Genomic DNA, 56247 nt, shown 5'->3' with positions numbered 1-56247 from the left:
CGGGCGAGGGCGTAGGAGAGGCCATGCGCGAAGTAAATTCAGGGTGAAAAAACAGTTACAGCGGCCGCTCGTCGTCGGGCGCGTAGCGGTAGTCGTTGCTGGCAGCCGGGGCCGGGGCGGCTTCGCCCAGCTGGGCGGCGCGCCACTCCAGGCCCGGGCTTTCCTTGGCTTCCACGATGCTGAAGTAGTTGAAGGCCATCAGCACGTTCATCACCGGGTTCAGAAAGAACATGGCCGCGGCCGTAAACAGCGAGAAGGGAATGCCGATGATGCGGTTATCGGGGTTCGAGGCCATGAAGTAGCCCAGCACCATGGCCGGCACCAGCAGCAGGCCCAGGAACAGCAGGCCGTAGACCAGCGCCAGGGCAAACGTCGACCACCAGTAGCCCTTGATCAGGTTGAAGCAGCGCGACAGGTCGCCGTCCGCTTCCAGAAACACCACCGCCGGCAGCAAGGTCAGGGCCACGGCTACGTAAATGCCGGGCAGCAGCAGCAACAGCAGCGCGAAGGTGGTAATCAGCCCCCCGACGATGGTCTTGCCGAAGTAGGCCCCGGTGTGGCTGGTGGCTTCCCACACGTCGGCCACCGTCAGCTCGCGCCCGGGCGCTTGGTAGTGCTGAATGCGCAGGCGCAGAAACCCGAAGGTGATGCCCGTGCCCACGATGAGGGCTACGCGCTGGCAGATGCCCCCGACAAAGCCCACGGCCGTTTCGTTGCCGGTGGCGTAGCCGGCCGCTTCGATGATGATGCCCAGCAGCAGCCAGGGACCGGTGTAGCGCAGCAGCGCGGCGAAGAGCACGCGGCCGTGCTGGCGCAGCAGCTGCGCGGTGGCTTCCCACTTCTGGCCGAAGTCGCGGGTCTGGTAAAAGTCGGCCGGCTGGCTGAAGGTGGTGGCGGCATCCGCCAAAACGGTGGTAGAGGTGCTCATATAGGCAGAGAAATAAAGAAAAAAATCAGCATCAGGGCGCCTCGGCGTCGGCATCGGGCAGCACAAAGCCGCTGCGCCGGGCCCGGCGGTGCAACAGCCACGGATACACCACGAAGTAGCCCCCGATCAGCACCAGCGACAGGATAATAACCGGCGCGCTGATGGCCACTGGGTGGCGCGGGGCCAGGCGCGTGACGAAGCCTTCGAGGAAGGCGGCCAGCACGATGAGCGGCACCAGCCCGGCCATGAGCTTCATGGCATCCTGGGCGCCGCGGCGCAGGGCCTCGCCGCGCGGGTAGCTGCCCGGAAAGAGCAGGCTGCTGCCCAGCACCAGCCCGGCCCCGGCCGCCAGCACGATGCAGCTGATTTCGATGGTGCCGTGCAGCCAGATGGCCAGCGACGCCCGCAGGCCCACCCCCTGCGCAATGAAAAAGTACTGGAAGCTGCCCACCATCACCGCGTTGCGAAACAGCAGGTAGAGCGTGCCCAGCCCGGCCGTGGCGCCCAGCGCGAAGGTGGCCAGCGCCACGCGCACGTTGTTGTAGGCAATGAAGAGGAACATCTCGACCTCGGGCGCGGTGCCGTACACGTCGGTGGGGCGGCCGCGGCGGATGTTTTCCAGGGTCATGTTCACGTACCCGTCGCCGAGCACCAGGCGCACGAAGGCGTCGTCTTCGGCGGCCGACAGCGCGCCCAGGCCCGCAAACAGCAGAAACAGCACCAGCGCGGTGAGCAGCGGCTTCCAGTGCCGGGCCACCAGCAGGGGCAGCTCCGTGAGCCAGAAGTAGCCGAAGCCGCGGCGCCGGGCTGCCGGGCGGCGGTACAGCTGCTCGTGGAAGCGGCTGGCCAGCTGATTCAGGTGCTGCGTAACGGGCGCCGTGGGGTAGAAGGTCCGGGCGTAGGCCAGGTCGTCGGTGAGGGCCACGAAACGGGCGGCCAGTTCCTCGGGCGTGGCCGCCGGCTGGTGTTCGTAAGAATGCCACCGCTCCTGGTTGCGGCGGATGAATACAACTTCGCGCATAAAGAACCGCCCGACCATCGGAATCGGGCGTAGAACGTGCCCGGAAGATGATACTTTTGACGGTAGTATCCAACTATTTGCCGGCGCTGTATGGCCCTGTTGCGCATTCCCACCACCCAGAACGTCACCCTCGAATACGAAACCGCCTCCGTCGGGGAGCGAATTGCCGCCACCCTGCTCGACGGCGTGATGATGGTCGGCTGGGTCATTGCCTGGGTGCTCATCAACCTCTACGTGCTGCACCTGGACACCAACGGGGCGGGCGGCGGGAGCCCGGCTTTCGTCATTTCCATCTTCGCCTTGGTGCTGCTGCCGCTGTTTCTCTACCACCTGCTCAGCGAGGTATTCTTCCAAGGCCAGAGCATTGGCAAGCGGGCCCTGAAAATCCGCGTCATCAGCCTCAACGGCGCCCCGCCGCGCTTCACCCAGTACCTGCTGCGCTGGGTGCTGCGCCTGGTCGACATCGACCTGCTGTACGGGGTGGTGGCCATGGCCAGCATCCTGGGCAGCGGCCGCGGGCAGCGCCTCGGCGACATGGCCGCCGGCACCACCGTGGTGCGCCTGAACCGCCGCTCCGTGGTGGCCGACAACGCCTTGTTCGGCTCCGACTACGACCCGCTGTACCGCGTGACCTACCCCGAAGTGGCTCACCTGGCCGACCACGACGTGCGCCTGATTCAGGAGCTGGTGACGCAGAGCGAGCAGCGCGGTGCCACTCACATCCTGGCCGACGTGGCTCAGCGGGTGCGGCAGCTCACCGGCATTCAGAGCCAGCTGCCCGACCACGAGTTCCTGCTGGTGGTGCTGCGCGACTACGCCCACCTGGCCGGCCAGACGGCCGAGCGGTAACTCCGGCAACCAGCTGAACAGTACCAGTTGACGGGCCGCCGGGCGCACCAACTTCCCCTTGCCGCTTGCGTATGGCCAAGGGCCGGGCCGGTAGCATTCCACCCGGCTTCCCTTCCGATGAACGACGAATCCAGCTTCCGCCAAAACCCCGACGAATTCCACGGCCTTGGTGCCGAAGACAACGCCGAAAACCTGCGCCGCGGCCAGCAAGCTGCCCAGCAGCATCCCGAAGCCGGCCAGACGGGGCAGCCCTCCGCCGGCCATACCAATGCTCCGAACTACGGCGAGTTTGGCCACCCCGAAGGCGCTGCCCCTACCGCGCAACCCGAAGGCTTCCAGCCGCGCTACGGCCAGGAAATGCCGCCCCAAGTCGACGATACCCACCACGGCGACGACCGGTTTCGGCACAGCGGCACCCGCAACTGGGCTACCGACGAACCCGCCAATCCTCACCAGGCCAAGCCCGGCGAGTGGTCGGATACCGACGCCTAAGCGCGCCCGGCAGGCCGCGCCGCTTGCCCGTCCCGCAACAAGCAAAAAGGCCCGCTGCAGCTGCAGCGGGCCTTTTTGCTTGTTGCGGGACGGGCGGTTATTCCTTCACCACGCGCAGCACCGTGCTGCTGCCGTCGGGCAGCTGGGCGCGCACCAGGTAAAGGCCGGCTGGCAGCTGCGCCGATTCGCTCCAGTTGATGGAGTTGGCGCCGACCTGCAGGCGCTCGGCCGGACGGCTGAGCAGCAGGCGGCCCGCTACGTCGTAGATGCTGAAGCTTACCTGGGTCAGGGTGGCGGGCACCGTCAGGTTCAGGCGCAGGCCGGCGGCGCCGAAGGGGTTCGGCTGGGCCGTGAACTGCAGGGCCTGGGCCAGGGCGCTTTGCTGGGCCGTGGTGGTGGCGGGCAGCAGGTAGGTCATGATGCTGGCGCTGCCGGCCAGGGCGTTGCTGGCGTCGCGCAGCTCCACCCGCTGGGTGCCGCCGCAGCCGTTGGCCACCTGAATGTCGTCAACAAACCAGCCCTGGAAGACGCCCGGGCTACCGGTGTCGGTGCGGACGCGGAAGCGCACCCGCAGCGCCTGGCCGCTAAACGAGGTCAGGTTCAGCACCGAGCGAATGAAGGCGTTGCTGCTGCCCGTCACGCTGCGGCCCGAGAAGCAGGCCTGGCCCGCCCCCGGCGTGGAAGCGTCGAAGGTGGTGTTCGGGCCGTTTTCGATGAAGTACTGGGCCGCGTTGGTCCACGTCGTGCCGTTGTCGGTCGACAGCTCCACCGAGCCGCCGTCGTAGGCGGCCTCGAAGTTGTAGAAGTGGTTGAACGAGAGCGAAGACAGCCCCGTCGGCGTGAATGGCGCCGACGTCAGCACGTAATCCACCGGCGTGGTGGGGGCCGGCGCCGACCATGCGTGCGTGGGGCTGCTGGCCATGGCCGTGCTGCTGGTCCAGTTGGTGCCGCCGCTCAGGGCCGCGCTGGTGAAGCCGCCGAGCGTGTTGGCATCCCGGTCGTCGTTGACGGGCAGCACCGGGGCGCAGGTGGCCGCGGCCAGGGCCTGGGCCCGGAAGCGGAAGGTTTTCACCTGCCCGGCGGTGGTAAACTGAATGTTCGGGAACGTGACCGTATTGCCGCTGAGCGTGGCGGCGGGCGTGCTGCTCACGTACTGCATGCCGGTGGGCAGCTGGTCGGTGAGGGTGTAGGCCGTGGTGGGCACCGAGCAGTTGCAGTTCAGCTGCAGCGTCACGTCGAAGGTGTTGCCGGCCATCAGGGCCGCGGTTTTCTGCAGCGTTACGGGCGGGGGCATGTCGAAGGCCGCTATCTGGTCGATGGCGCTGTTCGAGGAGCCCTGCACGGCGCTGTAGCCCATGCCCCGGCGGGCGAAGGCGCGCCAGATCGAGCACTGGTACTGCCCGTTGTAGAGCAGCGAGTCGGCGGCCAGAATGGCGTCGCGGGCGTCGAGGAAGCCGGGCATGCAGGGCTGCATTTTCATGCCCTGCATCACCAGCTGCAGCGCGGCCACGTTGCCGCCGGTGCCGGCCCCGTTGTAGAAGTTGCCGGTGATGCTGCCCTGCTGCTGAATGATGTTCCAGGTCATGTCCCAGAGCGCAGCCGTCCAGATTTCGCCAATGGCGTGCACCTCCGGGTTGGCGGCCATGTGGTTGTAGGTAAGCGGGTTCACGCTCAGCAGGGTGGAGTAGGGGTAGCGGCGGATGCCCGTGCCCGTATTGGCCTGCCCCACGGCGTAGGTGCCCACCGAGCGGGCGGCGGGGCCGTCGTTGATGGTCGCCGTCGACCAGTCGGTGTTGAGCATCAGCGCCAGGTAGTCGCTCCAGCCTTCGCCGCCCTGCTCGGCGTTGCCGAGGCAGCTGGCGGCGGAGGGCCCGCCCGTCAGGCGGTTCGAAACGCCGTGGCCGTACTCGTGCACGATGATGCCGTTGTCGAAGTCGCCGTCGAGCTGCGGGCCGGGGCGGGGCAGCGTCACTTCCACGCCGTCGCTGACGCGGGCCATGATGGTGGCGCCCGCGGCCTGCGAAATCATCACGGCCGGAATGGTGATGGTGTTGTCGGAGCCGGTCATCACGATGGGCGTGCCGGCCACGTTGTTGATGACCACCACGCCAACGGCGCCGGCGAGCTGGGCATTTTTCACCCGAGGCGTGTAGCCGCAGGTGCCGTTGCGAATGATCAGGGCAATCTTGCCGGCCAGCGAGGGGCCGCTGTGGGCCGCGCAGCCCGTGTTGGTCGCCGGGTTGCTGCCCGCGTCCACGTACAGGGCCAGCTGCCCCGATACCGGCCCGAGGTTGGCCAGCTTGTTGGCCGTGCTGATGTTGCCTTCCCGCGAGGTGTACGAGCCGGCAATGGCGGCCGGCGCCGTTACCGTGATGGTGGGCGCCGCGGCGTTCCACAGGTACATCTGCATGCGGCCGCTGCTGCCGTCGGGCGGGGTACTGAAGTTGGCGTTGTTGACGCCGTTGCCGTCCTGGGCTTCGGCGCGTACGTAGTCGTTGCCGTTGCCGCCGCGCCCGATGTTGCTGGCCTGGAAGTTACCGGCCACCTCCGTAAAGCCGTACTGGTACAGCACGTCGTGGGTGATGTTGTTCCAGTAAAAGAGGTTGGTAACGGCCGCGTTGCGGTTGACCACCACCGAGGGTGCCTGCGTGAAGTCGGGCGTGAAGCCGAAGGTGAGCGTGGTGCCGGTGGTGGTCGAGTTGGCGTAGTTGCCGGGGGCGTTCAGGCGGGCCGCGTCGTCGTAGGCCGACACGTTGTTGCCGCGGGTGAAGGCGTAGTCGCTGGCGCCGTCGTAGTGCCAGCCGTGGGTGGTGGCCGCGTTGCCCGCGCCCGCGTTCAGCCACGGGTCGGTTACCGTCTGCATGCCGCCGGCGCTGTTGGGGTTCAGCTTCGGGTAGGGCACCACAAAGTAGGAGGCCGTAGCGGTGCTGGCCGGCAGGTACGCCGCCGCGTAGGCGCTGCGCCCGGCCGCGGCGGCCCCGGTTGCCGTGGCGCAGTGGTCCGCGTCGGCCGACGAGCGTTCCTGCACCGTCCAGTTGTCCTGGCTGATGATGGTGCCGTTGGCCGCGTCCACCTGCACGTTCCACCAGTCGGGGCTGTCGAGCAGGTCGATATTCACGTTCCAGGCCAGGTGCGGGCGGCCGGCCGGGTCGAGCACCCAGGCCAGGCTGGCCACGATGTCGCGCTTGGCCACGCCGGCCGCGGCAAAGATCTGCCGGGCTTCGGGGCCGCCCTCGTTGCGCAGCAGCGCGGGCTCGGCGCCGCCGGGCAGCACGTGCCGCACGGCCCGGCTCACGGCCCCGGCCGCCGCTACGGCCGGCGTGGCCGACAGCGCGGCCAGCGGCTTGGCCGGCACAAAGCTGCCGGCGTGGTGCGCCAGCCGGCCCCGCACGAAGGTCAGCGGCAGGATGCGGTTGTACACCGGAATGCCGCGGTGCAGCTGCTGCACGTACACGTGCTCCAGGCCGTTGGCTTCGGTGTAGGCATCGGTGAGGCGCAGGTCTTCGGCCGCGACGCCGTTGCCGGCCCACTGGCTGCGGGTCTGCTGAACGCGCTGGAAGGCGCTTTGGTCGGGGGCGGTGGTTTGGGCCTGCAGGCCCGCGAAGGGCAGCAACAGGCCTAACGCTGCCAGCGGCAGCAGAGTAGAGGTTTTCCTCACGGGCAGAACAGTTCGCAAAAAGTAGGGGAAGGGCAAGCGGGCGGCCGGGCGGCGCGCGCCGCGGCATCGATTTCTAAAAATACAACGCGGCGGTCATTTCTACCGCCGCGTTGTTGAAATTACTCTTGGGTAAGTACCCTGACCGGCCCTAGCGCGCCTGTAGGTGCACGTTTCCCGTCACGACCACCTCGCCCAGGCAGTGGCCGTAGCCGGGGGCCTGCGGCTGGGGCAGGGGCTTCACCGGCGCGGGCGAATCGCCGATGCGAAACGTGGCCAGCAAGTAATACTTTGCCGCCACCGGCTGGCCCAGGTGCACGGCCGGTATCCACGCATAAAAGTGCTGGCTCAGCGCCCGCCACACTTCCTGGTCGCAGTCGGGCGCCAGGCTCTGCTCGATGAGGAAGTTCCGGGTCTGCCCGTCGGGGCCAACCACGAACGAAATGACGACGCGCCCCTCGCGCCCGCCCAGCAAGGACTGGGGCGGGTAGCGCAGGCCGCGGGCCAGCTGCGCCATGTCGTGGGCAAAGCTGCCGAGCAGGCGCGGCGCCCGGGCCGGCCGCAGCAGCTGCCAGCCGCTGGTCGTTTGCAGCCAGTAGCGGGCCGTGTCGGGCCGCGCGAAGACGATGCGGCTGGAATCGTAGTCGAAGGTCAGCTCGGGCTGTCCGTGCTCGTCGAAATAGTCCCAGCGGCCCACGGGCCGCTTGTCGCGCAGCGTGCCGCGCTCGTACTTGTTGCGGCCAGGCTTGAGCGCATGCTGGGCGCTGACGCGGCCGCCGCAGAGCATCAATCCCAGCAGCGGAATAAACAAACGGATAAGCATCGGGCAGCGAAAATAACCAACGGCGCGGAAGCCCGGTCCTGCGACCCGCTCCCGCGCCGTTGGTAAGTCACCAGCCGCGAATTAGCCGGCCGTGTGCTGCAGCTTGTTTTTGCGGCCGATGCGCCCGCCGGTGCGGTCTTCGCCCTGGTGCAGCAGCTCGTCGTCGCGCTCGGTTTTCTTCACCCAGCTCACCGAGTAGAGGTCCTTGCGTCGGTCGCGCAGGTTGCGCACCGCCCCGGAGGTGTTCAGGTCCTTGAGCAAGTCCAGGTCGAGGTCGGCAATGAGCGTCATCTCGGTGTTGGGCGTGGCCTCGGCCACGATGGCGTCGTGGGGGAAGGCGAAGTCCGAGGGGCTGAACACGGCCGACTGCGAGTACTGAATGTCCATGTTCTCGACGCGCGGCAGGTTGCCCACCGAGCCGGTAATGGCCACGTAGCACTCGTTTTCGATGGCGCGGGCCTGGGCGCAGAGGCGCACGCGCTGGTAGGCGTTCTTGGTGTCGGTCCAGAACGGCACGAACAGAATCTTCATGCCCTCATCCGACAGCATGCGCGAGAGTTCCGGGAACTCCACGTCGTAGCAGATCAGGATGCCAATTTTGCCGAAGTCCGTGTCGAAGCAGGCCAGCTTGTTGCCGCCGCGCATGCCCCAGTAGCTGGCCTCGTCGGGCGTTACGTGCAGCTTGTACTGCTCGTCCACGGTGCCGTCGCGGCGGCAGAGGTAGGCCACGTTGTGCAGCTTGCCGTCGGTGTAGAGCGGCATGGAGCCGGCCACGATGTTGATGTTGTAGCTCACGGCCAGCTCCATGAACTTGGCCTTCAGCGGCTCGGTAAAGGCGGCCATGGCCCGGATGGCCACCGAGGGCGAATCCTCGTTGGTCAGGGCCATCAGCGGGGCGTTGAAGAACTCCGGGAACATCACGCAGTCGGCCTTGTAGCCCGACACGGTGTCGACGAAGAACTCGATCTGCTGAAACAGGTCCTCCAGGCTCTTGGTGCCGCGCATCTGCCACTGCACGATGCCGATGCGCACGTTGGACTTCTGGTTGCCGATCAGGCGCTCCGAGTCTTCGTCGTAGTACACGTTGATCCACTCCAGCAGGGTGGCGTAGGCCTTGGAGTCGCCGTCGTAGGGCAGGTAGCCCCGGATCAGCTTGCGCACGTAAAAGTCGTTGGCCAGCTGAAAGGTGAGGATGGGGTCGGTCAGCTCCTTGTTGCGCACCATCTCCACGTACTTCTGCGGCGTCATCTCGCTGGCGTACTGGGCGTAGCCGGGGATGCGGCCGCCGGCCACCATGGCGCGCAGGTTCAGGCTCTCGCACAGCTCCTTGCGCGCGTCGTAGAGGCGGCGGCCCAGGCGCAGGTTGCGGTACTCCGGGTCCACGAACACGTCCACGCCGTAGAGGGTGTCGCCGTCGGGGTTGTGGGTGTTGAACTTGCCGTTGCCGGTAATCTTGGCGTAGGTGTGCCGGTCGCCGAAGTCGGAGTACTGCACGGTAATGGCCAGGGCCGCGGCCACCACCCGGCCGTTGTCCTCGATGCAGATCTGGCCCTCGGGGAATTTCTTGAGCAGGGCGTTGTACTCGTCCTGCTCCCAGGCGCCCTCCATGTTGGAGTACACCTGGTCCATGATGACGCGCACGGCCTTGTAGTCGGAGCGGCGCAGGGCGCGCAGCACCAGCTTGTGGGCGGCGGCGGTGGCTGAGGTGGCCGGGGTGGGCTCCTCGCCGGCCACGGTGGCCACGATGGTGGCCCCGGTTTTCTTATCGGATTTATCGGCGGCCTTTTTGGCCTGGCCGTTGGATTTGGCGGAAGGAGTCGTTGCCATGATTGCGGAAGGTGAAACGCGCCCGGCAAAGGTACAGGCTGCGGCGCGTGCAGTTGCTAGCAACGTCAAGCGGCCCGGCGGTGTTCCGCCGGGCCGCTTTGTTTCGCCGATACCGCCGTTTTGCCGGGTGCCGCCGGTGGGCGGCAGCAGGCTAGTACCGTACCACCCGGCCCACGGCTGTGGCGCCGTCGGCCTGCCGCACGCGCAGCAGCAGGGTGCCCTGCCAGGCGGCATTCAGCGGCAGCGCCGAAGTGCCCCGGGGCTGCTGAAAGCGGCCCAGCAGCCGGCCCGCGAGGTCGGTTACCTCTACTTCGGCCGCCGCCGGCAGCTGCAGCTGCACGGCGGTGCCGGCCGCGGCGGCGGTGGGCCAGGCCGTGAGCGGGGCCGCGGTCTTGCCCGCGGCGGCAGCGGTCGGCAGCTGAATGCGGCGGTAGATGTCGCGGTACTCCACGCTGGTAATGACTTCCTGGCCATTCACCACGTTGGTGGTGATGGTCAGCACCGGCACGTGAATGGTCTTGGCCAGCCACTTGTACTCCCGGCGCACCGGCAGGGTCAGGCCCTGGCCGGGCATACCGCCCACGGCCAGGCTGTCGTGGTCCTCGATACGCGTCACCACCCGCACCGTCTGGAACGTGCCGAAGGGCGTGGTGAGCGTGCCCCAGGCGTCGGGGCGGTTCACGCGCTTGCGGCGCTGCGAGAGGTAGCCGGTGCTGGCAATGGCCGAGGGCGTCTCAAAAAACGAGTTGCTGGAGTCGGCCGGGGAGTTGTAGCTCAGCGGAAAACGATAAATAACGTCCTGCAGCGCCTGGCTCCGGTACGTGACGGGCAGGCCGAAGCCACTGACCGTGGCCCCGAAGCCCACCGAGCGAAAATCGGCGTTCGAGAGGTTGTAGAACTCCACCGGGTCGCTGATGGGCAGGCCGGCGCCGAGGGCCGGCAGGGTCTGCGGCGACACCAGCGTGGCGCGGTTCACCCCGCCTAGGGGGCCAAAAGCAAACTGCAGGGTCGTCGCCGTGGTGTTGATATTGGCGTAGCGCTCCACCCGCTGGGCCGTGGGCGTGAGGGCGGCGTAGTTCCAGGTCTGGCCGACGCCGCGGCGCGTGAGGGGGGGCGCCGAAGCGGGCAGCACCGGCGAGGCCTGGCTGATGCGCAGCGTGTCGCCGATGACGGGCAGGTCGGTGCGGTCGATGATGGGCTGGGCCACCTGGGCCTGGGCCAGGGGCGCGGCGCCGAGCAGTAGGAGGGCAAGCGGGTAGATGTGACGCATAGGCGACTAGGGGCAGTTAGGGCTCAGCAAGATACGCAGCGGCGCGGCGGTACAAAAAAGCTCCGCGCGGCCGAAGCCGCGCGGAGCCCTGCGCCCGGATCGGGCCGCCGGAGTACCAGCTCGTTACACGCTCATTTCGGGCACGCCGGCGGCCGGTACCACCAGCCGGCCCGCCGTGGCCTGCTGAATCTGCTCCACCGATACGCCCGGGGCCCGCTCGCGCAGCACGAAGCCGTCGGGCGTCACGTCGAGCACGGCCAGCTCGGTCACGATTTTCTTTACGCAGCGCAGCCCGGTGATGGGCAGGGTGCAGTCGGGGAGCAGCTTCGAGGAGCCGTCCTTGGCCACGTGCTGCATGGCCACGATGATATTTTTGGCCGAGGCCACCAAATCCATGGCGCCGCCCATGCCCTTCACCATCTTGCCCGGAATCTTCCAGTTGGCAATGTCGCCGCGCTCCGATACTTCCATGGCGCCGAGGATGGTCAAATCCACGTGCTCCCCGCGAATCATGCCGAACGACTCGGCCGAGGAGAAGATGCTGGAGCCGGGCAGCGTGGTCACCGTCTGCTTGCCGGCGTTGATCAGGTCGGGGTCCACTTCGGCCTCGGTGGGGAAGGGGCCCATGCCCAGCAGCCCGTTTTCGGACTGCAGCACCACGTTGATGCCCGGCGGGATGTAGTTGGCCACCAGCGTGGGAATGCCGATGCCGAGGTTGACGTAGTAGCCGTCTTTTACTTCTTGCGCGATGCGCCGGGCAATGCCGTGTTTGTCAAGCATGAGGGTGGGAGCGTAGCGGGTTATTTGGCCACGGGGGCCGGGGAAGTTAGGGCCGCGCGCACCTGCTGCTTGAACTTGGCGGGCAGGTCGCGGGCGGTGGTGTTGGGGTATTTCTGGGTGTAGAGCAGGGCCACCACCTTCAGCTCGGGGTCGACCCAGTAGGTGGTGCCGAAGATGCCGCCCCACTCGTAGCTGCCGGCCGACAGCCCGGATTTGTCGGCGTTGGCGGCCGTCATGATGCTGAAGCCCAGGCCGAACTTGTTGCCGCCCTGCTCCAGCGCGCCCATCTGGTTGGTGGTCATCAGGCGCACGGTGGCGGGCTGCAGCAGGCGCCGGCCGCCGTATTCGCCCTCGTTGAGCAGCATCTGCAAAAACACGGCGTAGTCGTCGATGGTGGACGAGAGGCCCGCCCCGCCCGAAAAGTAGGTGCCGGCCTGCTTGGGGTAGTCCGGCGTCATCGGGCCCATCACGCCGCCTGCGGGCGGTACCGGCACCAGCTTCTTGCTCTGCGGGTCTTCGGTGTAGAGCACGGCCAGCCGGTTTTGCCGGTCGGCGGGCAAGTAGAAGTAGGTGTCGCGCAGGCCCAGCGGCTCGAACAGGCGGCGGCGCAGAAACTGGTCCAGCGGCTGCCCGCTGAGCACTTCGATCAGCCGGCCCACCATGTCCACGCTCAGCCCGTAGGTAAACCGCTCCCCGGGCTGGTGCAGCAGCGGCAGCCGGGCCAGCTTATCCATCGAGGTGGTCAGCAGCCCACCGGGCGTGCCGATGCCGCTCGGAATACCGGCTTTGGCGTAGATGGCGCGGGCCTCCTTGCTGCCGATAACCGGGTAGCCCAGCCCCGAGGTGTGGGTGAGCAGCTGCCGAATGGTTATTTCCGACTTGGCCGGCCCGGCGGTGTAGCTGCTGTCCTGGGGGTTGAACGAGGCCAGCACCTGCGGGTGGGCAAAGGCCGGCAGGTACTTGCTGACCGCATCGTCGAGCTGAAACTTGCCCTCGTCGTAGAGCAACATCAGGCCCGCGCTGGCCACGGCCTTGGTCTGCGAGGCAATGCGGAAAATGGCGTCGGGCCGCAGCGGCGTCTTGGCCGCCACATCGTCGTAGCCGAAGGCCTTGCGGTAGATGATCCGGCCGTCCTGCGCGACCAGGGCAATGGCGCCGGGCACGCGCTCGGTGCTCACGTACTCCTGCAGCAGTTGGTCGAGGCCGGGCAGCGGGCGGGGCCGCGCCACCAGGGTGCGGGCGGCCGGGCGTGCCGCCGTGGCCGGGGCTGCCGTGTGGCAGCCCGCCGCGGGGCCCAGGCTCAGGGCGAGCAGCAGGAGGTAAGCAGCCTGTTTCATCGGGGGCAGGTAGGGCGGGAGCGGCGGGGCTTAGTTGGCCGCGGCGCGCACCGTGCGCTGCTCGATGCGCTTTTCGTAGTCTTTGCCCTGGAAAATGCGCTGCACGTAGATGCCCGGCGTGTGAATCTGGTTGGGGTCCAGCTCGCCGGCGGGCACCAGCTCCTCCACCTCGGCCACCGTGATTTTGCCGGCCGTGGCCATCATCGGGTTGAAGTTGCGGGCCGTGCCTTTGTAGATGAGGTTGCCGGCCGTGTCGCCCTTCCAGGCCTTTACCAGGGCGTAGTCGGCGTGCAGGGCGGTTTCGAGCAGGTACATCTTGCCGTTGAACTCGCGGCTTTCCTTGCCTTCGCCCACCTCGGTGCCGTAGCCGGCCGGAGTGAAAAAGGCCGGAATGCCCGCCCCGCCCGCGCGGCAGCGCTCGGCCAGGGTGCCCTGCGGAATCAGCTCTACTTCCAGCTCGCCCGAGAGCAGCTGCCGCTCGAATTCGGCGTTTTCGCCCACGTAGCTGGAAATCATCTTCTTCACCTGCCGCTGCTGCAAGAGCAGCCCGATGCCGAAGTCGTCGACGCCGGCGTTGTTGGAAATGCAGGTCAGGTTCGTCACGCCCAGGCGCAGTATTTCCTGGATGCTGTTTTCGGGAATGCCGCACAGGCCGAAGCCGCCGAGCATCAGCGTCATGCCGTCGGTGAGGCCCTGCAGCGCAGCCTGCGCGTCGGCCACTACTTTGTTGATCATAGAAGGATGGGGGGAATTGGGCCGGCAAGTTATCAATCTGCCCGGAAGCACGCGCCGGCAAAAATGCGCGCTGCCCCCCGCTTCCGCCGAAAGCGAAGGGCAGCGCGCCGCAACAACGGCCGCCGGGCCCGGGCGTAGGGAGCCGGGCCCGCCGGCGCCTACGCCGTGGCCAGGTGGTGAATAGCCTCCCGGGCCTCGCTGATGGGCGCCTCGCTGAGCACGATGAGCTGGGTGGCGCTGATGATTTCCACGTCGACGATGCCCATAAAGCCCAGAATGGTGCGCAGGTAAGGCGTGGCAAAGTCCCAGGGCGTGCCCACGGCCACCGAGCCGGAGGTGACGACCAGGTACGCTTTCCGGGTGGTGAGCAGCCCTTCGTAGCCGGCTGATGAATGCGTAAAGGTCAGGCCCATGCGCACCACCAGGTCCAGCCAGGCCTTCAGGCAGGCCGGAATGCTGAGGTTGTAGACCGGCGCCCCGATGATGAGCACGTCGGCCGCCCGCAGTTCGTCCACCAGCTCATCCGAAACGGCCAGGGCCTGCCGCAGCTCGGGCGTGCGGTACTCGTCCGGCGTGAAAAAGCCTTCGATCATCTGGTCGTCGACCAGCGGAATGCCCCGGGCCACGTCGCGGTAATTCACGTGCAGCTTGGGGTAGAGCACCAGCAGCTCGGCCACCAGCTCGGCCACCAGTTTGCGGCTGACCGACTGTTCGGTGCGGCCGCTGGAGTTGATTACCAGTGCATTCATACAAGTAGGGGTGAAAGGTGAGCAAGCTCTGGAGGTAGCACTGGCCACTAGAAATACCTGCGTAACCACGCCTCACCCGCCCACCCCGGCGAATCGGCTCCTGCCTTCCCAGGCCCCGCGCGCGGCTGCCGCGCCGGCGTCCCGCGCAATTGCCGGCCCCAACGAAGGCAGACTGCTAATCAACTAAAGCGCCTGAAACTGCCCGTTCGCCGGGCGCAGCGGGAGTCTATCCACTCACTTTCATTTCCACGATGCCTGCCAAAAGCGGCCATCTTCAGCCGACTATCAGCACGCCCGGGGCTAAGTTCACCGTCCGGCCACACGTCGCGCATTCGGTACCAGTCGCACAGCCGCTGCGCAGGCTGCGGCTGCTTTAATATATATAAATATAAATTAAATATTATTCAGCGGCAATTAAGCGCGGCAATACCCGGCGAAACCTCCCGCCGAACCGTCCGGCCTCAGGGCTGGGCAGTAGGCGGCTCGTAGTCGACGGGCAGCAGCTCCCCGATTTTCTCGAAGCCCCAGTAGCCTTCCGTGAACACGGCCAGCGGGTCGACGAGCTGGCCGGTAGGCGTGATTTCCACGGCCGGCTGCAGCAGGTGCAGCACCGAAATCTGCTGCTCGGGCCGCACGGCCGGCTCGCCGAGGCGGTGGGGCAGGGTGTAGGCCGGGTCGGGCTTTTCGCGCTGGTAGGTCACCTGCACCAGGTCGCGGAAGCGCAGCACCGGCGCCCCGCCCGGGCCGGGGCGGCGCAGGCTGTCGGCGGGCAGGGGGCGGGTGTAGAGGTAGGCGTACTGCGGCGGCTCGCGCAGCTGCTGCAGCAGCGAATCGGCCGGGTGCCATACCTCGTGGGCGTGGCGCAGGCGCTCCAGGCGCAGCAAGGAGTCGGCACGCACCCAGCGCATGTTGGGCACCCGGCGCAGGCGGTTGGCCACGAAGCCTTCCGCGGCGAGCTGGCCGGTGCGCACGCTGCGCAGAAAGTGCGTGAGCGAGCCGCGGTACGCGGCCAGGCGGTTGGCCGCCCAGTGCGCCCGCTTGGCCCCGCTCCTGGTGGGCAACTCCTCAAACACCGGCCAGGCGTAGTACGACAGCACCTGCTCGCGGAAATTGATCTGAAAGTGCAGCCCGTAGAACCGGATGCGGTAGCCCAGCGCCGCGTTGTCGACCTGCAGGTAGTCGGCGGCCTCGGCGGTCAGCTCGCCCGTCTGGGCGTCGAAGGCCACGCGCACGCCGTCGGGGTTGCGGATGCGGCACTGCCGCGAAAACGCGGTGCTGCCCAAGAACAGCTCGACGAAGCGCTGGTAGTCCTCGGGCTTGTTGCGGTGCGGCCGAATGACCACGCCCGCCAGCTGCTGGCTCAGGGGCGCGGGTCGCAGTTGCGCCACCACGGGCGCCGTGCCCACCCGCACGCTCTGCCGGGCGAGGCGGTAGCCCAGGTAGGAGCACACCAGGTCGTAGGTGCCCGCGGGCACGCCCGGCAGGCTGAAGCGGCCCTGGGCGTCGGTGGTGGCGCCGCGGGTGGTGTTGGCCAGAAACACGCTGGCAAAGGCCAGCGGTGCCTGCGTCACCGAGTCGCGCACTTCCCCGCTGATGGTGGCCTGCGCCCGGGCCGCGGGCCGCAGCCCCAGCATACCGAGCAGCGCCAGCAGCCCGCAACAAAGGAATCGGCTAAACAACCCACGCATAAAAAAAACGGCGCCGCGGGGGCGGCGGCCCCTGGCGGCGTTAGCGTTTGAAAATGCGCATCCGGCCGATTTTGCCCTGGCCGTTGGTGCCCACCAGCAGGTAGGAGCCCGGCTTCACGCCCCGCAGCGAGAGCTGCGCCGTGCCGCCCGTCACCGCCGGCCAGCTCAGCACCTGGTGGCCCGCCAGGTCGTAGAGGTACAGGGCGTTAGCCGAAGCAAAGGGGCTGTTCACCCGCAGCAGGTCGGCATCGGTCACGGGGTTGGGCCAGGCTGCCAGCGTGGCCGTAGCGCCCAGCTCCAGCTCCGCGAAGCGGCCCAGCCGCAGGAAGATGCCTTCGGTCACGGCGCCGGCCATGAAAAAGGTGCCGGGCGCGTCGCCGGGCAGCAGGCTGGCTACCTGGCCGGCGTTGCTTTCGCCGAGTTTGGCAATGGCCGGCGCGTTGTTGTCTTCCAGCGGCTGCACACTGCCGTCCCGGCTGTTGATGAGCATCAGGTAACGCGTGAGAATGTGGCTGTTGCGCACCGTAAAGCCGCTGAGCAGCACCTCGCCGGTGGGGGAAGCCGCCCACTGCTCGGGACTCAGAATGCCGCCGTCGCTGGTAATCAAGTCACGCGACCATTGCACCGCATTCACGCCCAGCCTGATGCGGTGCAGGTGCCCGTCGTAGGCGAGGAAGTCGTTGCCGCCCAGGGCCAGCAGCAAGGTTGGGCCAGTGTACGAGCCGGGCAGCACCGTTTCAGCGCCGCGCACCCCGTCGTCCGACACGAAAATAACCTTGGCGGTAGGCGTGGTGGAATAGAGCGAGGAATACCCGCTGGCGCCCACCAGCACGCCGCCCGGCTGCGGCAGCACCGTATTGATAACGGAACTCACGACTGGCAGGCCAAAATCCAGCGGCAGCTGCTGGCGCTGGCTGCCGTCGGCGTTCAGGTACAGCAGCGCAGCCTCCCGGCCCCCGTCGTTGACGGCTACCACAAAGCCCTGGTGCGAGTCGTCGGGGGCCAGTCCGACGAGGCGGCGGGAGCTGCCGCTGAAGTCGCGCGTCCAGCGGATGGGGCCGCGCGGGGTAAGCGCCACCAGCAGGTTGGGGCGGCCAAAGCCGGTATACAGCGGGGTATTGACCAAACCCAGCAGCAACTCCCCCTGGGCGTTCTGGCTGGCCTCGCGCACGAAAACGTGGGGGTAGCCGGGCACCGCCACGCGCTGCTCCCAGAGCTGTCGGCCGCGGGCATCGGTGCGCACCAGCACCACCCGGCGCGGCGCGGGCTGGCTGGTGGAGGTCTGCTTGAGCAGCTCTTCCCCGACGAGCAGGAAGCCGCCATCGGCCTGGCGCAGGGCCTTGGCGCAGGACTGCGTGTGCGCCGCCGTGTAAAGCTGCTGCCAGCCGGTTTGGGCCGCAGCGGCGTGCAGCATCAGCGCGAGCAACGCGCTCAGCAGGGTACGAAGGCGAAATGAGGGTAGCATAGGGTCGATAGGCAAGAGGAAGTAGATGAACCACGCGGGGCCGCGCCCCGAGCCAAATGTACGCGCCGGGCCGATGGAAGTAAACGGCCATCCATCAGAAAGAAGGCCGCCCGCTGACTTGCAGCGGGCGGCCTTGCGGGTGCGTTTGCGCGGGGTAGTTACTTGCGGCCCGGCGCCGCCGGCGTGGTGGGCACGTAGTCGAAGGGCAGAAACTCGCCGATTTTCTCGAAGCCCCAGTACTCGCCCACCGACACGGCCAGCGGGTTCAGCAGGGAGCCGTCGGCCTGGATTTCGGCTCGGCGGCCGTTCAGCCGCAGCCGCGACACCTGCCGCAGCGCGGGGTAGGGCGTGCGCGAGGGCCCGAGCGGCGACATGGCCTGCTTGTAGCGCGGGTCGGGGGCCTCACCGAAGTAGGCCACCTGCAGCTCGCCCGAGAAGCGCAAAAACACGCGCTTGCCGTCGGCCGATACCTGCCGGATGCTGTCGATGGGCAGGGCCGCGGGGTTCAGCGTGGCGTACACCGGGCCCGAGCGGCTCCAGAGCCGCAGCGAGTCTTTTTCGGCGCGGGTCAGGTCGCTGCCGTCGGGGTGGCGCTCCAGCAGCATCTGGCGCAGGCTGTCGGTCTGGCCGAAGCGCTTGTTCACCGTCACCTTGATCTGCTGGGCCATGAAGTTTTCGGTGCGCAGGCGGTTACGGTGCACGCTGCGCAGAAAGTGCATAAACGAGCCGTTGTAGGCCTTCAGGCGGTTGGCCGCCCACAGCTTCTGCTGGGCCTCGTCCTTGGGCTTCATTTCCTCGAACACCGGTTCCCCGTAGTACGACACGGCGCCGTCCTCGGGGTCGTAGCTGAATTCCAGGCCGAAATACTTCAGGCGGTAGCCCAGCGCATCGTTGTCGACCTGCAAATACTCCTTGGCGCGGGCCCGCAGCTGCTTGTCTTCCTCGTCGAAGAAGACGCGCACGGCTTCGGGGTTGCTCACGCGGCACTGCTCCGAAAACTGCGAGCCGCCCAGAAACAGGTCGGAGAACTGCTTGTACTCCTCCGGCTTGTTGGGCTCGGGCTTGATGACGACTTCGCCCAGGCTGTTGCCCACCGGCGAGAGCAGCAGGGTGAACTGCTGCGAGGGGCCGCTCATGGTCACGCTCTGCTTGGAGAGGCGGTAGCCCACGTAGGAGCACACCATGTCGTAGGTGCCGTTCGGCACCCGGCTGATTTCAAACTTGCCCTGGTCCGAGGTCGACGAGCCGAAGGTGGTATTGGCCAGAAACACGCTGGCAAAGGCCAGCGGCTCCTTGGTCAGCGAGTCGAGCACGACGCCCGTAAACCGGTTCTGGGCCTGGGCCGCCGCGCCGACGAGCAGCAGGCAACCCAGCAAAAACATCCGCAAAGAATTCTTCATGCAAGGGTGGAATACAAAATCAGGGCCAGCTAGAGGTTGAACAGCTTATTTGGCGCGTCATTCCGGGCGAAGCGAAGAAGCTCGCTCAGCGGACGTCAGAGGAGCATGACAGCCTTGCTTCATCGTTCTGCAAAACGTGCGAGGCTCCTTGGTTTCGTTCGGAATAGCGTTTCAACCCAATCCGGCGGCCCGGCTAGCCGCCAATCAGGTGCGCCCGGGCCGCATCGGCGTCCTGGGCCAGCTGGGCTTTGAGCGCGTCGAGGCCGCTGAACTTCTGCTCGTCGCGCAGGCGGGCCACAAACTGCACGGTCAGCGGCTGGTCGTACAGGTCGCCGTCGAAGTCGAGCAAATGCGCCTCCACGGTTTCCTGCAGGCTACCGCCCACCGTGGGCCGCACGCCGATGTTGAGCATGGCCGGGTGCCGGGTGCCGGCCGCCGTGGTGGCCATCACGGCGTACACGCCGCGGCCGGGCACCTGCTTCAACGCTTCTTCGCAGCGAATATTGGCTGTGGGGTAGCCGATGGTGCGCCCGAGCTGCTGCCCGCGCACCACCGTGCCGGTGAAGGGGTAGTCGTAGCCGAGGTAGCGGGCGGCGGTGCCCACGTCGCCGGCCTCCAGGGCCCGGCGGATACGGGTGCTGCTCACGCCCACCGCGTCCACGTCCTCGCGCGGAATTTCCTCCACCTCCAACCCGTATTCGGCCGCGTGCTGCTGCAGGTACTCGAAGCTGCCCTCCCGGTTTTTGCCGAAGCGGTGGTCGTAGCCGATGACGAGCTTGGCGGTGCCCACCGTGTCCAGCAGCAGCTCGCGGATGTACTGCTCGGAGGTCCACTCGGCAAATTCGCGGGTGAAGGGCACGATGAGCAGGTAATCCACGCCGTAGCCTGCCAGCTTCTCAATGCGCTCCTCCAGGGTGTTGAGCAGGTGCAGGGGCTTGGGGTCGGGGTGGGCGGGGGGCGGCGCCAGCACCAGGCGCGGGTGCGGCCAGTAGGTGATGACTACGCTCGGCCCGCCCGAGAGCCGGGCCACTTCCTGCAGGCGCTGCAAGATCTTATGGTGGCCCAGGTGCACCCCGTCGAAGGTGCCGCTGGTGACCACGGCGTTGTGGAGGCGCGGAAATTCGGCGGGGTCGCGGACTACGTGCATGGCGGAAGGGAGACTGGTGGCACGCACGGGCCGGCGCCCGCCGGCGCCGTGCGTGGGTCCTTGAACGCAGGTAGGCCGCCGCTGGATTTGCCAGCCGGGCCTTGCGTTACGGCGCTGCGAAAGTAGGCACGGCCCGCCAAAAGCGGCTGGTTGGGCCATAACCTATTGTTCCGGGCGGAGCGAGGAAACGGGCGCGGCATGCGGCTGCCCAGGTTCCTCGTTCCGCCCGAAACGACGGTTCGTGCTACGAAAGGGCCTGCTACTCCGCCGTTTCACCAGCGGCCAGCGCATCGGCCGCCGCCTGCTGGGTAGCGTCGTAGTGCTCCAGCCCCAGGCGGCGCTCCGGGCGCGGCATTCGCGCCCGGCGGGGCCGCTCGGCTTCGCCCTCGGGGCGCGGCGGGCGGCGGGCTTCGATGTCGGCCATGCTCAGCGCGTCGGCCAGTCGGTACTCGCCGATGCGGGTGCGCACCAGCTGGGTGAGGTGGGCGCCGCAGCCCAGCAACTCGCCGAAGTCGCGGGCGAGGCTGCGGATATAGGTGCCCTTGGAGCACACGATGCGGAAATGCACGTCGGCGCCGTCGATTTCGGGCAGTTCAAAGGCCTTGATGTCGACGGTCTTGCTTTTGATGTCGGCCGTGTCGCCGCGGCGGGCCACCTCGTAGGCCCGCTCGCCGTTCACCTTCACGGCCGAAAACAGCGGGGGCGTCTGCTCGATCAGGCCGGTAAGCCGGGCGGCGGCAGCCAGCAGCTCCTCGCGGGTGAGGTGCTGCCAGGGCCGCTCGGCGTCCACGGCCGTTTCCAGGTCGAAGGACGGGGTGGTCTGGCCCAGGCGAAACACGCCGGTGTACTCCTTTTCCTGGGCCTGAATCTGGTCGATGGTCTTGGTTTTCTTGCCGGTGCAGAGAATCAGCAGGCCGGTGGCCAAGGGGTCGAGCGTGCCGGCGTGGCCGATTTTGCGCGGCTTCAGGGCGTACTTCACCTTCTTCACCACGTCGAACGAGGTCCAGCGCAGGGGTTTGTCGACCAGCAGGACTTCGCCCGGCTCGGGCGCCGGTTCGGGGCGGTTGGGCTTGCGGTTGGGCTCACTCATAGCAGTTCCAGCGGAATGTTCAGGGCCAGCATCAGCAGCAGCAGGCCGCCCACGATGATGCGGTAAATGCCAAAGGCGCGGAAGCCGTAGCGGGCCACGAAGCCCACAAACAGCCGGATGGCCAGCAGGGCCACCACGAAGGCCACCACGTTGCCGAAGGCCAGCACCTTCAGCTGCTCGGCGTCGAGCGTGTGGCCTTCCTGAAAGTAATCGAGCAGATCCTTGGCGGCGGCGGCGGCCATGGTGGGCATGGCCAGGAAGAAGGCAAACTCGGCGGCGGCGCGGCGGGTAAGCTTCTGCGAGAGGCCGCCGATGATGGTAGCGGCCGAGCGGCTGATGCCGGGAATGACGGCAATGCACTGAAACAGGCCGATGACGAAAGCCTCGCGCCAGCCCGGGTTGGTGACGGGGTGGCCGCCTTCCTGCGGGTCTTCCTGCGGAAACAGCCGGTCGATGAACACCAGCACGATGCCGCCCAGCAGCAGGGTCACGCCCACCGTCGTGACGGATTCCAGCAGGGCGTCGATGTACTTTTTCAGAAACGCGCCCACCACCACGATGGGCAGAAAGGCCACCAGCAGCTTCAGGTAGAAGTCGAAGCTCTGGAAAAAGCGCTTCCAGTACACCACCAGCACCGACAGAATGGCGCCGAGCTGAATGACCACCAGGTAGAGCTTGGTGAAGGCCGTGGGCGGAATGCCCAGCAGGGCCGAGGCAATAATCATGTGCCCGGTGCTCGACACGGGCAAAAACTCAGTCAGCCCCTCGACGATGGCCAGGAGCAGGGCATGCCAGTAATTCATTCAGCAGGGCTTAGCGGCGCTGGTACGTGGGCGGCGTGGCCGGGGCGGCCGGCGTCACGGGAGCCGTCGGGCCGGCCGGAGCCACGGGCGCGCCGGGCGTTACCACTTGATTAGCCACCGGGGCCGGGCCCGATTTGGCCATGATGGCAAAAAACTCCACCACGAAGCCGGCGGCCAGCAGCAGCGGCCCCAGCGTCAGGCCCAGAAATCCTTCGCCGTAATCAGCCCCGTCGAGGCTCATGGTGATGAAACCGGCGGCCAGCAGGGCCAGCCCGATGAACATCAGGCGGTAGTTGCGCGGCCCGAAGGCGAAGCGAGGAGAAGGCGTGGGCATAGAAAAAGCAGTCGGAAAAGGCAAAGGTAAGCGGCCGGGGGCGGACGCCGCCGTTGACGCGCCAGATGAGCGCAACGCAAAATTAGTTGCTTCAGCCAGGAAAGAACGCGGTAGCCTGGGGGAAGTCCACGCGAACCGCCCGAACCGCCATGTCTCGACAAGCTCGACACGACGGCCTGACAACGTGAAACTTGCTTAATGGCCCTAATACAGCTCATCCAAGGACATGCGCAGGTACTTGCGCACGGCCCGGTAGGAGCTGAAAAAGCCGATAACGCCGCCCAGCACCAGCAGCACCAGCAGCACCGCGCCGATCAGCCGGTCGTCGCGCAGCAGGGCCAGCTCGTCGAATTCGTAGTAGGCGTACTGCAGCAGGGCCAGCAGCAAGAGCGCGGCCAGGGCCCCGCTCAGGATGCCCTGCCAGGTGGCGCGGCGCAGAAAGGGCTTCTGGATAAACCAGGCCGTGGCGCCCACCAGCTGCATGGAGCGAATCAGGAAGCGCTGCGAGAACAGCGCCAGCTTGATGGTATTGTTGATGAGCACGGCCACCACCAGCAGCAGAATCACCGCGAAGCCGAGCAGCACCAGGCTGATTTTGCGGATGTTCTGGTTGACGGAGGTGATGAGCGTCTGCGGATACGTCACCTCGAACACGCCCTGCTGCTGCTGCAAATCCTGGCTGATGCGCCGCAGCTGGCTGGAATCGGCAAACTCCGGGTTGAGCTTCAGGATGTACGCGTCGCGCAGCGGGTTGTCGCCGAGCAGGGCCACCGGATCTTCGCCGGTGCGGTCGATAAACTGCTTCACGCCCTCTTCCTTCGACAGAAAGCGCACCTGCGGCTGGTCCTGGCGGTAGGCTATATAAGGCTTCTGGGCCAGGGTGCGCTGCAGGCGCAGCAGCTGGGTTTCGGGCAGGTTGCGCTCCAGGAACACCTGCACCTCCAGGTTTTCCTTCACCACCCCCGAAATCTTGTGGGCGTGCACCAGCAGCAGCCCGAACAGGCCCACCACCAGCAGGGCCATGGTAATGCTGAACATCACCATGGTATAGGGGTAGGAGCCAAGCTTCTTCTTGCGGGCGGGGCGGAACTGGGGCATCTAGGGGTAAAGGTAAGTGGTGAGATAGTGAGATGGTGAAATGGTGAGTGTCGTTCTGACGGCGCGAAATGCGCCGTTTCGGCCTCCCGAACATCAAACTCACCACTTCACCATCTCACTACCTCACCGTCAGAGCGCCGTCCGCGGGTCGTCGTCGATGACGAGCTGCTCGCGGGCTTTGCGGCGGGCCTGTTCGCGGCGGCGCAGGCGCTTGCGGGCGAAAAGCTCGGTGAGGTTGTCGAACTGCTCGGTGTGCACCACCGAGAGGCCGGCGCGGGCCTGGTTCTGCACGCCGATGTCGCGCGGGGTGGTTTCGTAACGCAGCCGCACGCGGAACTTGCCGTCCTGGCGCAGGAAGTACTCCAGCCCGATGTCCCCGATCAGCGAGGTCTGGGTGGGGGTGGCGTTGGGCCCCACGCCCGTGGTGTTGTTGCTGCTGATGCCGCCGAAGCGCGTCACGCGCAGGCGGCCCTGCAGCAAGCTGTAGCTCAGGCGCACCTGCAGGTTGCGCAGCTCCTCCTGGGTTACGCCGTCGAGGTTGAAGGCAATTTCCAGGTTCTGGTCGATCTGCGAGGTGAGCAGGCCCAGCTGGGTGGAGAGAATCTGGCCCAGGCTGTTCTGCACGGCGTTGGTGCCGCTGGTCAGGGCCGCGTTGTTGAAGCCGCCGGGCTGGGTGAGCTGCCGGAACAGCAGCAGCGAAAACACCTGCCGGTTCAGCTCCTGCTCGTCGTTGCGGATGTTGGAGAGGAAAGAGGTCAGCGGGCCTTCCACCGAGGAGGGCGCGTCGTTGAATTCCAGCCCGAGCTGAATGCGCGGCAGCAGCATGTCGCCGGTCAGGTGCATCACGGCCGTCACGCTGGCGTACACGTTGCCGACCTCGGTATCGGCGCTGGTGGTGCCCAGGATGGGGGCCAGCGAGGTGCGCTGGGTGTAGGCCGCCGTCACGTCCATCTGGCCCTGCATCGGGTCGCCGTTGAAGGTGAGCGTGCCGCCGGGGCGCACCTGGAACTCCTTGTTGACCAGGCCCTCCAGGGTGAAGTTGTAGGCGCCGCGCACCACTTCCAGCTGCCCGTACATATTGAATTCGCCTCGGGTATCGATGTTCATGCGCAGCTGGCCCAGGGCCGAGCCGCGAATCACGTCGCCGGTGGTTTCGTCCAGAATCACCTCCATGTAGGCGTCGGGCGTCACGTCGAAGGTCGCGTTCAGGATGATGCCCGACAAGTCCACCGGGGGCTTGGCGGCGGCCTGGGCGGCCTGCACCGAGTCGGACAGGTTGCGGTTCACGAACTTGATGTAGCTGGCCTGCTGCACCGTGGTGGCGTTGTCGAGCGGGAGCGAGAGGCGGGTGCCCGACTCGCTGCGGGCCCGCACGTTGATGACCAGGTTGTCGACGGGGCCGGTAACGGAGGCGTCGCCGGTGGCGTAGGCCGTGCCGAAGTACATGTCGTTCTGGCGGCGGGTGGTGTTGAGCACCTGCATGCGCCGGAAATTGGCCTTCAGGGCCAGGCGCATGTCGTTGAAGCCGCGGTGGTAAATCGAGCCGTCGAGCGTGCCCTGGTTGCCGAGCACGTCGCGCAGCTTGATGTTGCGGAACACCATGCGGTCCTCGAAAAAGCGAATCTGGTCCTCGAAGGTGTAGGTCGTGTTCAGGTAGGCAAACGTGAGCTGGCCCTTCGTCACGTCGACGGCGCCGCGCAGCGACGGGGCCGAAAACGGCCCGGTCAGGCGCAGCGTGCCGCGGCCGGTGCCGCCGAGGTGGGTGAGCACGCCCGCCAGGAAGGGCTCGGCCAGCTTGATGGGCGCGTCGTTGAGCACGCCGGTCAGGTTCAGCTGGTCGTCGGGCGCGCCGGTGGGCGCGATGGTGCCGGCCACGCTCAGCACGTTCTGCCCGTCGCGCACCACCGAGAGGTTGGTGCCCAGGCGGTTGGCGGTGTTATCCCAGTTGGCCACGCCCGCCACGTTGCCGATGAGCGTGTTATCGAAAAACAGCGAATCCACCGTCAGGCGGGCGGCCGACACCAGTTGCCCGAACACCCCGCGCACGTCGCCGGTGGCATTCACGCGGCCGCGCATGTTCTGGTTGGTCAGCGGCGAGAGGGTGGCCAGCTCCAGGTCCTTCACTTCCAGGTGCAGGGTGCGCGTGGGGTCGTCGGATACCTCGCCGGTGGCCAGAATCAGCTGGCGGCCGTTGGAAAGCGAGAAGTTGGGCACCGTGATTTCGTGCCCGCCGCCGGCAATGACAATGGCGTTGTCCTGGGCAATGGTCCACTCGCGCCCGAGCAGGTTCACGCCCGACTGCCGGAACACGATCTGCACCGCGTTGGGCAGAAAATCCAGCGCCCCGTTGATCTGGGCGCGGTTGGTGGTGCCCGTCTGGGCCAGCGAGGAGGAAAAGTTGATTTTGTCCTGGTCCCACACGCCTTCCACGTAGAACTGCTCGGTGCGGCCCAGGCCCGGCAGGCGCTGCCGGGTGCTGGTCACGCTGGTCTGGGCCAGCACGTCGGGGGCGTAGGGCAGCTTGGAAGTCAGCAAATCGAAGCTCACCTGCTCGGCCCGGATGCTGTCGTACTGCACGGCCCGGGCCGTGCCGGTGAGCTGCAGAATAGACGTGGCCCCGTTGCGGAACGAGCCCTCCACGTGCGTCGAGTCGCTGATGCTGAGCTGGGGCACGAACACGTGCAGCAGCGGGTTGGGCCGCTTCAGGTCCAGCGTCAGGTTGATGTTGTAGTCGGGCGTGGCCTGGCGGCGCTTGCGGCGGTAGTAGGCCTCGGTGGCGCGGGCGTCGCCGGCGAAGTTCAGGCGGTATTCCTCGATGAGCTGCTCCACGTCGCGCAGCACCTGCGAAAACTGGTAGTTGCCGCGGGCCCGCAGGCGGAAGGCTTCCGAGCGCATGGCCAGCAGCCGCTCGCCCTCGCGGCGGGTGGCCAAGAGGTCGAGCGTGTCGAGGTGCACCGTGCGGCCCTGCACGGTCAGGCGGGTGTCGCGCAGGTGAATGCGGCCCAGCAGCTCGTCCAGCGTCAGGCCCTGGAAGCGCACGTCGGCCTGGGTGCTGAGCACGATGGGCTGGGTGGTGATGCCCAAGGCCCGCAGGTCGGCGCGGCGCACGTCGCCGATGAGGTCGAAGGCCTGGCGGCCGCGGCCCCAGTTCACGTTGCCCTCGCCCGTCATCTGCAGGTTCGGGTCGTTGATGCTGATGCGTCCGTCGAATTCCTGGCGGGTCACCCGGCCGTTGGTCACCTGGATGTTGCGGTAGCGGTAGCCCTTCACCCACACCGAGGCAATGTTGGCCGTGGCGTTGATGCGGGCCGCGTCAAGGTCGAAGCCCACGCCGGCGACTTTGCCGTTGACGGCCACGTCGCGGATCAGGCTTTCGTCGCCGAGCAGCTTGCCCAGCTGGAAGCCGGCCGTGCGCACGGTGCCCTCGTAGCTGGAGTTGCGCGGGTCGTTCTTGAACTTCAGGTTCACGTCGGCCGTCACGTTGCCGAGGCGGGTCTTGAAGTCGCCGTTGGCCACGAAGTCGTTGTAGAAGCCCAGAAACTGCCCGTTCAGGGTGACGGTGCCCAGGCGCTGGAAGTAGGGCCACACCGCGGCGGGCAGTATCGGCTTCAGGTCCTTGGGGTTGACCACGGTGCCCGGCCGCAGGCGCAGTTCGGCAAAGGTTTCCTGCCACTCCGGCAGGCCCTGGGCCGAGATGTTGCCGATGATGTGGGTGCCGCCGTTGCTGTAGCGCAGGTCGAGGTTTTTGGCCGCGAAGTCGCGCACGTATCCCTTGGCCTCGCCCGAAAGGGCAATCTGCTCGCCCCAGCCCCAGAGCTGCGGGGCGAAGAGGGCAATGTCGTCGGAATACACCCGGCTGGGCTTGAGCCGCGCCGTCACCTTCACCGAGTCGTTGAAGTCGGTGAAGTTCATGAAGTGCTTATAGTCGAAGCGCACATAGTCGGAGAGCTGGCTGCGGCCCACGCGCAGGTTCAGCTTCTCAAACTGCCAGAACTTGCTGGCGTAGGTCATATCGGCCGTCAGCTCGCGTAGGCGGGTTTTCGACGGAATATCGACGGCCCGCAGCCCGTCGACCTGGGCGTGAATCGTGTCGCCGCGAAACCAGATCTGCGAGAGGTCGGCGTACACGCTGTCGATGTACATGTGGGCATAGTCCATCGACTTGCCGTACTCCGGCACCCGCGGCTCGTCTTTGCGGTCGAGCACGAAGCGGGCATTGCGCAGGGCCACGCGCTCCACCTTGAAGTCGAAGGGCTTGCTGACCTTGGTGGTGTCCGGCTCGCCGAGCAGGCGCTTGAAGGCCGTCAGAAACTCGTCGAGGTTGGTTTCCTGGTTGGGCGAGTTCGGGTAGGTCACCAGCTCGAAGCGCGGCTCCGTGAGGGTAACTTTGCTGAGGTAAAGCTTGTTGGGCGAGAAAACGGAGAACGTGCTGACATCGGCCTCCAGCTCGCCGATGTAGAACAGGTTGCCGCCGCGCTTGTCGAGCACCTGCACCCGCTCCAGCACCACCTTGGTAAAGGGCCGAATGTCGACGCGCCCGATGCTGACGGGCTGCTGAAGCTTGTCGGAGAGGATTTCGGCCGCACGCTGGGCCACCGCCGTCTGCACCGCCGGCACGCGCAAGGCCAGCACGGCCGCCCCGAGCAGCAGCGCCAGCAGCAGCACGAGCCCGAGCAGGACCTTCAGGATGACCTTTATAACTTGCACGCTGGTTGGGGCGGAGGAAAAACGAGTCGGCGGCAATGAGCCCCGGCACGAAGACGTAAACGCCGCCGGGATGGATGCTTATACGCCCCGCCCCAACGGATATTCTGCAAAAAAAGCCAATTAGCGGTGAAATGGTGAGATGGTGAAATTGTGAGTGCCGTTCTACTTGCGCTATCTGCGCAATGCCGCGCCTCCCGAACATCAGCTTACCATCTCACCAGTTCACCATTTCACCATGGAGCACCCAATCATTCTGGCCATCGAGTCGTCGTGCGACGACACCGGGGCGGCCGTCATTGCCGGGGGCAATATTCTGGCCAACGTGGTGGCCTCCCAGCAGGTTCACGAGCAATTCGGCGGCGTCGTGCCCGAATTGGCCTCGCGCGCCCACCAGCAGCACATTCTGCCGGTGGTGCAGGCTGCCCTCACCAAAGCCGGTATCAACAAGGAAGACCTCGACGCGGTGGCCTTCACCCAGGGACCGGGGCTGCTGGGCTCCTTGCTGGTCGGCAGCATGTTCGCCAAGAGCTTCGCGCTGGCGCTGGGCAAGCCGCTGCTGGCCGTCAACCACATGCGGGCCCACATTCTGGCCCACTTCATCGAGGAGCCGCGCCCGGCCTTCCCCATTCTGTGCCTCACGGTGAGCGGCGGGCACACCCAGCTGGTCATCGTGCGCAGCCCCATGGAGATGGAAATCATCGGCCAGACCCAGGACGACGCCGCCGGCGAAGCCTTCGACAAGACGGCCAAGCTGCTGGGCCTGCCGTACCCCGGCGGCCCCCGTCTCGACAAGCTGGCCCAGCAGGGCGACCCGCTGCGCTTCCCGTTCCCGGTCAATCAGATGCCCGGCTACGACTTCAGCTTCAGCGGGGTGAAAACGGCCGTGATGTACTTCCTGCGCCAGCAGACCCAGCAGAACCCGAAGTTCATCGAGGAAAACCTCGCGGACCTCTGCGCCAGCATCCAGCACACCATCCTGCAGACGCTCATCCGCCAGCTGCGCCGCGCCGCCAAGGATTACGGCCTCTCGAACATTGCCATTGCCGGCGGCGTGGCGGCCAACTCCGGCCTGCGCGCCGAGCTGCAGCGCCTCTCGCAGGAGCTGGGCTGGCAGGTGTTCATCCCCGCCTTCCAATATTGCACAGACAACGCCGGTATGATTGCCATGACGGCGCACTTCCAGTACCAGAACGGGGATTTTGCCGACCAGCTGGCCAGCCCCGACCCGCGGCTGAAGCTGGTGTGACACGCTGGAAAAGACCGTCATGCTGAGCGAAGTCGAAGCATCTCTACCGCTTCGTTGCCAAGCTATGGATTGATTGAACCATTATTCACCAGTCAACTGAGCCGTGAAGCTTCACGTTGGGACAATGCTCTTTGCCATCTTCGTGGGAGAAAATTGTCTTGCTCAAACTGGTCAGAAGTCCTTTGACACCACGATTGGCATTTTGGGCAAATGGGTGCATCATAGTCTACCGAGTACAAGACTACCCGGCGCGTCTCGAAGAATACGATTGAGGAGAAGATCGTACGCACTCTATGTAATGTTTGTGCTGAAATAGACTTCAAGTCAGACTCGACAGCAGCAGTCAGGCCACATGGCTCTGATGCGGAGCCTGCAAGTGCTTTTCTGTGGAGCATAAAAGGCAATGCTGTTCAGATCCGCGACTTAGATAGCGGTGAAGCAAGCATAAGCCCTTTTACCACTGTTGATACACGATAGAGGCCAAAAATGCCGGTTCTTCGGTTCTTGAGGCTGAAGTAATCATGCTGACAGACAGAAAAGGAGTACGCCACATTTTGATTAAAACTGGGCAATAGCAACGAAGCGGTAGAGATGCTTCGACAAGCTCAGCATGACGCGCTAATATGCTCAACCCCTTCCGCCCCGGCGACCAGCAAACCCACCGCTACACCGTCGTGTCAGCCGACTTCGCCACGTTCGAGGCCGGCGGCGGGCTGGTGCATCCGGTGCTGAGCACCTTCGCCCTCACGCGTGAAATGGAGTGGGCCGGGCGCCTGTTTGTGCTGCAGATGCGCGAGGCAGGGGAGGAGGGCATCGGCACGATGGTGGAGGTGCAGCACCACGCCCCGGCCTTCGCGGGCGAAACCGTGGTGCTGACTGCTACCTTTGCCGCCCTGCACGGCCGCGAGCTGACCTGCGCCGTAGAAGCCCGGGTGGGCGCGCGGCTGGTGGCCACCGGCCGCACCAGCCAGCGCATCGTAGATAAAGCCAAGCTCGAAGCCCGCTTTGCCGCCCTGCGCGCCGCCAACTGAGCCCCGCCCCGTTATCTTACCCCGGGCAACGCCGGCCGCCCCGCCGCCCGCTGCCTTCTTTCCCCCGCGACTCCCGACCTGAATCATGGCTAAAGCCAAAGAAACCACCCCGCGCAGCATCAACATCCAGAACCGCCGGGCGGGCTACGAATACTCCTTCCTCATCAAATACACCGCCGGCATGGTGCTGGTGGGCACCGAAATCAAGAGCCTGCGCACCGGCAACGGCAACATCACCGACGGCTACTGCACCTTCGGGGCCGACGGCACCCTGTGGCTGCACGGCGTGACCATCGCCCAGTACACCCAGGGCACCTACAACAACCACGAGCCCACCCGCCCGCGCCAATTGCTGCTCACCAAAAAGGAAATGCGCCAGCTCGAAAACAAAAGCCAGGAGCAGGGCCTGACCATCGTGCCGCTGCGCATCTTCATCGGCGAGCGGGGCTTTGCCAAGGTGGAAATTGCCCTGGCCAAGGGCAAAAAGCTCTACGACAAGCGCGAAGACGTGAAAGCCCGCGACGCCAAGCGCGAGCTGGACCGGAATCAGTACTAGGTGAGATGGTGAAAGCGGGAAATGGGGCGTTTTCCGGCGGATGTTTGGCGGGCTGCGTTTTAAGCGGGAGCTTCGCGTAATTATTCAAGTCGTGAACGGGCCGAAACGCCTGATTTGCACGTGGTGAACGACAACTCACCATTTCACCATCTCACTATTTCACCGTCTTGGACCACGGAATTTGCGCCCTGAGCGTCGTGCCGGTGCGCGCCGAACCTTCGGATAAAGCCGAAATCGTTACCCAGCTGGTGTTCGGCGACTGTTACAGCGTGCTGCTCACCCAGGGCAACTGGCAGCAGATCCGCACCACGGCCGACAACTACGTGGGCTGGATGGACCCCAAGCAGCACCAGCCCGTATCGGCCGAATACCTGGCCGCCTGGCAAACCCAGGACCACCCGCGCAGCCTCGACGTGGTGCAGGTCGTCAGCCACGCCAAGGTGCGCGTGCCCATCACCTTGGGCGCCCGCCTGCCGTTTTTCGACGGCATGACCCTGCGCCTCGGCGACGACACGTACTTCTACAACGGGGCCGCCACCAACCCCGCCAACGGCCACGGCCTGCAGGGCCCCACCGACAAGCGCACCGCCCTGCTGCTCAAGGCCGGCCAGCTGTTCCTGAAGGCGCCCTACCTCTGGGGCGGGCGCACGCTCTTCGGCGTCGATTGCTCGGGCCTGATGCAGCAGCTCTACGGCCTTATCGGCGTGCAGCTCCCGCGCGACGCCCGCCAGCAGATCGACCACGGCCGCATCGTGCATTTCGTGTCGCAGACCCAGCCCGGCGACCTGGCCTTCTTCGACAACGCCGAGGGCAACATCATCCACGTGGGCATGCTGCTGGAAGATCAGCAGATTCTGCACGCCAGCGGGGAAGTCCGCATCGACCCGCTCGACCACAACGGCATCTACAACCGCCAGCGGCAGAAATACACCCACAAGCTGCGCCTGATCAAGCGCATCCTGCCGGAGTAGCGGCGGCTCACCCCACGGTCATTGCGAGGCGTAGCCGAAGCAAGCGTTGCTCCAGCAGCACCGCCGCTACAGCTGGCCCCAACCCAAGCCCGCCCCGCCCGAAACCAGCGCTACATGGTTTTGGGCGGGGCGGGTTTCGTTCCTGCAGGTTTGCGGTTGGGGCGTTGCAGCGGCGGCGCGTTGTACAGGACCGCTTGACGCCGGTTGATACGCGGAATGCCCTTTGTCCTCGCAACGCCGGCCGGGGTGGCCGCCAGGGCGGCCGCCCCGGCCGGCTTCCCGCTTTGAACCAAGGCCCTGGCTGCGTGGTTGCTAAATCAGCCGGAAACCCCTAGCTTACCGCTAGTTCCGGCTGCTTACCACCACCGCGCGTATGGATCAAAAAGTGCTTGTGCTCAATGGCGACTACACCGCTATTACCCTGTGCAGCGTACAGAAGGCCTTCGTGTTGCTTTACCTCGACAAAGCCGAGTTGATTGCCAATAAGGAGGGGGCTTTCCTGCGTACCGTCAGCATGGCGTACCCCAAACCCAGCATCATCAAGCTGCAGCGCTACGTGCGCGTGCCCTACAAGGGCATTGCCCTGAGCCGCCACAACATCATGAAGCGCGACGGGTTTCAGTGCCAGTATTGCGGCTCGACCAAGAACCTGACCCTCGACCACGTGCTGCCCCGCAGCCGCGGGGGCGACTCCAGCTGGGGCAACCTGCTCACGGCCTGCGCCCGCTGCAACCACTCCAAAGGCCACCGCACCCCCGAAGAGGCGGGCCTCATCGTCAGGCAGAAGCCCAGGAAACCCACCCTCTCGAGTTTTCTCAAGCTCAGTGCCGGCACCATCGACCAGACCTGGCACGCGTACCTAAACTGAAAAACCGGCGTAGCGGCAGCTGCTCCGGTTTTTTTATTGAGCAAGAGCTTGTGAAGGGCAAGAGGGTATGGGGGTAGGAGGGTCTGGGTTATTGCTCGGTAACTCAGACCCTCCTACCCCCATACCCTCTTGCCCTACAAACAGCCTACACCAGCGGCTCGCGCACCTGGTAGCGGTTGTCGCCGGCGGTGCCGCCGATGAAGTCCAGCAAATCCTGGGTCAGGCGGTCCTTGGCGGTGATGAACAGGCCGTGCGGCTCGCCGTCGTACTTGATATAGGTGGCCTGGGGCAGCAGCTCGGCCGTTTTGTCGCCGCTGGATTTGATGGGCACGGTCTGGTCGTCGGTGCCGTGGATGATGAGCGTGGGCACCTTGATGCTGCGCACGTCCTGGCGGAAATCGGTGCCGCTAAAGGCCTTGGCGCACTCCTCGGTGGCGTGCGGGGCGGCCGGCAGGCACAGCATCTGCATCCAGTCGAGCGTGGCCTGGCTGACGGGCTTGCTCACGACGCCCACGCCGTAAAACTGCTTGCCGAAGGTTTGCAGGAAGTCGGGGCGGTCCTTGCGCAGGCCCTCGATGATTTTGTCGAATTCCTTTTGCGGCACGCCGTCGGGGTTGTCGTCGGTTTTGAGCAGGAAGGGCGTCACGGCCGATACCAGGGCCACCCGGCTCACGCGGGCCCCGCCGTGGCGGCTCATGTAGCGGGCCACTTCGCCGCCGCCCATCGAAAAGCCCACCAGGGTCACGTTCTGCAGGTCGAGGCCGTCGAGGAGGGCTTTCAAATCGTCGGCCAGCACGTCGTAGTCGTAGCTGCCCCAGGGCTTGTCGGACTTGCCGAAGCCGCGCCGGTCGTAGGCAATGACGCGCTTGCCGTAGTGGGCCAGGCTGTGCGACTGATGCTCCCACATCTGGTGGTCGGCGGGCCAGCCGTGGATGAGCACCACCGGGTCGCCCTGCCCCCAGTCCTGGTAGAAAATGTTGATGTCGTTGCCTTGGGCGTCCTGGCCCGCTTTGATAAAGCTCATGGTGTGGTTGATTGTGGTTGGATTCGTCCAAGACATACTTGCAAAGCCCGACCGTGGTTTCGGCGTGGCGTACGTAGCAAAAGCGCCATATTGACCAATCAAGCCACCAATTCCGGTTAATCGGCGGTGAACGGACCCGCGCAGTCGATAAATATTTTGCGCGCCGCGCCGTATAGCCCGGTAGGAATGGCCGACGGGCGTTGGCCGTTTGCTTGCCACCCTTGCCTATGCGCCTTTCCCGCCCCGCCCTGCTGCTGGCCCTGCTGACCGCCTGCCACTCCCGGCAGAACGACACCGCCACCCCCGACCCGGCCGCGCCGCCCGCTGCGCCCCGCCCGGTCGCCGCCCCGGCCGATTCGCCCGGCGCCTGGTACCGGCAGTACCGCGGCCTGCTGCCCGGCTCTGCCGACAGCATCACGCTGCAGCTGCAGGCCTGGCCCCGCTTCACCAACGACTCGGAATCGGCCGGGGTGACGGGCAGCTACGCCGGCCCCGACGGGCAGCCCTTCGACCTCAACGGCGACTACGGCGTCCGCCACGCCCCCGATTCGCTGGTACTCATCGACTACAACCCCGAGCACGTGGCTGAAGGGGCGCCGGCCGGCCCGGTGTGGCGCCTGCGCCGGCAAGACCAGGAGCTGACGGGCACCGTGGGCGGCCGGCCCGTGCGCCTGCGCGAGGCCCGGCCGTTGGGCAGCCTGCAGCTGATTGCCCGGTTCTACGCCGACTCGGTGGCGGCCTTTCCGGGCCGGGCCAGCTCGCCCCACGCCCAGCTGCGCCTGCTGGCCCTGCAGCCCGTGGGGCTGGCCACCGGCCGGCTGCGCGACAACCTGCTGCGCCACCTGCGCGGCGACACCCTCGAAAACCAGCCGGCCCCCGCCCTGGACGCGCTGTGGCAGCAGCGCCTGGCCGCCTACACCAAGGACTACCGCCTCGACGCGGGGGAACGGCAGCGGGACATGGCCGGCGACTCGCTGCCCAGCTACGCCCTGCGCTACGACGAGCAACAGCTGATGCACGTGTACTGGAACCAGGCCCCGCTGCTGAGCATCGGCTACTTCAACTACGGCTACACCGGCGGCGCCCACGGCAGCTACGGCACCCGGGTGGTGAGCTACGACACGCGCACCGGCCGCCCGCTGCCCTACGAGGCCATCTTCCGGCCCGAAGCCCGGCCCCGGCTGGTAGCCCTGCTCGACCGGGCCGCCCGCCGGCAGCTGCGCCTCGCCCCGGATGCCCCGCTGGAAGGCCCGCTGTTTGTGCCGCACCTGCCGGCCACTCACAACGTGTATTTGACCAGCGGCGGGGCCGTGTTCGTGTACGCGCCCTACGAAATTGCCTCCTTTGCCCAGGGCGAAATCCGCCTGTTTTTGCCCTTCTCCGAGCTGCGCCCCCTGCTGCAGCCCGAGCTGCCCGTGGGCACCGCCGCCGATATGGCCGGCCCGCAGTAGCAACGGCCCCGCTGCTCGAACGGCCCCGCCGACCGGCAATGCCCCGGGCCGGTGGGGCCGTTTGGGCTGGCTGCGCAAAGGGGCCGCGCCGGGGAAATCGGCAGCGGTTTAGTCTTCCGCTTCCAGGATAAACAGCTCCTCCACCGGCTTGCCGAACAGCTGGGCCACCTTCAGCGCCAGCACCGTGGAGGGCACGTACTTGGCCTGCTCCATGGCGTTGACGGTCTGCCGGCTCACCCCGATGCGGCGGGCCACGTCTTCCTGCGTGAGGCCCAGGGCCACGCGGGCCAGTTTCAGCTTATTCAGCATAGCGGGCGGCGCGGCTGCTGCGAAACAGCACGTAGTGAAAACGCAGCAGAAACAGCACCAGCGGCGTGAACATGCTGTAGACCATCAGGTTGAGAAAAAGAAACTCGTAGGTGAGCAGCAGGGCCAGGATGAGCAGCCCGTAGTTGACGTACACGGCCCACAGCAACGAATCGAGGCGCAGGCGCATAATGAACTCGTCCTCGTGCTGTTCACGGGAGCAGGCGGCCAGCAAGGCGCCGATAATGCACAGAACCCCGCTGATTTCGGGGAGAAAATTGTGCGGGGTCGGGGTGCCGTCCTTGCCCAGCACCGGATGCGGCAGCACAAACGCTGGCAGCTCGAAGCTCAACCAGGAGGGGTGCCACTCGAAGTTCCACGCCAGCAGGCCCAGCACGGCCCCGGTGGCGAAAAGCACCCAGCCCACGGCCTTGTAGCGGTGCGGAAACAGAAAACGGGTATGCATAGCAGGGAGGGATTAAGTACGCTGCAATTGTAAAGTATTCTTGACATAAAGTAAAGCTTGCTTGACAAAATAATTGCGGGCCAACCGGGCCGGGCGGAACGACTTAAGCCGCGCCCGTGTCTAAACTGGCCTGGGGACCCGGTCCGGCCCGATTTCCGGCCGGCCGGCCGCGAAGCGGGCTTTGCCCCCTACCTTTGCGCCCCGATACCCTTTACCCACCCGCATGTCCGTACCCAAGTTCGCCGCCGTCCGGCAGAAGGAATCCTTTCACTACGAGCTGAAGCGCCGCGTCAACGAGTACTTCGAGCAGGCCGGCAAGGCCCCGACCGGCAACGCCACGCTCTTCACCAAAGCGGCCCTGCTCACCAGCGCGCTGCTGTTTCTTTACATCCACCTCGTGTTCTTCACGCCGCCCACCGCCTGGGCCATCGTGGAGTGCGTGCTGATGGGTGGGGTAGGGGCGGCCATCGGCTTCAACGTGATGCACGACGGGTCGCACGGCTCCTTCTCCAAGTACGCGTGGCTGAACCAGACCGCGGCCTTCACCCTGAACGTGTTCGGCGGCAACAGCTTTATGTGGAACATGAAGCACAACCTGATCCACCACATGTACACCAACATCGACGGGGTGGACGACGACATCGACGCCCAGCCCTGGCTGCGCCTGAGCGAGACGCAGCCGCGCCGCGCCCTGCACCGCTACCAGCACCTGTACTTCTGGTTTCTGTACGCGCTGTTCTACCTGGCCTGGGTGGTGATGATGGACTACCAGAAATACTTCAAGGGCGCCATCGGCTCGGTGCCGCTCAAGAAAATGACCTGGCGCGACCAGCTCACGTTCTGGGGCTTCAAAGTGCTGTACCTGGCCCTGTTCGTGGCCCTGCCGATTTACATGGTCGGGCTCGGGGCCTGGGTGGTCGGCTTCCTGATCTTTGCCGCCGTGGCCGGCTTCTCGCTGAGCCTGGTGTTTCAGCTGGCCCACACCGTGGAGCCCGCCACCTTCCCCGTGCCCGACAAGGAAACCTACAGCCTGGAGGACGAGTGGGCCGTGCACCAGCTCAAGACCACGGCCAACTTCGCCACCAACAACAAGGTGGTGACCTGGCTGCTGGGCGGGCTGAACTTCCAGGTGGAGCACCACCTGTTTCCCAAGATTTCGCACGTGCATTACCCGGCCATCAACCAGATCATCAAGCAGGCCTGCCAGGAATTCGACGTGGTTTACAACGAATTCCCGCGCATGCGCTCGGCCGTGCTGTCGCACGTGCTGTTTCTGCGCCAGCTGGGCCGCGCCTGATACGGGCACCGCGCCGCGCCTATCTTTGAAGGGCCGCTGCCTCCGGGTGGCGGCCCTTGTCCGTTGTCGCTACCTGGAAAAAAGCCCAGCCCGCCGCCCAACTGCCGCCGGCCCGGCTATCTGCTTCGCTGATGCTGCTCCCCGTTTTCTCCCTGCTGGCCGAACTGGCTGCGCCGGCCGCCCCGCCGGCCCTTGCGCAGCAGCGCGAGCGGGACCAGCTGTACGCCTGGCTGGCCTACGCCGTGGTGTATCAGGACTGGCAAACCACTGCCCAGCCCGACTCCAGCCGGGGCTTCAACATCGGCTCGGTGCTGGTGAATGCCGACGGCTACGTGGTGCACTGGGGGCGCAACTGCGTGAATGCCACCCGCAACCAGACCCAGCACGGCGAGGTGCGGCTGATCCAGAGCTACCTGCAGCGCACCCGGCAGCGGGCCCTGTCGGGCTACACCATCTACACCACGCTGGAGCCCTGCGCCATGTGCTCGGGCATGATGACGCTCACCCAGGTCACGCGCACCGTGTTCGGTCAGCGCGACCCGGACTACGGCGACGCCCTGCAGCGCCTGCAGCTCGATTCGCGCGCCTGCGGCCCCGGCCACTACGCCCCATACCCGCGCGCCGTGCAGGTCAGCCAGGCCCCCGACGCCGTATCCTGCGCCCTCGACTCGGCCTACGCCCGGCACCGCCCCGCGCGCATCGTGCCGTTTCTGGCCCGGCCCGCCGCGCGCGCCCTCTACGCCCGGGCGGCGGCGCAGCTGGCCCGCTACACGGCGCAGCATCCCGAAAACCAGGTGCGGCTCGACAGCGCCCGGCGCTTTCTGGCCCGCCTGCCCCGCACGGAAGACCTGCGCTGACGCTTACTTCAGCCCGGCAAACTTGCGCTGCATGACCTGCTCCACCGGCAGGTCCTCAATCTTGCTTTCCAGCCAGGAAATAATGTCGAGGTAGAGGAAGGGGCGCCGCTCGTAAGGGTTGGCGGATATGGCCAGCAGGCGGTTTTTCAGGTCGATAAAGGCTGCCTTGAGCTGCGGCGGGGTGAGCTGGCCCACGGTGCGCAGAAAGCGGAAAATCTCAATCTGCATCTGCTGCTGCTCGTTCAGCCTGCCCAGAAAGCGGTACACCGAGCGGATCTGGTAGTCCAGCATTTCATCTTCGCCGGCCTCGTAGTGCGCAATCAGGTTCAGGATGCGCGCAAAGCACTGAATGTCCTCGCGCAGGGTCACGTCGCGGTACTGAATAATGCGGTTCAGGTACTCGATGGCCCGGTGGAAGTGCCCGCTGCCGAAGTACAGGCTGGCAATTTTGTAGTAGAACACCAGTCGGCGGTGCAAGTCGAGCTGGGGCTGGAAAAGCACCAGCTTCTCCAGCAGCGCGGGCATCAGCCCCAGGCCCGCCGTGAAGCGCCCTTCCAGAAATACCGCGTTGATTTTGTGGGTGTAGATGTACTGAAACAGGAGCACCTCCAGGTTGGGCGTGGGGCGGCTGAGCGCGGCGGCAAACTGCTCCAGACGGGCCAGCACGGCCACGAACCGGCTGTAGTACAGTAGGTTGTAGAGCGCCGCCAGCAGGTTGTGCAGGCCCTTGACGTAGAGCATGGCCTGCTGCTGCTGCATGTCCGGGGCCTGCTCGAATAAATCCACCCACTTCTGCGCGTAGCGGTAGCAGGCCCGGAAATCCTGGGTGATGGTGTAATACCACACGTGGGCCTGGTAGTAGTACAGCCGCTCGAAAAAGCCGCCCCGGCTCACGTCGACGCCCGCCAGCGCGGCCCGAAACCGGGCGCTGATGCCCTGCGCATCGGCCTGGCTGCGGGCGTGGCCTACGCGCAGGTAGAGGCCGTACATGCCCAGGGCCACGTTGGAAAGCTGGTGCTGCTGCGCCACCTGCTGTACGGCGGCCCGCGCTTCGGCCGCCAGCGCCTCGGCCCGGCCGCGCAGGCTGCGCGTGATATACTGGGCCTCGATCAGCTTCTCGAAATCCAGCGCCGCCAGGGCCACGTGGGGCAGCTGCAGCTGCCGGGCCTGCTGCTTGGTTTTGTCGAGCATGCGCAGGGCCTGCTGGTAGAAGCCCTTGTTGTAGAGCACGCGGGCGTAGTCGAGCTGCTCGTGGAGCTGAATGTCCACGTTCTGGCCGGCGTGGTACGCGCGCAGGCTGCCGAGCAGCTGCCGGTACAGGTTAGCCTTGAGGTTGGCCAGCTGCACCTTCCGGATGGCGGGCACCTGCCGCAGAATCCGCTCCTCGTCGTAGGCCGGCAGCCCGTCGAGGGCGTCGAACAGCCGCAGAAACTTCAGGTCCTCGGCGGCACCCTGGTGGCCGCTGAACAGGCGAAAGTGCCGCTTCTCGGAGCGCGTAAGCGACTTTACCAGCTGAAATACGGGGTCGGTGCTGCCGTTGGGCATTGTAGCGGGGTTGTGGGCAAGGCCCTGGTCGTAAGAGGGTTAGTGTGCGCCGCGGCCGGGATGGAGATAGTAGCGGTGCCCAAAAGCCGTTTGGGTTGCGGGCCCGCGCGGCCGTAGTTGCGCACGGCTTTCGGGTAGGCTTGCCAACCAGCCCGGGCCGGCCAACTGCTTCATGCTGACGCCACTGTGCCCGGCGGCCACCGCCACCCGGGCGGCGCAAGCTAAGGAGGAAGCCGGCCCGGTCGGCTGCCCGGCCGCCGGAAAATAACGCGCCACCGGTTGCCCGCCGCCGGGGCGCCGCTCACTGCCCCGGGCTTCCCTCGTTGCGCGGCGCGCCAGGCCACCCGCGCGGGTGGTTTGCCCGGCTGCGTTGGCCTTTCGATGCTCCGGCGTCGGGAGGTTTTTTGTTGGGTTCTGCCCGCCCTTTTCGCTCTGTTCGATGTACTTCACCAGCCACACCGTCGCCTTTCTCGACGGCGAGTTTATCCCGGCCGAGCAGGCCACCGTCGGCGCCTACGCCCAGTCGCTGCACTACGGCTACGCCGTGTTCGAGGGCATCCGGGCCTACCACACGCCGGCGGGCACCCGCATTTTCAAGCCGCGGGAGCATTTCGAGCGGTTTCACTACTCCTGCCAGGCCATCGGGCTGCCGCTCAGCTATTCGGTGGAGGAGCTGACCGAAATCAGCTACCGGCTGCTGGAGCTGAACCAGCTGCAGGACGCCTACATCCGCCCGCTGGCCTTTGCCGGCGCGCCCAACATGAGCCTGAAGTGCCCGCCCGCCGGCAACCTGCTGATGGCCGTATGGGACTGGGGCAAGTACCTCGGCGACCAGTCGCTGCGCCTCACCATCTCGCCCTACGAGCGGCCCAACCCCAAGGCCGTGCCCATCGAGGCCAAGGTGGCGGGGCACTACGCCAACTCCATCATTGCCAGCACCGAGGCCAAAAGCCGCGGCTTCGACGAGGCCCTGCTGCTCGATATGCACGGCAACGTGGCCGAGGGACCGGGCGCCAACTTCTTCTTTGAGCGCGACGGGGAGCTGTTTACGCCGCCCGCCGGCAGCATCCTGCGCGGCATCACCCGCAACACCATCATCGACCTGGCCCGCGAAGCCGGCATCCGCGTGACGGAAACCTTTTTCCGCCCCGAGGAGCTGCGCACGGCCACCGGCGCCTTCATGACGGGCACCGCCGCCGAGGTAGTCGGCGTGGCCGCCATCGACGACCTGGTGTTCGACACGCCCTTCGCCGATACCCTGGGGGCCGCCCTGGCCCGCCGCTACACCGCGCTGGTGACGGGACAGGCCGTGCCGGCCGAGCCGGTATAGCGCCGCGTAGCGCGGGCTACGGCTGCCGACGGTTCAGCCCGCGCCCGTCCGTCCGCAATCAAGCTGCGCAGGTAGGTTGGCAGCGCAGTGTCACCAGGTGGCCGGGCAGGACAAGCGGCTGTACCCGGAAAATATCGGCCCTGGACCTGAACACGATTATCGGAGGCTGAAACGGGGGAAAAGGCGGGCTGCCGGTGGACTGCGCGTCGTGAAGACGCGGGCCCGCCGGCAGTGTTGCGTGATACGCCGCTGCGTCGTTGCCTTAGGCTCAACCCTCGCGGCCCCTATGCTCACACTCACCCCGGGCCAGCGCAAGCGCAACACCATCATTTTATGGTCGCCGTTTTTGGTGTTGCTGCTGTTGGGCCCTATTTGGATAGCAGCGCCTTTTGTTCTGAGTACCTGGCTGTGGTATGGGCATGCCGATTGGCTGCGCTAGCCGCTCAAGAAAACCCTGCTCTACAATGCCGGCCTGGGCCTTGTTGCCAACTTCTCGGTAGTAGCCCTGGATTTTATCGTCGGCAGCTCCGCGGAGCAACACGGCGTGGGCCTCCTGCCCCGGGTATTCTTATTCAACTTCGTTCTTGTCCTAATCAAAAACCTTGACTTGGTCGTCCGCAACCGGAAGCAGCAAGGACTGATCGGGCCCCGGTTGTACGTAGTCGGGTCGATGGCCGCAATGGGGCTCGGCAGCATAGGACTTCACCAGGCTTTGCTGTGGCGGCAGGCGCTTTAGGCTTCATCGGCCTGAACCAGGTTTGGGGCCCTTGCCTGGCAGCTGGACAATAACCGTCTGACGTCAGGGCAGTATTGGAAGGGGTAAGCCGCACGCCCGGTTTGGTTACGCTACTCACTCCCCGCCATGACTACCCCCGAGTCCACCGCCAACAACACCCAGCTCGTTCGCTACCACCTCGCCCTGCCCGCCATGACCAACGACGCCAGTCTGGTAACGGTGCGGACGCTGCTGCAGCAGCACCAGCTGCTCGTCGACCGCGTGGCGCCCGGCGAGGCCGTGGTGGCTTCAGCTACCGGCGCCGAGCCGGAGTGGCCCGCCGTCAAAGAGGCGCTGCAGGCAGCGGGTTTTCCCATAACCCACACGACCACGGTTGACGAAGGGTAGCCAGCCGGGCTGAAGCCGGCGTGACACTTTGCCGCGGCAGGTTGGATTTGCTCCGGGGTGCTAAAAAATACTTGCAGGGGATAAACCGGGCTGAAAGGCCGGGCTGGCACCTTTTCGGGCAGCGGCGCTCCGGTCGGCCCGGGCCGCTGAACCAGACCACCTACCGCGCCGTTGGAATAAGTGTAACTCGCGGCAGAAACGCTGCCGCTGGAGCTGCTACCTATCGTCGGAGGGGTTCTTCGGCCCGGCTTCGGCGCTTCACGGCCCCGGGGCGCATCATCCTTGCCGAATGTCACTCCCCAAATTCGCCGCCTCGCGGTCCTTCCACGCCGAGCTTAAACGCCGCATCAGCCTCCATTTCGAAGAAACGGGCAAATCCACCGCCGGCAGCTCGGGCCTGCTTTCCAAGGCCGTGCTGCTGCTGCTGGGCGCCGCCGCGCTATACGTGCACCTGGTGTTCTTCACTCCGCCCGTGGTCTTTGCCCTGCTCGAAGCCGTGCTGCTCGGCGGCTTTATTGCCGCCATCGGCTTCAACGTGATGCACGACGGGGCCCACGGCTCCTTTTCGCGCCACAAGTGGCTGAACCACTTTGCTGCCTTCACCCTGAACGTGCTCGGCGGCTCGTCCTTTATGTGGAACATGAAGCACAACGTGGTGCATCACGCCTACACCAACATCGACGGCATCGACGACGACATCGACGTGCAGCCCTGGATGCGCCTGAGCACCACCCAGAAGCGCTACCGTCTGCACCGCTTTCAGCACCTGTACTTCTGGTTCCTGTACTGCATGCTCTACATCTCCTGGATTTTCGTGATGGACTACCAGAAGTACTTCAAGCAGAAAATTGGGAGCGTGGAGCTGAAGAAAATGGCCCTGAGCGACCATCTGGTGTTTTGGGGCTTCAAGGTGCTGAACCTGGTGACGTACGTGGCCCTGCCCATTTACATGCTCGGCTTTCTGCCCTGGCTGGTGGGCTTTGCCACCGTTACCTGCGTGGCCGGCTTCGTGCTGAGTTTGGTGTTTCAGCTGGCCCACACTGTGGAGCACACCGCCTTCCCCATGCCCAACGAGGCCACCTCCAAGATGGACGACGAGTGGGCCATTCACCAGATCAAGACCACGGCCAACTTCGCCACCCAGAACCGCGTCATCAGCTGGCTGGTGGGCGGGCTGAACTTCCAGGTGGAGCACCACCTGTTTCCCAAGATTTCGCACGTGCATTACCCGGCCATCAACAAGATTATCAAGCAGGTGTGCCAGGAATTCGACGTGGCCTACAACGAGTTTCCGCGCATGCGCTCGGCCGTGTTGTCGCACGTGCTGTTCCTGCGGCAGATGGGCCGGGCGTAACCGGTCAGCTTGCTGGGTTTTCAAACGGCCGGCGCCTGCGTCGGCCGTTTTTTTGTGCCGGCCCGTCACATGGTTATGTGGTAGTTTGTGAAGCTCGATTTGGGTTATTTTGTAGTAAGCGCCGGCCCCGACGCTGCCCGCCCGATGCTATGGAGCACGCCTACCACCTGCCGCCCGATTCCCCGCTGCACGACGCGCTGCGCTACTGCTGGCAGCTGGAGCGGCAGGCCGCGGCCCGGGCCCACGAAACCATCATTCCCAAGGGCCTGGTCGAGGTCATCTTTAACCTCAACGACCAGGAGCCGGTGACGGCCCGCATCGACGCGCGGGCCTTTCAGCTGCCGCGCTGCTTTCTGAGCGGCTTCCACTCGGTGCCCGTCCAGACCTGGATGCCCCGGCGGCACACCCTGTTCGGCATGGTGCTGAACCCCACCGCCGCGGTGAGCCTTTTCCGCCTGGGAGCCGCCGATTTCGTGAATCAGTGCCTGGACCTGACGCTGGTTCACGCCCCGCTGCTGGAGCTGTGGGAGCAGCTGATGGCGCCGGCCAGCTTTGCCGAACGGGTAACGCTGGTGCAGCGCTGGCTGCTGCCGCGCCGGCCCGCCCTCACGGCTCAGGAGCGGCTGCTGAACCAGTACCTGAGCAGCCCCGCCGCCCCGGCCCTGACGGTGCCCGCCCTGGCCGACCAGCTTTGTTACTCACCGCGCCACCTCTCGCGCCGGCTGCAGGCCCTGACGGGCATGAACGCCGAGCAGACCCTGCTTTACCAGAAATACCGGCAGGCCATCGAGCTGATGCACCGCCCCGAACTCTCGCTGACGGAAATTGCCCACGCCTGCCAGTTCACCGACCAGGCTCACTTCAGCAAGACCTTCCGCAGCTTCGCCCACCTCGCGCCCCGCGAGTACCGCCGCCGCAAAAGCCATTTGCCGGGCCACCTGTTCGCCGACGTGATGTAAGATGTCCGTTACGTACAAGTAGCCAGCCGGCGGGTGCCAGACCTTTGGGGTACATCAACCAACTCCCACAAAGGCTATGAAAACCACTCCCGCCCCGTCCCTGCGCCGCCGCCTGGGCTACACCCTCTTCTCGCTGGCATTCATCAGCTGCGGCGCCGTGCTGGGCGGCAGCCTCTACCAGCTGATTGCCGAAGTGCCCAACTGGTCGACCAACCCCGCCCAGGAGCTGCAGGCCTACCAGCAGTTTTTCCGCGTCTCACACGCCGGCTACTTCTTTCAGGCGCTGATGCCGCTCACCATCCTGAGCCTGGGGGCCGCCACCGCGCTGCTCTGGAACCAGGGGGCGGCCGTGCGCCGCTTGCTGCTGCTGGTGCTGGCGGGCCTGGTGCTGAACGAGGTCTTCACCCTCGTCTACTTCATGCCCCGCAACCTAGTGTTGTTCGTTCCCTCCCCGAACGGCGTCGACGCTGAGACAGTGACGACCATGGCCCGCGAGTGGCAAATGGCCAATTACCCGCGCCTGGCCATTACGGTGGGCATTATCCTGGGCTTCCTGCGCACGCACCGCCTGCTCAGCGCCCCAACTCAGCCTGCCACCGAAACGCCCGCCAAGACTTGGTCGGCCGCCGAGCTGCGCCCCGAACTCAGTCATTAACCTGCTGTCAACCCGCTTTCTGCCTACCGCTATGAAAACCAACCTGCCCAAGCTCCCCAACCCGACCTATCCCCATACCATCGAGAATGGCCTGGGCGAGACGCTGACCTTCCTGCGCCTGCAGCCCGAGCCCGACGGGGACCGGCTAATCGTGGAAAATGCCGTGACGCCCGGCCAGGGCCCGCCCATGCACACCCACTGGCTGCAGGACGAGTGCCTGACCGTGGCCGAAGGCCGGCTGGCCTACCAGCTGCCGGGCCAGCCCACCCAGTACGCCGGCCCCGGCGACACGGTGCTGTTCCGGCGCGGCACGCCCCACCGCTTCTGGAACGCCGGCGACGAGCTGCTGCGCTGCACCGGCTGGATCAAGCCCGCCCACACCATCGTGTTCTTCCTCTCCGCCATCTACGACGCCCAGGTGAAGTCCGGCCAGCACCGCCCCGAGCAGTTCGACGCCGCCTACCTGATGACCCGCTACGCCCGCGAGTACGACATGACCGACATTCCCGGCTTCGTCAAGCGGGTCGTCATTCCGGCCACGTATCGGGTGGGGCGGCTGCTGGGCAAGTACCGGAAGTTCAAGGGTGCACCCCAGCCGGTGCTGGGGTAATACTCCTGGATACCCAACAAGAAGCGCCGTAGCAAATGTTACGGTGCTTCTTGTTGATTAAAATCGAAGCGGTTTAGCGCGTGTTTGGATTTTGCTGCAAGTGTCTCCAGAACGCCATGCTTCGATAAGCTCAGCAGGACCCACCCTCAAAATCCTAAACACGCCCTTACAAGTTACCCGTTGGCAGATCAAGATTGAGTGCGTTCTGATTGATTTTGACCACTTGAAGAATGTCACCTACGTATTGCTGCTGCTTAATTTTAAATGACGCCGGATGATATGTGTCTATAAATAATTTGCTGCCAGCAAACCAGTAGTCTACACTGCCTAAAGACTGCCTCGGCCCCGATGGAAGCCCGATTTTCTTCAGAAAGTCGGAGTCTTTCTCAAAGTACGAAAGCGTGTTCCACCCAATGATGATATTGGGTTGGCAAAGGGCAATCTGCTCGTGCAATAAAGTGCGGTTCTGTCGATACAACTCCGCTAGCCTTGGGCCTGGAGTGACTTTGCCGCCAGCAATTTTGCCGACATTGATAAAAGCAATGGTTCGTAATGCTTCCGCTACTTTTTGAGAATTGCGGATAGGATATATTTCAGAATAATTGACGATGCGGTTTTGTAAAGCATAGCTGATGTAGGAAGTTTTGCGCCAACTGCGAGGGGATTTACGGCAAAAATCACTTGGTCTGTTAGCCAGTTCGTTGGCTATTGACCAACCGTTTTTGCCATAGGCCTCTTTGCCAATAAATAGGGGGCGGATTTGTTGTCTCCGCCAAAGCTCAAGGTTGACTACCCCGTCACGGATGTAATCAACGGCTGGCTGGACTGGCTGAATACTCTTTAATCGAGCTTCAATCGCCGCCCACTCTTCGTGGTATGCCATAGAATACGCCTCCTTTGATGCGACTAAAGGTATGTTGGTTCTTAGGCAATTAGCTTTTTATTCCTCCTCCAAAACCCGTATCTTTGCGGCCCGCCAAGGTGGCGGAACGGCGCTTCGGCGCTGGTAATCAATAAAAAACGCGTTCCGGAGGCGGGCCCTGCGCCGGACGTGTACACGAGGGCCAACTGCAATATCATGGCAGAAGTAGTAGACAACTTCGATTGGGACAACGTCGGAGCCAACAGCTTCGGTGGCATCTACTCGAAAGAGGAGCGCGCCCGTCTCGAAGAAATGTACGCCGGTACGCTCACCACCGTTGAGGAGGAGCAAGTCGTGAAAGGCACGGTGGTTTCGGTTAATGACCGCGACGTAATCGTGAACATCGGCTTCAAATCGGACGGCCTGGTTCCGCGCTCGGAATTCCGCGACCTGACCGACCTGAAGCCCGGCGACGAAGTAGAAGTCTTCATCGAAGACCAGGAAGATGCCAACGGCCAGCTGATCCTCTCGCGCAAGAAGGCGAAGATCAAGCAAGCCTGGAAAGCCATCTACGACGCGCTGGAAAATGACACCATCCTGGAAGGCGTCGTGAAGCGTCGCACCAAGGGCGGCCTGATCATGGAGCTGGACGGCGTAGAAGCCTTCCTGCCCGGCTCGCAGATCGACGTGAAGCCCATCCGCGACTTCGACATCTACGTCGGCCGCCGCATGGAAGTGAAAGTGGTGAAAATCAACGCCGCTTTCGACAACGTGGTAGTTTCGCACAAAGTCCTGATCGAGAAAGACCTCGAGAAGCAGCGCGAAGCCATCCTCAACAACCTGGAGAAAGGCCAGATCCTCGAGGGCGTTATCAAGAACATGACCAACTTCGGCGTGTTCATCGACCTGGGCGGCGTCGACGGCCTGCTGCACATCACCGACATCTCGTGGGGCCGCATCGCCCACCCGAGCGAAGTGCTGCAGCTGGACCAGAAGCTGAACGTGGTTGTTCTGGACTTCGATGAAGCCAAGAAGCGCATCTCGCTGGGCCTGAAGCAGCTGACCCCGCATCCGTGGGATTCGCTGCCGCAAGACCTGCAGCCCGGCTCCAAAGTGCAGGGTCGCATCGTGAACGTGGCCGACTACGGCGCGTTCATGGAGATTGTACCCGGCGTTGAGGGCCTGATCCACGTATCGGAAATGTCGTGGAGCCAGCACCTGCGCAACCCGCAGGACTTCATCAAGCAGGGCGACGTAGTAGAGGCTCAGATCCTGACCCTCGACCGCGAAGACCGTAAGATGAGCTTGGGTATCAAGCAGCTGAGCGAAGACCCGTGGACGCGTTCGGACTTCGGTTCGAAGTACGCCGTGGGTACCAAGCACAACGGCCTGGTGCGCAACCTGACCAACTTCGGCCTGTTCGTGGAGCTGGAAGAAGGTGTCGACGGCCTCGTGCACGTATCCGACCTGTCGTGGACCAAGAAGGTGAAACACCCCTCCGAAATGGTGAAGGTGGGCGACCGTCTGGACGTGGTAGTGCTGGAGCTGGACGTAGCCAACCGTCGTCTGGCCCTGGGCCACAAGCAGCTGGAAGAAAACCCTTGGGATACGTTCCAGACGGTGTTCACCCCCGGCTCGACCCACAAGGCGACCATCACCGAGAAAACCGACCGCGGTGCGGTGCTCGAGCTGCCCTACGGCATCGAAGGCTTCGCGTACCCCAAGTCGCTGGCCAAAGCTGACGGCGGTTCGCCGGAAGTGGGCGAGTCGCTGGACTTCCGCGTAGTGGAATTCTCGAAGGACGACCGTCGCATCGTGCTGTCGCACTCGGCCACCTACGGCCAGGGCCAGCAGGACGAGGACAACCGCATGGCCAAGTTCACCAAGAAGAAGCCGGCCGGCGGCAACGCCGGGGCTGCGCAGGGTGAAGGCAAAGCGGCCGACCTGAAGAAAGCCGAGAAGTCGACCCTGGGTGACCTGGACGCGCTGAGCGCCCTGCGTGACCGGATGATGGGCAACGAGCGTGAGGCTGCTGAGCAGAAGCTGAGCACCCCCGCCAAGCCGGCTGCCAAAGCTGAAGCCGCTCCCGCCGAGGAAGCTGCTCCCGCCGAAGGTGGTCTGCTGAACTCGCTCGCCGACGCCGCTTCGGCCGTGGTGGACAAAGCCAAGGAAGTAGCTGGCGACGTGGTGGACACCATCACTGAGAAAGTGAAGGACCTGACTTCGTCGGACGAAAACGCTGACGAGACGAAAGACAAGGCTTAATCCGCCGCGTCTGGCCTCTCGGAGGTAAGAAGAAGCCCCCGGCCGCAAGGTCGGGGGCTTTTTTGTGGCCGCAGCGCTGATTTTTTCCCGCACGAAACCAACGGCTTACCCAAGCCGCAGCGCAAACTCGGGGCCTGAAGTTTGGGAAACGCGCAAGATGCCGTATGTTTGCGGCCCTAAGGCTCCTCAAGGTGACGTGACCGAGTGGCTAGGTAGAGGTCTGCAAAACCTCCTACAGCGGTTCGAATCCGCTCGTCACCTCTGCATAAAAATGCCCCGCAGTTGTTACTGCGGGGCATTTTGCGTTTTGAGGCTTGTATGTGCCGCCGGCGGCGGCGCTACTGCGCCGTGAGCCACTCGGCCGCCGGGGCGGCATCGGTGAAGTAGTGAAAAGCCAGCGGGACCTGTAGGGCGCTGCCCACGGCGCGGGCCGCCACGGCCGCGCCGGGCAGCTCGCTCTCCACAATGGCGCAGCGGCGGTAGCCGGCCGTGCGGATGGCCATCGGAATCCATTGCTCCACAATCCAGCGCTGGGCGTCGGCGGGCAGGGGCTGCCGCCGACGCTGGTCGGTGAGCAGTTTGCCGGTGTGGTAGTGTTGCAGGGCGTTAAGCGTGTGGGCGTACAGGGCGCGCAAGGTCTCTTCTTCGATGGGCACGTCGGTCCACTGCAGGCAAACGTAGCCGTTGGCGTGGTAAGAGACTGTGGCCAGGCTGTTGTGAAAGTAAACGGAAGCGGGGGTGGTGGGCATTGGGGAAGCAGGTAAGCACCGCAAATACGCACGATGGCGGCACTGCGTTGGCGCCCGGCTGAGCGGTGTTGCGGCTTGTCGAGGCGCCTGGCCTGGCCGGGCCAGGAGCCTCGGCAGCCGGGGCACAGCGAACGGGCCATAACGCAACGCGCCCCGACCAGGGGGCCGGGGCGCGCGACACGCTGCTCTTAGGCGCTGCCTGCACGGCGCTACTTGGCGCGGCGGATGTAGATGTCGCCCTGCAGGGACTTGAGCAGGATTTCGGCCCCGCCGCCGTTGAGCTTGCTGTGGGTCCACTCGTCCACGTTGAGGCGGTAAAGGCCGTTGGCGTTGCGGGCGGTTTTGGCCTGCTTCTGCTCCGTCACCAGCTCAAAGTCGCTGTACACCTCGCCAAAATCCGACTTCAGCTTAAGCGAGGCCTTGGTTTTGGCCGGCAGCGAGAGGTCGACTTTGCCGTTGACGGTGGAAAAGGCCATGGGGGCGCCGGCCGTCACCTCGCGGAAGCTGGCGGTGATGGGGCCGTTAACGGTGTTGGCCACCGCCGAGCCGGCCACCTGCGTGAGGGCAATGCCGCCGTTGACGTTGTTGATTTCCAGCTCACCGTCCACGTTGCTGACGGTGATGTCGCCATCCTGCACCGTGCCGATGCGCAGGGAAAACCGCTGCGGCACTTTGATGGTCAGGTTCACGGTACGGTTGCCGGGCGGCACCTTCACGTACACGTGGTTGTCTTTTTCCTCGGCCGTCAAATCCAGGTTCGAGCCGGTATCGACGCGGCGCAGGCCTTCGGGCGCCGGGCCGCGGGGCGGGCGGCGGGCACCGCCCTCGGCCTCGATCAGCACGTCCTTGCCGTTGTAGCCGGTCACGCTGATGGAGCCGCCGATCAGCTTCACGTGCAGCACGCCGGGCTTGCCGGGCGCACTCAGCGCCACGGCGAGCTGCTCGTTGCCGGCGTTTTTCGACTGGGCCCGGGCCGCGCCAGCCGCACCGAGCAGGGCCAGTAGTAAAATCAGCACGGAACGCCGCCCGGCGTAGCGAATCAGGAAGGGGAGTGGAGCAGAACGCTTCATCGGGGTTGCTGTTTGATGGTCACGTCGCCGTTGAGGGTTTCGAAGCGGAAGTCCTTGCCGCCCTGGCCCAGGCGCATGACCCGGTCTTTGGAAAGTTTGTATTTGGTGCCGCCGGCCGCGGCCTGCCGGCTCTGGCTGACCTGCACGGGGCGTAATTCAGCTTCCGGAAAGTCGGTGTACAGCTCGCCGTGCATGGTTTTGAAGTGCACGTCGGCGGCCACGTCGCGCGGGTAAGTCACGTTGAGCTGCCCGTTGATGGTGTGGTAGGAACAAGGGCCCGTCGGGCTGCCGCTGTACACGGCGTCCACGTTGCCGTTGACGGTGCGGGCCGTGGTGGTGCCGCGCACGTTCTGCAGGCTCACGGCCCCGTTCACGTTGTAGGCGTCGAGCTTGCCGCCGCTCACGTCTTGCACCAGCACCTTGCCGTCCGTCACGGTGGCCACGTGCAGGTTCATGGCCGCGGGCACTTTGATGACGAAGTCGAACTGGAAGGTGTAGCCGGGTTTTTCGCGCTGCTCGTTGCGGTGGTGGCCGCGGTTGGGGCGCGAGTCGTGAGGCCCGGCCAGGTACACGACGACGCTGTCGTTGCGCTGCAGAAAGCCGAGCTGGGCTTCCTGCTTACCGGTTTCCAAGGTCTGCGCCGATTCGGCTTTGATGGTCTTGGTGGCTTCCACCAGCACCTCGTTGCCGCTGTAGCCCTGCACCGTCACCGAGCCGATGATGTTGTACACGGCCAGGGTGCTGCGGGCCGCGTCGGCGCTGAGGCGGAACTGCTTGCTGATTTTCTCTTCGGCGCGGTGGGCGCCTTCGGTGCGGCTCTGGGCCTGGCACTGGGTGCTACATGCTAAGCTCAGCAGGGTGAGCAGGGCGGGCAAGAAAGAACGTTTCATGGGTTTGGGCGTCGGGAGAAAGGGACTTGATGCTTTCCTGGATTTTGGCTTTGACGGCCTCGTTGAGGTCGGGCTGGCGCAGCAGGCGGCGCAGCGGCGGCACCGAGCGTTTTTCCTGCAGCTGCACCATCACGTCGGCCAGGGCCGACTGCACCAGCGGCGAATCCTGCCGGGTGAGGGCGCGCACCAGGCCTTGGCGCACGGCCGGCTCGTTGGGCGCCAGCTGGGCCAGGGCTTCAAGAGTGGCCAGGCGCACGTTCACGTTGTCGTCGTGGTTGAGCGTGCTCAGCAGGGCTTCCACCACCCGGGGGTTGGCCTGGCTGAGTTCCTTGGTGTAGCCCACCGCCCGCAGCCGCTCGGTGGCCGAAGGTGCTTCGATAAGCGAGAGCAGCAGCACCTGGCGCATGTCCTGCACCTGCCGGGTGAGCTGGGCCAGCTCCTGCTGGCTGGCCGTGGCCGGGGCCACCGGCTGCGGCCGCGCCAGCCAGTAGCCGCCGGCAATGCCCACCAGCAGCAGGCAGAGGTTGTAGGCCACCCGGGCCGCAAACTGCGGCGTGAGCCACTCCCGCAGCCAGCCCCGGGCCTGCGTCAGCCAGATCCGGGCCGCCGATGGTTTCGACGCTTCCTTGTACTCGGCCAGCATGGCGTAGAAGTTGGGCCGCAGCTGCTCACTGGGCTCGGGCGTGGGCAGCTGGCCCAAGGTCAGCCACAGCTGCCGGGTGCTTTCGAGTTCGGCCTGGCAGTCGGGGCAGTGGGCGAGGTGGGCGTCGAGCACCAGTTGCTCGGGCGGACTGAGCTGGTGGTGCAGGTAATCGAGCAATTGCTCCTGGACTTGTTCGCAACGCATGGCTTCCCGTCAGTTTTCGATTTTCAGATACATAGCCTTCAGCTCGTGCATGGCGCGGTGCACGCGCACCTTCACGGCGCCTTCGGATACGTCGAGCACGCGGGCTATTTCGGCGTACTTCAGCTCCTGAAACCGGCTCAGCAGCAGCACCTCGCGGTGGTCAGCGCTGAGGCGGGCCAGGGCCCGGTGCAGGGTGGCCACTTCCTGCTCCTGCTGCAGCCGCTCATCGGCCCGGGGGCCGCCGGGGATGGTTTCGGCCAGCGGGGCCACGTCGTGGTGGCGGCTGGCGTGGCGGTTCTGCTTCAGGTGGTCGGCCAGCACGTTGCGGGCCAGGTGGTACATCCAGCTGCGGAATTCGCCCTCCCCGGTGTAGGTGTGGCGGTACTTGAGCATGCGGTAAAACACCGTCTGCACCAGATCCTCGCTGGCCTCGGCCCGGCCCAGCATGTGGTAGAGAAATTGGAACAGCTTGCGGTGGTACCGCTCGAACAGCAGGCCCATCCGGTCCACTTCCCCGGCCTTGACCCGGAGCATGAGCGCGTTATCCGTAAGCGTGTCCAAAGTGCAGCAGCGGGGGAGGAGGGGTGGCTTTCTGGATGTGGACACCGTCCTTCGCGGCGAAGGTTACAGCCCGCCCGAAAATAATTTTTTCAGTTCGGGGCGTTGGGGTGCTGCCGTTCTGCCTGACGTGCCAGTAGGAGTAGCCCATCGACCGGAAAAGCCCCAAAACGCATAAAGCCCCGACTCAAGGAGCGGGGGCTTTGGGCAAACCTAGCGTGCCGGCTTGGGCCGGACGCTCAGACTTACGGAGCCCGCTTGGGGTCTGGATTGCGGGCGTTGAAATATTTTTTCGGCGCGGTGCTCGGGGCCTGAACGGAAAAAAGCCGCAGCCCAAGGGGCGGCGGCTTTTCTCCTTATTCCAAACAAGGTGCTTTTCAGCACCCTGCGTACACAACCAACCGGGCGCCGGATAAGTGCCTGATAAACTGGCAGTAATTAGGGGAGCTTTTGCATATTTTGAGGGAGTTGGGGCCGGCCGCGGCCGCCGGGCCGGGCCGAATGGGCGCCAAGCTCAACCGTAAGCGCCCAAGTTATTAGGCTTATTGCCGCGCACCGCCTAATTTGAAGCGGGGTCGACTAGTTTGCCCCAAAACCCGCCGAAAACGCCTTTTACGCCGCTTTCGGCCATATCCTTCGCCACACCCGGCCCGTAGAAGCGGGCACTCGTTTCCTCCCCTTCCTCAACACCACCTCCTTATATGAAAATCGTTGACCTGCGCACCATGCGCGGCCCGAGCTACTGGTCTGTTAAGCACCGCAAACTCATCGTGCTGAAACTGGACCTGGAAGACCTGGCCGGCACCTGGAGCAACGCTGCCAAAGGATTTCCGGCGCGTCTGCTCAAGCTGCTGCCCGGCCTGGAGCAAACCCGGAGCCTCAACCCGCGCGACAACGCCAAGCACCCGCCCCTGACCCTGGAGCAACTCTCGGACGGGGAGCCGTGGGGCCACGTGGTGCAGCAGGTGGCGCTGGAGTTGCAGCGCCTGGCCGGCATGCCGCTGACCTGGGGCAAAACCCGCCCGGCCTACGACGAAGGCCAGGAAATCGTGCTGTTTGAGTACCAGGAAGAGCGCGCCGGCCGCGTGGCCGCCGAGGCCGCCGTGGAGCTGGTGAGCAAGCTGCTGCGCCGGGAGAAGTACGACCTCAAAGCCATTGTCGACGAGCTGCACGAAATCCGGGAGGAGGAGTTCTTCGGGCCGAGCACCTGGAGCATCGTGGCCGAAGCGGCCTCGCGCTGCATTCCCTACATCCAGCTGGAAGGCTCCAACATCATTCAGCTGGGCTACGGGGTGAATCAGAAGCGCATCTGGGCCACCACCTCGTCGAACACCTCGCACGCCGCCGTCGAAATTGCCGGCAACAAGAACCGCACGAAGCGCATGCTGAAAGCGGCCGGCGTGCCCGTGCCCCGCGGCACCACCGTGTACTCGGTGGAGGGCCTCAAGGACGCGGTGGAGGAACTGGGCTACCCCATCGTGACCAAGCCCCTCGACGGCAACCACGGCAAGGGCGCCACCATCAACATCAAGAACTGGAAAGAGGCCCAGGCCGGCCTGAAAGCGGCCCAGGTGTATTCGCGCGCGGTTATCGTGGAGCAGTTCATCGAGGGCTTCGACTTCCGCCTGCTCGTCATCAACGGCAAGCTGGTGGCTGCCGCCAAGCGCACTCCGGCCTGCGTCGTGGGCGACGGCAGCAGCACCATTCAGCAACTCATCGACGAGGTGAACAAGGACCCACGCCGGGGCGTGGGCCACGAAAAGGTGCTGACGCAAATCAAGCTCGACAAGCACAGCCAGCAGATTCTGAAGGCCCGGGAGCTGACGCCTAAGTCGGTGCTGCCGGCCGGGGAGGAGCTGTACCTGAAGAGCACGGCCAACATCAGCACCGGCGGCACGGCCACCGACGTGACCGACCTGATTCACCCCTACAACCTGCTCATGGCCGAGCGCGTGGCCGGCATCATCGGCCTCGACATCTGCGGCATCGACGTGCTGACCACCGACATTGCCATTCCCCTGAACGAAACCCGCGGGGCCGTCATCGAGGTGAATGCCGCCCCAGGCTTCCGCATGCACATTTCGCCGGCCGAAGGGCTGCCGCGCAACGTGGCCGCCCCGGTGGTCGACATGCTGTTTCCGCAGGGCGCCACGGCGCGCATTCCCATCTTCGCCGTGACGGGCACCAACGGCAAAACCACCACCACGCTGCTGCTGGCGCACATTGTGGCCTCCAAGGGTTACAAAGTGGGCAACACCACTACCTCGGGCATCTACATTCAGGGCCGGCAGCTGCAGAGCGGTGACTGTACCGGGGCGCAGAGCGCGGAATTCGTGCTGAAAGACCCGACGGTGAACTTCGCCGTGCTCGAAACCGCCCGCGGCGGCATGCTGCGCTCGGGTCTGGGCTTCCACTCCTGCGACGTGGCCGTGGTGACTAACGTGGCCGCCGACCACCTGGGCCTGAAGGACATCCACACCGTGGAGGAAATGGCCGAGGTGAAGGGCGTGCTCCCGCGCACCGTGCGGAAGGGCGGCTGGGCCGTGCTCAACGCCGACAACGACCTGACCTACGCCATGCGCGAGCGGCTGGACTGCAACGTGGCCCTCTTCAGCATGGACGAACACTCGCCCCGCATCCGGGAGCACGTGGAGGCCGGCGGCCTAGCCGCGGTGTACGAGGAAGGCTACCTGAGCATCTACCGCAACAGCTACAAGCTGCGCATCGACCGGGCCGTGGAGCTACCGATTACCTTCGGCGGGCGGGCCCGCTTCAACATCGAAAACGCCCTGGCCGCGTCGCTGGCCGCCTACTGCTACGGCTTCGACAAGGACGACATCAAGACCGCGCTGCGCACCTTCGTGCCCTCGGCCGCCAAGACGCCGGGCCGCATGAACATCTTCCGCTTCCCCACTTTCGAGGTGGTGGTCGACTACGCCCACAATACCCACGGCATCGAGAAGTACGCCGAGTTTATGGACGCCACGCCCGCCACGCACAAGGTCGGCATCGTGTCGGGCCTCGGCGACCGGCGCGACCAGGACACCATCGACTACGCCCGGGTGGCCGGCCGCATCTTCGACGAGGTGGTGCTGCGCCAGGACCGCGACCTGCGCGGTAAAACCGCCGCCGAGATTGAAGCCCTCATGCGCCAGGGCC

General features: G+C 65.4%; 49 protein-coding genes and 1 tRNA gene (2 of these 50 only partly in view). 20 read left to right on the top strand and 30 right to left on the bottom strand.

All coding sequences use genetic code 11. From position 1 onward, the window contains the following. The 3 genes in view from DLM85_RS25540 to DLM85_RS16935 are tightly spaced (at most 31 nt apart) and all read right to left on the bottom strand, a layout consistent with a single transcriptional unit that may run on beyond the window. On the bottom strand, positions 1-25 hold the 5' end (the start) of the coding sequence (locus DLM85_RS25540) for a hypothetical protein (RefSeq protein WP_165822176.1). It extends 962 nt beyond the left edge of the window; 25 of the gene's 987 nt are visible here — the first part of the coding sequence; the start codon lies at positions 23-25; its stop codon lies off the left edge, out of view. A 30-nt stretch (positions 26-55) separates the two neighbouring features. Then, positions 56-928: a hypothetical protein gene (locus DLM85_RS16940; protein ID WP_111479306.1), complete on the bottom strand. Its 873-nt coding sequence runs from the start codon at positions 926-928 to the stop codon at positions 56-58. Between the two features lie 31 nt (positions 929-959). Then, positions 960-1949, bottom strand: a complete 990-nt coding sequence (locus DLM85_RS16935) for a stage II sporulation protein M (RefSeq protein ID WP_111479413.1) — start codon at positions 1947-1949, stop codon at positions 960-962. Between the two features lie 90 nt (positions 1950-2039). Here DLM85_RS16935 and DLM85_RS16930 point away from each other — a divergent pair, with 90 nt between their 5' ends. After that, complete coding sequence (locus tag DLM85_RS16930; RefSeq protein WP_111479305.1) at positions 2040-2798, top strand: RDD family protein; 759 nt, start codon at positions 2040-2042, stop codon at positions 2796-2798. 117 nt (positions 2799-2915) lie between these two features. Next, positions 2916-3290: a hypothetical protein gene (locus DLM85_RS16925; protein ID WP_111479304.1), complete on the top strand. Its 375-nt coding sequence runs from the start codon at positions 2916-2918 to the stop codon at positions 3288-3290. A gap of 97 nt (positions 3291-3387) precedes the next feature. Here DLM85_RS16925 and DLM85_RS16920 read toward each other — a convergent pair whose 3' ends face one another. The 17 genes from DLM85_RS16920 to DLM85_RS16840 all read right to left on the bottom strand — a co-directional run bounded on the left by DLM85_RS16920 (position 3388) and on the right by DLM85_RS16840 (position 28198). After that, a complete protein-coding gene (locus DLM85_RS16920; protein WP_133257115.1) occupies positions 3388-6948 on the bottom strand; it encodes a M36 family metallopeptidase in 3561 nt (1186 codons plus the stop codon). A gap of 148 nt (positions 6949-7096) precedes the next feature. After that, the gene (locus DLM85_RS16915) at positions 7097-7768 is read right to left on the bottom strand and encodes an energy transducer TonB (protein WP_111479302.1); all 672 of its coding nucleotides are present in this window, start codon (positions 7766-7768) and stop codon (positions 7097-7099) included. Between the two features lie 81 nt (positions 7769-7849). After that, positions 7850-9595: a bifunctional GNAT family N-acetyltransferase/carbon-nitrogen hydrolase family protein gene (locus tag DLM85_RS16910; protein ID WP_207891046.1), complete on the bottom strand. Its 1746-nt coding sequence runs from the start codon at positions 9593-9595 to the stop codon at positions 7850-7852. 151 nt (positions 9596-9746) lie between these two features. Further along, positions 9747-10865, bottom strand: a complete 1119-nt coding sequence (locus tag DLM85_RS16905) for a hypothetical protein (RefSeq protein ID WP_111479301.1) — start codon at positions 10863-10865, stop codon at positions 9747-9749. A 123-nt stretch (positions 10866-10988) separates the two neighbouring features. Beyond that, complete coding sequence (locus DLM85_RS16900) at positions 10989-11645, bottom strand: CoA transferase subunit B (protein WP_111479300.1); 657 nt, start codon at positions 11643-11645, stop codon at positions 10989-10991. A gap of 20 nt (positions 11646-11665) precedes the next feature. Further along, positions 11666-12982, bottom strand: coding sequence for a serine hydrolase domain-containing protein (locus DLM85_RS16895; RefSeq protein WP_111479299.1), 1317 nt, complete (start codon positions 12980-12982; stop codon positions 11666-11668). Positions 12983-13012: 30 nt separating this feature from the next. Beyond that, a complete protein-coding gene (locus DLM85_RS16890) occupies positions 13013-13717 on the bottom strand; it encodes a CoA transferase subunit A (protein ID WP_111479298.1) in 705 nt (234 codons plus the stop codon). 158 nt (positions 13718-13875) lie between these two features. Next, entirely contained in the window at positions 13876-14466 is a 591-nt protein-coding gene (locus DLM85_RS16885; RefSeq protein WP_111479297.1) for an FMN-dependent NADH-azoreductase, read from the bottom strand. A gap of 461 nt (positions 14467-14927) precedes the next feature. Next, positions 14928-16154 (bottom strand): carboxypeptidase-like regulatory domain-containing protein, encoded by a 1227-nt coding sequence (locus DLM85_RS16880; protein ID WP_111479296.1) that lies wholly within the window; start codon positions 16152-16154, stop codon positions 14928-14930. 40 nt (positions 16155-16194) lie between these two features. Further along, positions 16195-17619, bottom strand: a complete 1425-nt coding sequence (locus DLM85_RS16875; RefSeq protein ID WP_111479295.1) for a T9SS type A sorting domain-containing protein — start codon at positions 17617-17619, stop codon at positions 16195-16197. 158 nt (positions 17620-17777) lie between these two features. Then, on the bottom strand, positions 17778-19019 hold the full coding sequence (locus DLM85_RS16870) for a carboxypeptidase-like regulatory domain-containing protein (RefSeq protein ID WP_111479294.1): 1242 nt from the start codon (positions 19017-19019) through the stop codon (positions 17778-17780). Positions 19020-19212: 193 nt separating this feature from the next. After that, entirely contained in the window at positions 19213-20166 is a 954-nt protein-coding gene (locus DLM85_RS16865; protein WP_111479293.1) for a bifunctional riboflavin kinase/FAD synthetase, read from the bottom strand. 259 nt (positions 20167-20425) lie between these two features. After that, positions 20426-21256: a tRNA pseudouridine(55) synthase TruB gene (gene truB, locus DLM85_RS16860; RefSeq protein ID WP_111479292.1), complete on the bottom strand. Its 831-nt coding sequence runs from the start codon at positions 21254-21256 to the stop codon at positions 20426-20428. Continuing rightward, complete coding sequence (locus DLM85_RS16855) at positions 21253-22059, bottom strand: undecaprenyl-diphosphate phosphatase (protein ID WP_111479291.1); 807 nt, start codon at positions 22057-22059, stop codon at positions 21253-21255. The genes truB and DLM85_RS16855 overlap by 4 nt, the downstream gene beginning before the upstream one ends. A 10-nt stretch (positions 22060-22069) precedes the next feature. After that, the gene (locus tag DLM85_RS16850) at positions 22070-22393 is read right to left on the bottom strand and encodes a DUF3098 domain-containing protein (RefSeq protein WP_111479290.1); all 324 of its coding nucleotides are present in this window, start codon (positions 22391-22393) and stop codon (positions 22070-22072) included. Positions 22394-22597: 204 nt separating this feature from the next. After that, a complete protein-coding gene (locus tag DLM85_RS16845) occupies positions 22598-23491 on the bottom strand; it encodes a cell division protein FtsX (RefSeq protein ID WP_111479289.1) in 894 nt (297 codons plus the stop codon). Between the two features lie 129 nt (positions 23492-23620). Then, complete coding sequence (locus tag DLM85_RS16840) at positions 23621-28198, bottom strand: translocation/assembly module TamB domain-containing protein (RefSeq protein ID WP_111479288.1); 4578 nt, start codon at positions 28196-28198, stop codon at positions 23621-23623. A gap of 235 nt (positions 28199-28433) precedes the next feature. On the opposite strand from DLM85_RS16840, the gene tsaD reads away from it, so the two are divergent. The 5 genes from tsaD to DLM85_RS16815 all read left to right on the top strand — a co-directional run bounded on the left by tsaD (position 28434) and on the right by DLM85_RS16815 (position 32870). Beyond that, on the top strand, positions 28434-29444 hold the full coding sequence (gene tsaD / locus DLM85_RS16835; protein WP_111479287.1) for a tRNA (adenosine(37)-N6)-threonylcarbamoyltransferase complex transferase subunit TsaD: 1011 nt from the start codon (positions 28434-28436) through the stop codon (positions 29442-29444). 623 nt (positions 29445-30067) lie between these two features. Then, on the top strand, positions 30068-30475 hold the full coding sequence (locus DLM85_RS16830; protein WP_111479286.1) for a thioesterase family protein: 408 nt from the start codon (positions 30068-30070) through the stop codon (positions 30473-30475). Between the two features lie 85 nt (positions 30476-30560). Continuing rightward, on the top strand, positions 30561-31031 hold the full coding sequence (gene smpB / locus DLM85_RS16825) for an SsrA-binding protein SmpB (protein ID WP_111479285.1): 471 nt from the start codon (positions 30561-30563) through the stop codon (positions 31029-31031). Positions 31032-31198: 167 nt separating this feature from the next. Beyond that, positions 31199-32002 carry a C40 family peptidase gene (locus DLM85_RS16820; protein ID WP_243636005.1) on the top strand — a complete coding sequence of 268 codons (804 nt, stop codon included), beginning with the start codon at positions 31199-31201 and terminating at the stop codon, positions 32000-32002. 373 nt (positions 32003-32375) lie between these two features. Next, positions 32376-32870 (top strand): HNH endonuclease, encoded by a 495-nt coding sequence (locus tag DLM85_RS16815; protein ID WP_111479284.1) that lies wholly within the window; start codon positions 32376-32378, stop codon positions 32868-32870. 145 nt (positions 32871-33015) lie between these two features. On the opposite strand, the gene DLM85_RS16810 is transcribed toward DLM85_RS16815, so the two are convergent. Continuing rightward, complete coding sequence (locus tag DLM85_RS16810; protein WP_111479283.1) at positions 33016-33894, bottom strand: alpha/beta fold hydrolase; 879 nt, start codon at positions 33892-33894, stop codon at positions 33016-33018. A 227-nt stretch (positions 33895-34121) separates the two neighbouring features. Between DLM85_RS16810 and DLM85_RS16805 the strand changes: the two genes are divergently transcribed. Continuing rightward, complete coding sequence (locus DLM85_RS16805; RefSeq protein WP_111479282.1) at positions 34122-35345, top strand: DUF3298 and DUF4163 domain-containing protein; 1224 nt, start codon at positions 34122-34124, stop codon at positions 35343-35345. A 108-nt stretch (positions 35346-35453) separates the two neighbouring features. Here DLM85_RS16805 and DLM85_RS16800 read toward each other — a convergent pair whose 3' ends face one another. Together DLM85_RS16800 and DLM85_RS25125 are read right to left on the bottom strand one after the other, a co-directional pair. Continuing rightward, complete coding sequence (locus DLM85_RS16800) at positions 35454-35654, bottom strand: helix-turn-helix transcriptional regulator (RefSeq protein WP_111479281.1); 201 nt, start codon at positions 35652-35654, stop codon at positions 35454-35456. Further along, positions 35644-36117: a hypothetical protein gene (locus tag DLM85_RS25125; protein WP_133257114.1), complete on the bottom strand. Its 474-nt coding sequence runs from the start codon at positions 36115-36117 to the stop codon at positions 35644-35646. The genes DLM85_RS16800 and DLM85_RS25125 overlap by 11 nt, the downstream gene beginning before the upstream one ends. A gap of 223 nt (positions 36118-36340) precedes the next feature. On the opposite strand from DLM85_RS25125, the gene DLM85_RS16790 reads away from it, so the two are divergent. Both DLM85_RS16790 and DLM85_RS16785 read left to right on the top strand, forming a co-directional pair. Further along, entirely contained in the window at positions 36341-37414 is a 1074-nt protein-coding gene (locus DLM85_RS16790) for a fatty acid desaturase family protein (protein ID WP_111479279.1), read from the top strand. Between the two features lie 131 nt (positions 37415-37545). Beyond that, positions 37546-38271, top strand: a complete 726-nt coding sequence (locus DLM85_RS16785; protein ID WP_111479278.1) for a nucleoside deaminase — start codon at positions 37546-37548, stop codon at positions 38269-38271. Positions 38272-38274: 3 nt separating this feature from the next. Here the strand turns inward: DLM85_RS16785 and DLM85_RS16780 are convergent, their stop codons facing one another. After that, positions 38275-39816, bottom strand: a complete 1542-nt coding sequence (locus tag DLM85_RS16780; RefSeq protein ID WP_111479277.1) for a hypothetical protein — start codon at positions 39814-39816, stop codon at positions 38275-38277. A gap of 439 nt (positions 39817-40255) precedes the next feature. On the opposite strand from DLM85_RS16780, the gene DLM85_RS16775 reads away from it, so the two are divergent. The 7 genes from DLM85_RS16775 (at position 40256) to DLM85_RS16745 (ending at position 45847) form a co-directional block, all read left to right on the top strand. Further along, entirely contained in the window at positions 40256-41146 is an 891-nt protein-coding gene (locus tag DLM85_RS16775; protein ID WP_111479276.1) for a branched-chain amino acid transaminase, read from the top strand. 286 nt (positions 41147-41432) lie between these two features. Next, positions 41433-41585 carry a hypothetical protein gene (locus DLM85_RS25535; protein ID WP_165822175.1) on the top strand — a complete coding sequence of 51 codons (153 nt, stop codon included), beginning with the start codon at positions 41433-41435 and terminating at the stop codon, positions 41583-41585. 423 nt (positions 41586-42008) lie between these two features. Beyond that, positions 42009-42269 carry a hypothetical protein gene (locus DLM85_RS16765; RefSeq protein ID WP_111479274.1) on the top strand — a complete coding sequence of 87 codons (261 nt, stop codon included), beginning with the start codon at positions 42009-42011 and terminating at the stop codon, positions 42267-42269. Between the two features lie 289 nt (positions 42270-42558). Beyond that, a complete protein-coding gene (locus DLM85_RS16760; protein WP_111479273.1) occupies positions 42559-43623 on the top strand; it encodes a fatty acid desaturase family protein in 1065 nt (354 codons plus the stop codon). Between the two features lie 149 nt (positions 43624-43772). Then, positions 43773-44582 (top strand): helix-turn-helix transcriptional regulator, encoded by an 810-nt coding sequence (locus DLM85_RS16755; RefSeq protein WP_111479272.1) that lies wholly within the window; start codon positions 43773-43775, stop codon positions 44580-44582. Between the two features lie 76 nt (positions 44583-44658). Further along, positions 44659-45237, top strand: coding sequence for a DUF1772 domain-containing protein (locus DLM85_RS16750; protein WP_111479271.1), 579 nt, complete (start codon positions 44659-44661; stop codon positions 45235-45237). 31 nt (positions 45238-45268) lie between these two features. Further along, positions 45269-45847 carry a cupin domain-containing protein gene (locus DLM85_RS16745; RefSeq protein ID WP_111479270.1) on the top strand — a complete coding sequence of 193 codons (579 nt, stop codon included), beginning with the start codon at positions 45269-45271 and terminating at the stop codon, positions 45845-45847. Positions 45848-46013: 166 nt separating this feature from the next. Here the strand turns inward: DLM85_RS16745 and DLM85_RS25120 are convergent, their stop codons facing one another. Continuing rightward, positions 46014-46730 (bottom strand): hypothetical protein, encoded by a 717-nt coding sequence (locus DLM85_RS25120; protein ID WP_133257113.1) that lies wholly within the window; start codon positions 46728-46730, stop codon positions 46014-46016. Between the two features lie 195 nt (positions 46731-46925). Here DLM85_RS25120 and rpsA point away from each other — a divergent pair, with 195 nt between their 5' ends. Together rpsA and DLM85_RS16730 are read left to right on the top strand one after the other, a co-directional pair. After that, positions 46926-48974: a 30S ribosomal protein S1 gene (gene rpsA / locus DLM85_RS16735; protein WP_111479268.1), complete on the top strand. Its 2049-nt coding sequence runs from the start codon at positions 46926-46928 to the stop codon at positions 48972-48974. A gap of 190 nt (positions 48975-49164) precedes the next feature. After that, positions 49165-49235, top strand: a tRNA-Cys gene (locus DLM85_RS16730). 77 nt (positions 49236-49312) lie between these two features. Here DLM85_RS16730 and DLM85_RS16725 read toward each other — a convergent pair. From DLM85_RS16725 to DLM85_RS16705, 5 genes are all read right to left on the bottom strand, one after another. Then, the gene (locus DLM85_RS16725; protein WP_111479267.1) at positions 49313-49723 is read right to left on the bottom strand and encodes a hypothetical protein; all 411 of its coding nucleotides are present in this window, start codon (positions 49721-49723) and stop codon (positions 49313-49315) included. A 209-nt stretch (positions 49724-49932) separates the two neighbouring features. After that, positions 49933-50793: a DUF4097 family beta strand repeat-containing protein gene (locus DLM85_RS16720; RefSeq protein ID WP_111479266.1), complete on the bottom strand. Its 861-nt coding sequence runs from the start codon at positions 50791-50793 to the stop codon at positions 49933-49935. Beyond that, entirely contained in the window at positions 50790-51683 is an 894-nt protein-coding gene (locus DLM85_RS16715; RefSeq protein WP_133257112.1) for a DUF4097 family beta strand repeat-containing protein, read from the bottom strand. The genes DLM85_RS16720 and DLM85_RS16715 overlap by 4 nt, the downstream gene beginning before the upstream one ends. After that, positions 51631-52530: a zf-HC2 domain-containing protein gene (locus DLM85_RS16710; RefSeq protein WP_111479264.1), complete on the bottom strand. Its 900-nt coding sequence runs from the start codon at positions 52528-52530 to the stop codon at positions 51631-51633. Before DLM85_RS16710 ends, DLM85_RS16715 begins: the two co-directional genes overlap by 53 nt. A 9-nt stretch (positions 52531-52539) precedes the next feature. Next, on the bottom strand, positions 52540-53064 hold the full coding sequence (locus DLM85_RS16705; RefSeq protein WP_111479263.1) for an RNA polymerase sigma factor: 525 nt from the start codon (positions 53062-53064) through the stop codon (positions 52540-52542). Between the two features lie 725 nt (positions 53065-53789). On the opposite strand from DLM85_RS16705, the gene cphA reads away from it, so the two are divergent. Then, a protein-coding gene (gene cphA / locus DLM85_RS16700; RefSeq protein WP_111479262.1) for a cyanophycin synthetase crosses the window boundary here: on the top strand, positions 53790-56247 show its 5' portion. 182 nt of this gene lie beyond the right edge of the window; only the first 2458 of its 2640 coding nucleotides appear in the window; its start codon is at positions 53790-53792; the stop codon falls past the right edge of the window.

The sequence above is a fragment of the Hymenobacter edaphi genome, from assembly GCF_003258365.1.
GTDB lineage: Bacteria > Bacteroidota > Bacteroidia > Cytophagales > Hymenobacteraceae > Solirubrum > Solirubrum edaphi.
This window is presented reverse-complemented; position numbering and strand designations above follow the sequence as displayed.

What these genes read in the sequence shown, in the direction of transcription:
- DLM85_RS16810 (WP_111479283.1), bottom strand. Translation starts at nt 33,894, where the DNA reads ATGAGCTTTATCAAAGCGGGCCAGGACGCCCAAGGCAACGACATCAAC.
- DLM85_RS16755 (WP_111479272.1), top strand. Translation starts at nt 43,773, where the DNA reads ATGGAGCACGCCTACCACCTGCCGCCCGATTCCCCGCTGCACGACGCG.
- DLM85_RS16915 (WP_111479302.1), bottom strand. Translation starts at nt 7,768, where the DNA reads ATGCTTATCCGTTTGTTTATTCCGCTGCTGGGATTGATGCTCTGCGGC.
- rpsA (WP_111479268.1), top strand. Translation starts at nt 46,926, where the DNA reads ATGGCAGAAGTAGTAGACAACTTCGATTGGGACAACGTCGGAGCCAAC.
- DLM85_RS16855 (WP_111479291.1), bottom strand. Translation starts at nt 22,059, where the DNA reads ATGAATTACTGGCATGCCCTGCTCCTGGCCATCGTCGAGGGGCTGACT.
- DLM85_RS16865 (WP_111479293.1), bottom strand. Translation starts at nt 20,166, where the DNA reads ATGCACGTAGTCCGCGACCCCGCCGAATTTCCGCGCCTCCACAACGCC.
- DLM85_RS16925 (WP_111479304.1), top strand. Translation starts at nt 2,916, where the DNA reads ATGAACGACGAATCCAGCTTCCGCCAAAACCCCGACGAATTCCACGGC.
- DLM85_RS16890 (WP_111479298.1), bottom strand. Translation starts at nt 13,717, where the DNA reads ATGATCAACAAAGTAGTGGCCGACGCGCAGGCTGCGCTGCAGGGCCTC.
- DLM85_RS25120 (WP_133257113.1), bottom strand. Translation starts at nt 46,730, where the DNA reads ATGGCATACCACGAAGAGTGGGCGGCGATTGAAGCTCGATTAAAGAGT.
- DLM85_RS16930 (WP_111479305.1), top strand. Translation starts at nt 2,040, where the DNA reads ATGGCCCTGTTGCGCATTCCCACCACCCAGAACGTCACCCTCGAATAC.
- DLM85_RS16905 (WP_111479301.1), bottom strand. Translation starts at nt 10,865, where the DNA reads ATGCGTCACATCTACCCGCTTGCCCTCCTACTGCTCGGCGCCGCGCCC.
- DLM85_RS16775 (WP_111479276.1), top strand. Translation starts at nt 40,256, where the DNA reads ATGTACTTCACCAGCCACACCGTCGCCTTTCTCGACGGCGAGTTTATC.
- DLM85_RS25125 (WP_133257114.1), bottom strand. Translation starts at nt 36,117, where the DNA reads ATGCATACCCGTTTTCTGTTTCCGCACCGCTACAAGGCCGTGGGCTGG.
- DLM85_RS16900 (WP_111479300.1), bottom strand. Translation starts at nt 11,645, where the DNA reads ATGCTTGACAAACACGGCATTGCCCGGCGCATCGCGCAAGAAGTAAAA.
- DLM85_RS16745 (WP_111479270.1), top strand. Translation starts at nt 45,269, where the DNA reads ATGAAAACCAACCTGCCCAAGCTCCCCAACCCGACCTATCCCCATACC.
- DLM85_RS16750 (WP_111479271.1), top strand. Translation starts at nt 44,659, where the DNA reads ATGAAAACCACTCCCGCCCCGTCCCTGCGCCGCCGCCTGGGCTACACC.
- DLM85_RS16875 (WP_111479295.1), bottom strand. Translation starts at nt 17,619, where the DNA reads ATGCTACCCTCATTTCGCCTTCGTACCCTGCTGAGCGCGTTGCTCGCG.
- tsaD (WP_111479287.1), top strand. Translation starts at nt 28,434, where the DNA reads ATGGAGCACCCAATCATTCTGGCCATCGAGTCGTCGTGCGACGACACC.
- smpB (WP_111479285.1), top strand. Translation starts at nt 30,561, where the DNA reads ATGGCTAAAGCCAAAGAAACCACCCCGCGCAGCATCAACATCCAGAAC.
- DLM85_RS16805 (WP_111479282.1), top strand. Translation starts at nt 34,122, where the DNA reads ATGCGCCTTTCCCGCCCCGCCCTGCTGCTGGCCCTGCTGACCGCCTGC.
- DLM85_RS16705 (WP_111479263.1), bottom strand. Translation starts at nt 53,064, where the DNA reads ATGCTCCGGGTCAAGGCCGGGGAAGTGGACCGGATGGGCCTGCTGTTC.
- DLM85_RS16815 (WP_111479284.1), top strand. Translation starts at nt 32,376, where the DNA reads ATGGATCAAAAAGTGCTTGTGCTCAATGGCGACTACACCGCTATTACC.
- DLM85_RS16725 (WP_111479267.1), bottom strand. Translation starts at nt 49,723, where the DNA reads ATGCCCACCACCCCCGCTTCCGTTTACTTTCACAACAGCCTGGCCACA.
- truB (WP_111479292.1), bottom strand. Translation starts at nt 21,256, where the DNA reads ATGAGTGAGCCCAACCGCAAGCCCAACCGCCCCGAACCGGCGCCCGAG.
- DLM85_RS16780 (WP_111479277.1), bottom strand. Translation starts at nt 39,816, where the DNA reads ATGCCCAACGGCAGCACCGACCCCGTATTTCAGCTGGTAAAGTCGCTT.
- DLM85_RS16765 (WP_111479274.1), top strand. Translation starts at nt 42,009, where the DNA reads ATGACTACCCCCGAGTCCACCGCCAACAACACCCAGCTCGTTCGCTAC.
- DLM85_RS16895 (WP_111479299.1), bottom strand. Translation starts at nt 12,982, where the DNA reads ATGAAACAGGCTGCTTACCTCCTGCTGCTCGCCCTGAGCCTGGGCCCC.
- DLM85_RS16720 (WP_111479266.1), bottom strand. Translation starts at nt 50,793, where the DNA reads ATGAAGCGTTCTGCTCCACTCCCCTTCCTGATTCGCTACGCCGGGCGG.
- DLM85_RS16845 (WP_111479289.1), bottom strand. Translation starts at nt 23,491, where the DNA reads ATGCCCCAGTTCCGCCCCGCCCGCAAGAAGAAGCTTGGCTCCTACCCC.
- DLM85_RS16850 (WP_111479290.1), bottom strand. Translation starts at nt 22,393, where the DNA reads ATGCCCACGCCTTCTCCTCGCTTCGCCTTCGGGCCGCGCAACTACCGC.
- DLM85_RS16830 (WP_111479286.1), top strand. Translation starts at nt 30,068, where the DNA reads ATGCTCAACCCCTTCCGCCCCGGCGACCAGCAAACCCACCGCTACACC.
- DLM85_RS16790 (WP_111479279.1), top strand. Translation starts at nt 36,341, where the DNA reads ATGTCCGTACCCAAGTTCGCCGCCGTCCGGCAGAAGGAATCCTTTCAC.
- DLM85_RS16785 (WP_111479278.1), top strand. Translation starts at nt 37,546, where the DNA reads ATGCTGCTCCCCGTTTTCTCCCTGCTGGCCGAACTGGCTGCGCCGGCC.
- DLM85_RS16880 (WP_111479296.1), bottom strand. Translation starts at nt 16,154, where the DNA reads ATGCGTGGGTTGTTTAGCCGATTCCTTTGTTGCGGGCTGCTGGCGCTG.
- DLM85_RS16870 (WP_111479294.1), bottom strand. Translation starts at nt 19,019, where the DNA reads ATGAAGAATTCTTTGCGGATGTTTTTGCTGGGTTGCCTGCTGCTCGTC.
- DLM85_RS25535 (WP_165822175.1), top strand. Translation starts at nt 41,433, where the DNA reads ATGCTCACACTCACCCCGGGCCAGCGCAAGCGCAACACCATCATTTTA.
- DLM85_RS16760 (WP_111479273.1), top strand. Translation starts at nt 42,559, where the DNA reads ATGTCACTCCCCAAATTCGCCGCCTCGCGGTCCTTCCACGCCGAGCTT.
- DLM85_RS16910 (WP_207891046.1), bottom strand. Translation starts at nt 9,595, where the DNA reads ATGGCAACGACTCCTTCCGCCAAATCCAACGGCCAGGCCAAAAAGGCC.
- DLM85_RS16885 (WP_111479297.1), bottom strand. Translation starts at nt 14,466, where the DNA reads ATGAATGCACTGGTAATCAACTCCAGCGGCCGCACCGAACAGTCGGTC.
- DLM85_RS16940 (WP_111479306.1), bottom strand. Translation starts at nt 928, where the DNA reads ATGAGCACCTCTACCACCGTTTTGGCGGATGCCGCCACCACCTTCAGC.
- DLM85_RS16715 (WP_133257112.1), bottom strand. Translation starts at nt 51,683, where the DNA reads ATGAAACGTTCTTTCTTGCCCGCCCTGCTCACCCTGCTGAGCTTAGCA.
- DLM85_RS16935 (WP_111479413.1), bottom strand. Translation starts at nt 1,949, where the DNA reads ATGCGCGAAGTTGTATTCATCCGCCGCAACCAGGAGCGGTGGCATTCT.
- DLM85_RS16800 (WP_111479281.1), bottom strand. Translation starts at nt 35,654, where the DNA reads ATGCTGAATAAGCTGAAACTGGCCCGCGTGGCCCTGGGCCTCACGCAG.
- DLM85_RS16710 (WP_111479264.1), bottom strand. Translation starts at nt 52,530, where the DNA reads ATGCGTTGCGAACAAGTCCAGGAGCAATTGCTCGATTACCTGCACCAC.